This is a genomic window from Micromonospora sp. CA-111912 (assembly GCF_050948415.1).
Lineage (GTDB): Bacteria > Actinomycetota > Actinomycetes > Mycobacteriales > Micromonosporaceae > Micromonospora.
Window position 1 is genome coordinate 4242553 of the sequence record NZ_CP192007.1, and the last position, 54838, is coordinate 4297390.

Genomic DNA, 54838 nt, shown 5'->3' on the forward strand with positions numbered 1-54838 from the left:
CGGCCTCGCCCCCGGCCGCTACCGCCACCACTTACGGAAATAATCCGGTCAGCAGCAGCGACCACAAGGCACCCGCGACATCCCGTTCCCTCAGCCCTGATCCACCGATGAGTTTTCCGGGCAGGGTTGACGCGGCATCGGGGTCTGTGGATCTAGCGGCTTTGTCTCACATTCGGTGGTGACCGAAGGTAGTCGATGTCGTTGAGAACGTGTGTGCAAGATCGATGATCTTACGAAGATGGTGTTCTCGGGGCTGTTGCCGCTGGTGATCGACGACGTGACGGACGAGGGCGAACGGATCCTGGTGCGGGCTCGGACTCCCGAGGTGCCGGTGGCCTGCCCGGGCTGCGCGGCCGTGACGGGCCGGGTGCACAGATATCACCAGCGGACCCTCGCGGACGTGTCGGTCGATGCCCGGCCGGTGGTGGTCCGGGTGCGTATACGTCGGCTGGTATGCCCGACGCGGGGCTGCCGTCAGACGTTCCGGGAACAGCTTCCGGGAGTTCTGCACCGCTACCAGCGCCGCACGCCCCGGCTGATCTCCCAGGTCGGTGCGGTGGTGCGTCAGCTGGCCGGTCGGGGAGGCGCTCGGTTGTTGTCGGCCCTGGCGATGATCGTCCTGTCCCGGCACACCGCCTTGCGGGCGCTGCTGCGCCTACCGTTGCCCGAGCGGCGGGTGCCCCGCGTGCTCGGGGTCGACGACTTCGCGTTGCGCCGTCGTCAGCGTTACGCCACCGTCCTGATCGACGCGGTCACCCGTGAACGCATCGATGTGCTGCCCGACCGCAAGGCCGCAACGCTCCAGACGTGGCTGCGTGAGCATCCCGGTGTCGAGGTGGTGTGCCGGGACTCCTCCGGCGCCTACGCCGAAGCGGTCCGCCGCGCCCTGCCCGAGGCGTTGCAGGTCGCGGACCGCTGGCACCTGTGGCACAACCTCGCCGAAGCCGTACGCAAGGAAGTCACCGCGCACAGCTCATGCTGGGCCACCGCTGGGCCGCCGCCACAGGAAGGCAAACGGACGGTGACCACCCGGCAGCGGTGGCAGCAGATCCACGACCTACTCAACAAGGACGTCGGCCTGCTGGAATGCGCCCGCCGGCTGAACCTCGGCCTGAACACCGTCAAACGGTACGCCCGGATCAGTGAACCCGAACGCCTGGTCCGCGCACCGCAATACCGGCCCACCCTCGTCGACCCCTACCGCGACCACCTACGCCGCCGCCGCCAACAAGACCCCGCCATCGGCGCCACCCAACTCCTCACCGAGATCAAGCAACTGGGCTACACCGGCACCCTCAACCTGCTCTACCGCTACATCACCCAAGGCCGCGTCGAAGCCGACCGCCCAGCACTATCACCCAGGCGACTGACCCGCTACCTCCTGACCGCCCCCGACCAGCTCAAAGAACACCAACGGACACTCATCGACGCCCTCACCGGCGCCTGCCCGCAGATGACCGCGCTGGCCGCCTTCATCGGCTCGTTCGCCGCGCTACTCAAGCCCACAGACGGCAACGACGACCGGATCGACACGTGGATCGCCGAGGTCAAGACCACCGACCTGCCCCACCTACACACATTCACCCGCGGCCTCGGCCTCGACCGCGACGCCGTCAACGCCGCCCTGACGTCCCCCTTCCACAACGGCGGCACCGAAGGCGTCAACACCAAAACCAAAATGATCAAGCGACAGATGTACGGACGCGCGGGCTTCGCCCTCCTACGACACCGAATCCTGCTCGGCTAACCAACACCCTCCGTCACCACCGAATGTGAGACAGAGCCGAATGTTGTTTGAGACAGGCCCCGGCGAGCCGGTCGGATCGGGTGTCGTCCGAGGTCATCCGGCCTGCTGGGGGGTCGTCGCGGTCGGTTTCGGTCGGGTGAGTTGCTGTACTCCATAGCTGTACTTGCTTGGCTGCGCGGAGGACGTCATGGGCGGCGGTGGCCACCGGGCAGTTTGCCGTCCGGCAGATCGGGCAGCGGCCGTCGGGTCGGGGTTGATGGTCGCGGAGGACCCAGCGGGCGGTAAGGATGAGCCGGTTGCGGATCTGGGCCAGGGAGAGGAACGGCGCGGTCATCCTCAGCCCACCCCGAGGGTGGCGGCGAGGTGGATGAGCGCCGTTGGGGCGGTGGGGTCGCGGACGACTTGGGCGAGCAGGTCTCGGCCGGCTGGTCGGTGGCGGATCTCGGCCGGCGCAACGCGGTCGGCCTCCATCAGGATCCGGCCGGCGCTGATCGGGTCGTCGGCCTGGAGATAGGCGCGGGCGGCGTCGATCAGGTGCGCGGCGCGATGTTCGGCGGGTAGCCACCGCCAGCCGTCCCGGGTGGTCGCTTTCTCGTGCCAGGCCACGGCGTCCCCTCCGTCGCCCAACTCCACCGCTGCGGCGACCCGGGCCAACTCCACCGCCGTCGGCCCGAACCCGGTGCGGTGGTGGTCATGCCCGTCGCCGACTCGGGCGGCCAGGGCGGCGGCCTCGTCGAGCAGTTCGGCCACCACCGCGTCGTCCCCGTGGCGGGCGGCGGCCAACGCCGCCTGGAGGAGCAGTGTTCCGCACAGAGACAACTCCGGGGGTAGGCCGAACTCGATCACCGGTGGGGCGATCCGATAGGCGGCGGCCAGCATCGCAGACTTCGCCACCCGCACCTGCCCAGACGCGCGCAGCACCTGACCGAGCTGCACCGCTGCGGCGGCCACCAACACTCGGTCACCCGTGGCAGCGATCATCGCCCGGTCGACAGCAAGCCACGCCAGGTTCGGGGCACCCAGCTTGACCAACAGCGACGCGGTGATCCGGTACGCCTCCACCAGCGGCACCCGACCCGCCACCGGATCAGTGTCGTGGGCGCGCTCGACGTCGGCCAGCAACTCCGGCAGCAGGTCGACCACGTGTGTATAGCGGGCGTGCTGAAAGGTCGTCCAGGCGTGCGCGACCTGGCGGGCCATCTGGACAGCCGGCAGCACCGGCCGGCTGCCTCCGGGTCGGCCGAGGGGAATCTCGTACCGGGACAGCGCCGCCCGGATCCGCTCGACCTCCGCGGTCCGCTCGGTCACCTCGGCGGGCTGAACGTCCCGACCGAGCAGTACTGCCGTGTCGATGCGCAAGACGGTGGCAACCTCCTGGATGGTCGACACCTTGTCCAGGGAGCGGACACCGCGCTCGACCTTGTCCACCCAGCTCTTCGACTTACCCAGCCGGTCGGCGAACATCTGCTGCGACAGCTTCCGCCGCCCGCGCCAGTACGCCACCCGACGCCCGACCGGCAGAGCCTCTGGCGGGATGGAGGTCATCCGGCCCACCCAAGGAACCGGTGGTGAAGCGCCCCAGCGGGTGCCCATGACGGCGGGACGGGTTCGTGTGTCGTCACTGAACATCACCTTCCCTCAGCAAAGGCCCGGCCCTTACTCACACGGATCAGACCTGGCACATTCGGTAACCGTGACGCTACGATCACGGCGACGCGCGTTGAACTCACCCGCAGTACGAATAAGCTGGTCAGGAGTCACCCCACGTCGCAGTCCGCGACGAGAAACGTCGACTGCCGGTCACCGTAGGGATGGCGATGGCACCGTTCGAACGATCCGCCCCGACGCGCGGCGATGTGACCGGCTACCTGCTGAAGCTGATTCGGGAATCCATCCCCCTGTCCCAGGAACAGCTCGGCGTGGAACTCGGCGTCGATCGCGCGACCGTCCAGAGTTGGGAGTCAGGACGGCGACCGTTCCTCGCTGTCCCGTTCGGCCAGGCCGTCAGGGTCCGGCACCGGCTCGGCAGCCTCGGCGCGAATCCGGTACTACTCGACGCCGTCGCGGACGCCGTCGAGGCCGACACGGTCCTCGCCGCCCTGCTAGGCCCGAAGATCGAGCGGGCAGACATCGCCGAGCAACCCCTCGGCTGTACGGTGCTCACTCACCGGCTGGCCGACCTGATCCTCTGGGCGGTCCTCGGCCAGACACCCACCTTCATCAGAAGCCTGCCGACTCCCACCGTCGACGCGGCCCGGTCGCCACCGGTCCGACCCTGCGGGCTGAGGAACAGCGCGTCTTCTTCGCGAGCCTGCACGTCCTGGCCGAACGCGCCGCAGCCCAGCGCCGCCCCAACGTGCTGCTGCACCGGCAGGCATGCTTTCTCGCCGGCATGGACCCCACGGGCTCCTCCGCCGCCTGGCTCGCCCAGAGCAAGGCCCGCAAAACCCACCGGATGACCGCCTTTCACACCTGGTCACCGATGTGGCCCGACGCCCGCTCCATAGTCACCTCCCTGGCCAACCAGGGAGACCCCGAACCACTACGGGACTTCATCGCCCGCGCGCACCCCGACGACGCCTGCCAACGCGCGGCCCTCAACTACTCCGCCTACTGGGTCGGCGAAATCCCCTACCGCCAACCCGACGACTCCTTCATGCCCACCACCATCGACGATTGGCGCGGCCCCCGGCTTCTGCGGCACCTGATCGAACGCCTCGACGCCAACCACCCGTTCATCGACCTCAACATCCACAACCTGTGGGCACTGCTCACCGCCCGACGCGGACTCGTCCACGACCACCCCGCAACCGGGCAAGCCCTCGCCGATTGCGCCGTCGCCATCCTCGACAGCAACCGGATCTCCACGCAGTCCCGCCAGGAACTAACCTCTATCGTCTACAGCCTGCGGACAGAGGGCATCACCGGCACAGGGACGGGCAGATGAGCGACGACCAGCACGCCGCCGCGATAAGGTTCATCTTCGAAGCCGGCGTCCTCAAACGCGCCGCTCGCACCGGCTGGTGGTTCGCCGGAGTCAAGCACCCCGAAACCATCGCCGAACACTCCCACCGCACCGCCCTGATCGGCATGATCCTCGCCGCCATGGAAGGAGCCGACCCCGCCCGGGTCACCATGCTCTGCGTCCTGCACGACACCCAGGAAACCCGCACCACCGACCTGCCCCACATCGCCAAGCGCTACCTCACCGCCGCACCCAACACCACCATCACCGCAGACCAGGTCGCCGACTGCCCACCCGCCGTCACCGACACCATCACCGCCGCCGTCACCGAATACGAAGCCGGCGAAACCCTCGAAGCCATCGTCGCCCGCGACGCCGACAAACTCGAATGCCTCGTCCAAGCCGTCGAGTACCACCACCAGGGCATCGACAACGTCCAACGCTGGATCGACAGCAGCCGCGCTGCGCTCAAGACCAACTCCGCCCACCACCTCGCCGACGCAGCATTGACCGGCCAACCCCTCGCCTGGCTCACACCGACGCCGAAACCGGCCGAGCTGACCCCTCGTTTGTAAGTTCTGGGCGCTCCGTCCGGGCACGTCCGCGTGTGTCTCTGACGTCGGGCGCTGATCCGCCGCTCTCCGTTGCGGGTCCCCGACGTCCGGCCCTGTTGCTGTCACCGTTGCTGTCGACAGCAACAGGGCCGACGGTTCACACCCCGGTTACTCCTTGACCGCCAGGCAACGATCAAGCTGGGCCAACCTGCCCCTTCTCCCGTCGTACCCTGGGCTCTCGGTCCGCCATCGTCCACCGGTGTCCGCGCCGGTCCGCCTCGATTGTCACTCAGTTAGTCACCCACATCCTCGGCGCTCGCCCCATCCCGGTCTTCGACCAGGCGGCCGAGGAGAAAACGCGCTCCATCATCTCCGGACCGTGCCCGCTGCCGCAGGTCCTCACTTCGGCCTTCCTCGTACAGCAGCCGGTTTAGCCGCCTGCGAGCGTGCACATCGCGTTGGCCGAGTGCCGCCAGCTCGACGTGAAGCCCGGCGCGGTCGAGCAGATCCATGTGCCACAGGTGTGCGTTATGGCGCTCGTAGTCGGTGCTGTAGCACTCCGCAGCAGCACCTACCACCGCGATTACTCGGTCCCAATCGCCCAGCTCCTCAGCAACGCGCGCAGTCTCAGACCAGTGAGGCACGGACATCATCGTAGGCGGCCCGGATCCTCAGCTTGGGGATCGCGTTGATCTACACCCTCCGCGACCTTACAAGCTGGCAACGGAGCACAAAGAGTCCGGTTTGCCGTCGCCCCTCTACCGCTGATCACCAGTGTTGACCGCTACGTCGGGCACGCACCGGGCACGCCGACACCTTCGGCGTGAAGAAACAATCAGCCGCTAATAACCTGGTGCACAGTGGATCTGAGCTGCCGGACCGGTCCGTGAACGTCCATGGGCCTCCGGCGTAGGTCACCTCCCTCGTAACCCAGCCAGGCACCCAGCCCAGAGCGCCCGAACCGATCGGCAACCTAGCCGAACGGCGCTGGTGAACTAGGCCGAGCACTGGGCACCACATATGGATCGACCTTGGCCAGAGACACAAGACCATGATCAGTGCGCATCAATTCGACGGTCTTCCTAGCAATCATCTTATAAGCGTCGTGCAGGCTAAGCAGCACATCCAGCCCATCGGCATTCTCTGGCAGCGGAAGCATTCCATCCAATTCGATTACAAAGCATGACATAATCTCACAGCACTCGCGGGCGGAATCTCGGACTGATGCGGAGGCCGCGAGTTCCAACTCCGCTACAATATCTACGGCCTCCACGCCATCCTGGTAAAGCTTGTCAGTATCCAAGATGAATAAATGCCCGTGTCCAGGCTCGATTATGCTTCTAATCGAAGCTGCTTCCCGACCCCAAGTCCAAAGCACTTGCATGAATCGCTTGTAGGTCTCTTCGCGGGACTCATGATGGCGAGCATCATCCTCTCGCTGCCACTGCACCGCTCGGTCTACCCGCTCACGCTCCCAGCGTGCTTGCTCTCGTTCGCGCTCTAGATTCCACCGACGATCCTCACGACGAGTGGTAAGAACCTGGGTCGAAATAGCGGCCCCGAGGGTGCCGATTACACCAAGCACGGCGACGAGAAGAACCGGCCAGCTCTGATTCATGGTAGGAGTATCCAGCCTTAATGTGAACGCAACCGGCGTTTGCCATCCCGTCTGCCGTCGACCCGCCCACGGGGGAGCGGGCCTCCGCCCGGCCCGCCACGTCAAGACGGCCTTGACGGCTCGTACGGACGCTGGCGGGTCGGGCGGCGGTCTGCTCGGCTCGCCCGGGTCGACGGCGGGCGGGATGGCTCCCACCGCCACCACCCACGGGCCGCAAGCCGCCGACGGACCCCCGGCCATCCTGGAGCCGGAGCGCCCCCGCCGGAGGCGCAGTAACCGCAACCCCGCCACCGGCCCGCCAGCCGCCGACGGACCCGGCGTGCGCTCCCCTACGCCGCGCGGGTGCTGGCCGCGCGGCCCGGCCGGCTGCCGGCCCCGCCACCCCACCGGACAACGGCCTGTCGACATGCGGCGGCCCACCGGGCTACCCGCTGTCCGCGCCAGCCGCCGGGCGTGTTGCGTGACCGGAGTCGGAGCGCCAGCGGAGCGACGGGCACGCGCCCTGGCGGCGGCGCGTGCGGCCCCCGTCAAGGACCGTCTTGAAGACGTACAGAAAGTTTGAACCAGTTCGCCGGTAGCCGGCCCCGGGCCTAGACCGCTTCCCCGACCTCGTAGAGGCGTCTACCCGACGCCGTTGCGGCCCGCCTGCGCGAGCACGCCAAGACCGTCGGCCCCGTGCCGGTCACCCTGCCGTGGGGCACCCCCGGCGGCGAGCCCCGGACGGTCACGGTCTACCTCAGCACCGCCAACGGCGACCCGCTCAGCCGGCCATCGTTTAACGCCAACGTCTGGAAGCCGACGATCCGGGCGGCCGGCGTCGAGAACACCCGGCAGAACGGCATGCACGTCCTTCGCCACACGTGCGCCTCGGTCCTGCTCGACGCAGGCGAGAACATCAAGGCCCTGTCGCTGTACCTCGGCCACGCGGACCCCGGCTTCACCCTGCGGGTCTACACCCACCTGCTGCCGACCAGCGAGGACCGCACCCGCCGGCCGATCGACGCCGCCTTCGGACACGGCCCGACCGACCCCGACGGCCCAGACAGCCGCCGGGGCAGCGTTTGCGCACCTCAGGCAGGGTTAAGACGTCACTTGGCGTTGTATTGATCGAGGGTGAGTGCGTAGTAGATCAACACGGACAAGATGCCGTCTGAGCTGCCCGTTCGTTGGTGGCCGGTGGTCAACGTTCGTTGCTTCTGGTCCACCTCTGACGGCCTGGAAACGGCATGATCTTGAGGCTCCCTCGGACTCCCGACCCCTCGCTTGTAAGTTCTGGGCGCTCCGTCCGGGCGCGTCTGCGCACGTCTCTGACGTCGGGCGCTGATCCGTAGCCCTCCGTCGCTGGCCCCCGATGTTCAGTCCTGTTGCTGTCACCGTTGCTGTCGACAGCAACAGGACCACCGGTGTCCGGAGGCCTCGCCGGACTGTCAGCTTGGAAATCAGGTTGATACGCACCGTAGTAGCTGTGTTGCCTGGCGAGTCAGCCAGGAAGCGCTTAGCTTGTGCCCGCCGGCGTGCCGCTGCAGACCGGTGTTGACCTCTGCATCACGGCCCACCATCGTCCGCAAGCGTCCGGCGTTGGCAGCCCCGGTCGTCACCCAGCGCTCGTCAAGTCTCGGCCCAAGGGCACCGTCATATCGCCACGGTGGCGGCAGATTGAGTTATCGGTCACGGAACCAATCCTCGTCTGGCTCGTAATCCGAATAAGGGTCATTGTTGGGCTCAAGCTCGATCTCTGTAGGGTAGTCGAACTCAGCCAACTCATCCTCTTCCAACTCAAGTTCGCAAACCGGGCATTCGAAGATAATTGGGTAGGCTGTCCTCGACGCAAAGGCATACTGAGTTCCGTCATCGCCATATTCGACTTCCGGCTGACCTTCATCAACGTGACAGACTAGCCATCCTTGCTGTTTGCAGGCAGAGCAAACTTGAGGCTCGTTGTGGTCACCAATCATATATGGACTACGCCGAGACAAGGCAGCAACAACGACTACTCTACCCGCCGCATCAAGCCCGGAAACCAGGCCGGCAAATCGTCTTTCAGCGGCAGCAATTTTGGCGGCAACAATGCGCCGAACCTCACTCTTGGCTACGTCAAGGATCTCGTCAACCACTCCAACCGCGTGACTACCCCAGTAGTCATTACGTTTTAGAGACAGGGCGGCTAGCAATCCGTCCACGAGACGGCACATCACCGCAACGGCCGCGCGCAACTCGTCCGGCAAAACTATCCCCATATGGGCAGCCGCATTCCGGACCCGCAAGACTACCTGGTCAGACTGGACGTTGAAAGATAAAGATGGATGAAGATGCTTGGCGAGCTTCAAAGCCTCCAACGCGCCAACCGTCTTCATCTCAGCGATTCGAGCAGAAGCCAAGTTCGCATTTCCGGAAAGAATGAGAATCGTATCCCGGTCGCCTTTTTCGGCCAGCAGTCCATGTTCAACGCTGGCAATAAATGCTTTGGCAAGCAACTCCACGGCGCAGCCCGCACTGACGGCAGCCTGAGTAAGGCCGTCTTGGTCATCATTAGCAAACAACTCGATCGCTTGTCTCGCGTGATGCCTAGCAGACAGAGCAAGCATTTGTTTCAAACGATCATGTTCAACTACATGTTTTCCCACCGGCCACCAGGTACCTCCGGCCACGCCTGGCCCAGCCAGATACGTCGTTCCCCAGCTTTCGACAGTCATTCCGGTCCATTTCGCATGTCGGGTCTTACCCAGGAACAAGGCCAGTGCATCTTGGAACGCCGCGAAGCTCCCATTGTGCGGTGCCATCCCGTCTGCCGTCGACCCGCACTCCTGTGGAGCGGGCCGCCGCCCGGCCCGCCACGTCAAGACGGCCTTGACGGCTCGTACGGACGCTGGCGGGTCGGGCGGTGGTCTGCTCGGCTCGCCCGGGTCGACGGCAGGCGGGATGGCTCCCACCGCAACCACCCACGGACCGCAAGCCGCCGACGGGACCCCCGGCCATCCTGGAGCCGGAGCGCCCCCGCCGGAGGCGCAGTAACCACAACCCCGCCACCCACCCGACAGCCGCCGACGGACCGGCGTGCGCTCCCCTACGCCGCGCGGTGCTCGCCGCGCGGCCCGGCCGGCTGCCGGCCCACCACCCCACCGAGCAACGGCCTGTCGTCATCCGGCGGCCCACCGGGCTACCCGCCCTCCGCGCCAGCCGCCGGGCGTCCTGCGTGGCCGGAGTCGGAGCGCCAGCGGAGCGACGGGCGCGCGCCCTGGCGGCGGCGCGTGCGGCCCGTCAAGGGCCGCCTTGAAGACGTACAGAAAGTTTGAACCACATCGCCGGCAACCGGCCGCCCTCGCCCAGTCGGTGACTGGACACGGGATGGTGCGCGGAGCGGGTCGCTCCGTACTCTGGCGGGATGGCCGACCTCGTCGATACCGCTCGGGAAGTTGCGCGACACCTGTTGGAGACACCGTTGCCTCGCCGGTGGAGTCACGTCCAGGCAGTCGCTGCCAAGGCGGACCGGATCAGCACGGCGGTCCCGGCCGAAGATCGTGCGGTGCTCGTGGCGTCGGCGTGGCTGCATGACGTGGGTTACAGCCCCGATCTGGTCGACACCGGCTTTCACTCCCTCGACGGTGGGCGCTGGTTGCGCCGTGAGCGGTTCAACGAGCGGATTGCTGCCCTGGTGGCTCATCACTCCTGCGCGTGGCTGGAAGCGGAGGAACGTGGGCTCGGTGACGTCCTGACCGCCGAGTTCCCTCGGGAGGAAACCGCAGTGACCGACGGGCTCTGCTTCTCGGACATGACGACCGGACCGGACGGCCAGGACTTCGAGGTGTTGGAGCGGCTGGCGGAGATCCGGTCACGGTACGGGGCGGAGCACCTGGTGACCCGGTTCATCGGTCGGGCGGAACCGGAGATGGTCGCCGCTGTGCAACGGACTCAACAGCGACTTGCCGGCGGTGTTCGTCAGCCAATGTAGGGCTCGGGGCGTTCCTCGTAGCCGTGGGTGATGCGGAGCAGGGTCGACGGGTGGATGTCGAGCGCGGCCAGCTCGTCGCGGGCTACCCACCGGACTTCGTGTGACTCGTCGCTCGGGGTCGGGGTGCCGTTGACCGGTACGGCGCGGAAGCAGAGCGAGAACTGTTGCCGTACCTCGCCGTCTGAGTACTCGATGACGTGATCGGGGTCGGAGTAGACGCCGACCATCCCGGTCACCTCGACTCTGATGCCGGTCTCCTCGCGGGTCTCCCGGACTGCCGTCTCGGCGACCGTTTCGCCGATCTCCTGGCCACCACCGGGCAGGGACCACAGGCCGTTGTCGGTGCGCCGGATAAGCAGCACCCGGGCCTGCTCGTCCCGGACGAAGACGGAGACGGCGACGACGATGCTGTTGGCCTTCGGCGCGTTCGGGTCGTGGTAGTGCTCGGTTCTCGCCATGTCTCTAGGCTGCCACCTCGTCGCCGGGTCGGGGCATCGAGGCCAACAGGACTCGGTCGAAGCTGTCGGAGTAGGTGCGGAACAGGTCGCCGCCGTTGAGCTTGCGTAGGTGTATGACGGGCGCGTGTGGCGCTGGGATACCGAGGACGTGCATGTTGACCAGCATCTCCTCATCGAAGCGGTAGATCGAGTTGTACAGGGTCGTGTCGTGGTAGAGCACGTTCACCCCCGGCGCACTATCAAGCCGGTTGTAGTACTGCTGAACCTGCCGAATCTTCGCGGCCATCACGCCGGGCGCACCCTCCTCGACGCTCTTTCGCTCGATCGCTTCACTCGTCGGGTCTCCGAGCAGGATGTTCACCGTTACACCGTCAAGGCCCTTTTGACGTAGGACGTCGACAAGCATCGGGTCCTGCTCCACGAGGAAAAGGCCGGCGTAGGCCAACACGTCGATGCGCTGCTCGGCCCGTTCGATCAGCCGACGCCACAGGTCGTTTGGCACCGAGGAACGCCGGGAGTAAAGCTGGACCATCTCACTCTGCCCGATCTTCGATGCCCGTTCCGGGGTCACCGCTTCCGGCCAGAGATATGGGACGTCTTCGCGCACCATCGCCGCGATGGCGTGCCGATGACGTGGATACGGCGTCCGATTCTGGGTGATCCACCGTTCCACGGTCTTCGCGTCGACCCCGATCCGCTCCGCCACGGCGACAGGGGTCAGGCCGTTGCGCAGGATGGCATCGCGTAGCCGGTCGTTCGGCATCGGACACTCCTCAAGGGACGACTTCGGGACGACTACAAGGTAGCTGAGACGTCCCATAGTCGTCCAGCCCATCGGATGGGTTGTCCCCCGCTTTCCGGGAGTCTTTACCGCAGAGGCCAAGAGCAAGAAGTCCACCGGGGACAAGCTCACTACCTGGCCCGAGACACAGGAGGTTTGTTGTGAAGTTGTACGTGGACACCCAGAGCAAGCAGGTTCAGGTGACGAGGGACCCGGAGCCGAAGAACGACCAGAACGGCAACCAGCGGTCGGAGAAGAACACTGGCCGGCTCATGTGGTCCACCCAGGTCTTCGTGCTCGACGAGACCGGTGGCGAGATCATCACCATCACCACGGCGGGAGAGAAGCCGGGCGTGACGGTGGGACAGCTCGTCGCTGTCGAGCAGTTGGAGGCCATTCCGTGGGCGACCAACGGGCGTAACGGCGTCGCGTTCCGTGCCATCTCGCTGAAGCCGAAGGCTGGTGCATCGGCGGCAAAGTGAGGTTCTTCGCTCACCGTGCTGTGTGAGCCTCTGGTGTCTTCGCACGAAGCGGCCTGACGGTCCGCTGATCTGAGTTCCAAGGTCCGGGAGTGGTTCCGACTCCTACATTCCCGGCCCGTCACCACCTGTGGTGGTGGCATCCCCCGCATGAGTGGCGCGGGGTCGGTCCGACTCCTACATCTGCCGACCCCGTGCCCTCCAACTCATCCGACCCAACTCGTACTTGGGAGGACTCGTCGTGTCCAAGTCTAGCCCTCGCCGCTCGTTCGGGCGGAAGTCAACCGGAACCGTGACGGTCATCGAGGCCAAGGTTCACCGGTCGTCGGCCCGGAACGCTCGTATGGCGTTCATCCTCACTGCGGTCATCATCGGCGTACTCGCTGCCGTGGTGGCCGCTGCCTACGTACACCCGATCATCGCGCTGTTCATCGGCGCGGCCGTCAGCGTCCCGTGTGGCGCGTTGGCCTGGCTGCTGGTCCGCATCTGGCCGGTGCTGCGGCTGCTGTGGTGGTGGACCCCGGAAATCGTCCTGGCCGTGCTGCTGCTCACCGGCTGGGTACAGCTCGTCACCCACACTCCGACCCTGGTCACTCTGGCCGTCGTCGCCGTCGTCCTCGGTGTTCCGGCCGCTGTTCCTGCCCTTCGCCGCCAGGTCGTCGCCTGGGTGTGGTGCCTGATCGTGCGCCACCGGCTGCGGGTGTGCTTCGCGCAGTTCATCATCGCCAACCAGTCGGGTTCCCTCCCGCTGATCCTGTGGGCCGCACCGACCCCGGTCGGTGAACGGGTCTGGGTCTACCTGCGGCCCGGTCTGTCCCTGGCGGACCTGGAAGGCCGTCTCGACAAGATCGCCGTTACCTGCCACGCCTCATCCGTCCTGGTCGAACGGGCCTCGGACGGTAACGCCGCGTACCTGCGGTTCGACATCAAGCGGCGCGAGGTGCTTACCGCAACCGTCACGTCTCCCCTGGCCGACGTCATCGACCCCGACGCCCCGGCCACCGACCGGCCGACGCCGGTCGTCCCCACCGCCCTGGACCTGCCCGACGTCCAGGCAGCGCCCATCACCCTGCCCGTCCAGCCCAAGAAGCAGGCTGCCACGTCGGTCAACGGCAGCAAGCCGGCCCCCGCGCCGTCGTCGGACGCCGACGACATCTCTGACTGGCTCTGATCCCGTACCCCACCCCAACCCGGACGCGGGGAGCCCTACGGGCTCCTTCGTGTGGCTTCCCGCGCCCACCAACGCCCAAGGAGGGCACTCATGACCACGGCATCCGCCCCGACCGCCGGCATTCCGGTGGGGCCTGGCCTGTCGATGTTCGACCCGATCTTCATCGGCATCGACGAGTTCGGCCAGCACGTCTACATCACCCTGGCCTACCGCAACCTCCTCGCCGGAGGCGAACCCGGCGGAGGCAAATCCGGCCTCCTCAACACCATCGCCGCTCACGCCGCGCTCTCCGTCGACTCCCGCCTTGTGCTGCTGGATGGCAAGCTCGTCGAGCTGGGCCAGTGGGAGGGCTGCGCCGATGCCTTCATCGGCCCCGACATCACCGCCGCCCTCGACGTCCTGCGACGCCTGCAAACGGTGATGAACAACCGGTACGCCTGGCTACGCGCCCACGGGCGTCGCAAGGTCACCGCCCTCGACGGACTCTCCGTCATCACGGTCCTCGTCGACGAGATCGCCTTCTACTCCGCCACCATCGGCAGCAAGCAGGAACAGGAAGAGTTCGTCGCCCTGCTCCGCGACCTGGTCGCCCGGGGACGTGCCGCCGGCATCCCCGTCATCGCCGCGACTCAGCGGCCGTCCTTCGACATCATCCCCACCAGTCTCCGGGACCTGTTCGGCTACCGCGCCGCGTTCCGCTGCACCACCCCGAACAGCTCGAACATCGTCCTCGGTCACGGCTGGGCCGAACAGGGCTACACCGCCACCGACATCGCCCCCACCAACCAGGGCGCGGCCTACCTCATCGCCGAAGGCGGCACTCCCCGCCGCATCAAGGTGGCCTACCTCGATGACGCCCAGATCGCCGGCATCGCCGACTACGCCGCCTGGACCCGTCGCCCCACCCGCTTATCCGCACCCACCGGAACCCGACTCGACTGGGAGACCGCCGCATGAGCCTGCTACAGCGCATCCACGCACGTCGCACCCCGCGACCGACCAGCCGATACGTCAACCGCTTCGTCGTCGGCACGCCCGCCGAACTCGCCACGCTCCTGAAGCTGGCCGCCGATCACGGGATTCTCGTCTTCGCCTCCGCGCCCGTACCGCTGCCCGACGACCCCACCCGATTCCGCCGCCACCTGCGGCTACGCACCAACTGAACGGCCGACGGAACCGGCTCAAGCCCTGGAAAGCAGACCGGTTCCGCCGACCTCCCACCAAGCCCTTCTGAAAGGACGTGGCTGCCGTGAAGGCTACCCAAAACCCACCCGCCACCGGAATGGTCACCCCTGCTGACCTGCTCCGGATGGCTGCCCTCTACCTGCGCCGGCATGGCTGGCACCAGGGCACCTACTACGCCCCCACCATCGACATCCTCACCCCGCCGGCCTGCGCCGTCGGGGCCATCGGCATGGCCTGCGCCGGCCACCGGGTCGAGCACTTCTACGGCCTCGACCCCGACACCCAGGTCACCTTCCGCCAGACCGTCGGAATCCTGACCGTCTACCTCGACGCCACCGCGCCCGTGTTCTTCATCGACGAGGACGGCTATCTCCTCGACGAACACACCTCCCCCTACTCCTGGAACGACGACCCGACCCGCACCGCCGAACAGGTCATCACCGCTCTGGAGAACGCCGCCACCGAGTGGGACCGCCTCCACACCACCGGGGGTGAAAACCGGTGAGCACCGTCAAGGCGTCCTTGACGCCATCGGTCCCGGCCCAGAAGCGCCGGGAGGTCGTCGAGAACGACCAGTTTGCCGCCTTCACCCGGCGGATCATCCGCGCCCACGGCCGTCGCGTAGCCACCGGCGACGTCGAAGCACTCCGCGACCTCGTCGCCCTCTCCGCCGACCTCGACCGCGCCATCGGCGACGCCGTCATCGGCCTACGGGCCTTCGGCTACTCCTGGGCCGAAATCGGCTCCCGCCTCGGCATCTCCCGCCAGGCCGCCCAACAACGCTGGGCAGACCGCTCATGACCGTCTACTACGACCCGACCGGCAGCCGCTACGGCATGCCCACCTACCCCTACCGGATGGCACCCGACGGCCTAGCCACCCGCCGGCAACTCCGCGCCGCCGGCCTCCGACCCGCCGGACAGGAACCCGTCTGCCAGATCCTCTGGCGTCGCGGCAAGCGCGTCGCCTACCTCTACCGCCTCGACCACGCCAAGCCCAAGCGCACCGCCACCCCCGCCCAACGGGAAGCCATCACCAAGGCCCTACGCGCCCGGCGCACCTGCGCCGTCTGCGGGCTTCTCCAGCCCTACTACATCCCCCGCCGCTACGGCTGCTGCCTCGACTGCCACGGAGGCCACTGACCATGTCCGTTCCCTGCCCCTGCGGCGACTACAACTGCGCCGACAACAACCTGTTGACCACCACCGACCGCAGCGACTGCTGCCAGTACTGCGGCTTCCACGACTGCGACGTCTGCGGCTGGACCGCCCCCCACCCGACCGGGGGTGACCAGAAGTGAAGCCGACCGCAGGTCCCCGCATCGAGGGCGTCGTCCTGGTCCTCATCCTCCTCACCGTCGCCGGCTTCGCCGGGGCTGCTTCGTTCACCCACGTCAAAGACTGGACCCTCGCCAACTCTCCCACCGGTACTGGGCAGTGGTTCGGCTGGGCCAACGCTGTCATCTCCGAACTCGTCCCCATCGCCTGCCTCCTCACCATCCGGCGTCGTCGCCGGGCCGGTGCGCCCATCGGCTACCCGCTGTTCCTACTCATCGCCGCCGCCGGGCTCTCCCTCGCCGCACAACTGGCGGTCGCCAAGCCGGGCATCTCCGGGTGGCTCCTCTCCGCCGTTCCCGCCCTGGCGTTCATGGCCCTGGTGAAACTCGTCCTCGCCCCCGTCAAGGGCGACAACCTTGCCCCGCCGGCCGTCGAGCCGGCCGAGCCTCTTCACGTCCAGGTGGCCGAGCAGGTCACCACCGAACCGGCCTCGCCGGCCGCCATCACCCCGACCCCTGCCCCGGTTCCCGAGCCGACCCCGGCCGTCGAGCCGGAGCCCGTCACCGTGCCGGCACCGGAGCCGGTCGACGTCCCCACCCACCTGCTGCCCATGGCCCGCTTCGCCGCCGTGCAGCACGAGCAGAACACCGGGTCACCGATCACCTCGGTCGAGCTGGCCGACCGGCTCGATGTCACCCCGGCCGCCGCCGGGCAGCTCCTCACCACCCTGACCGGTGGTGGTGTCCGATGACCATCTACCTCGTTGACATCGAGCACATCACCCACATCTGCCCCGTCCACCCGGACGGGCACCCCTACGACATCCGGCGCACCGTCGTCGACGTCATCCCCGGCGGTCCCTGCCGGGCACCGGTCACCGTCCGCTGCGGCGAACAGACCGTCCAGATTCCCTGCCACCGGCACGAGCCGGCCAAGCGCCAGTGCGGCGCCTGCCGGGTCATCGTCACCGAACGCACCATCACCATCCGCACCCCGGACGGGGCTGCGGCCTGATGGCCTCGACGCTGGACCTCACCCCCCGCGCTTCGGCCCGGGGGGTGGGCTCGAACGCCGACACCATCGTCTACGACTACACCGCCGCCGGGGCCGCCTTCGCACGCGCCACCCGCCCCGACTACTTCGGCTGGATCGAACACGTCCGCGCCGCCGCCGGCTGTACCCGCCCGATTCGCCTCGCCGGGCAGCTCCTCACCGTCGACCCTGCCACCGGCCGGGTCGTCGAGCAGCGACACACCGACGGCATGCCCGACGCGGTCATCTACACCCCCTGCGGCAACCGCCGCGCCACCGTCTGCCCGTCCTGCGCCCACACCTACCAACGCGACGCGTACCAGCTCCTGCGCGCCGGCCTCGTCGGCGGCAAAGGCGTCCCCGACACCGTCGCCCAACACCCGGCCGTGTTCCCCACCTTCACCGCCCCTTCCTTCGGGCCGGTCCACGTCCGTACGGTTCGCAAGCACACCTGCCGGGACCGGAAGCGCTGCGACTGCCGGCCCGACCCCTGCCACGCCCGACGCGCCACCGACACGGCCGCCGGCCGCTGCCCCCACGGCCGCCCCGCCGCCTGCTGGGCCCGACACGAACCCGGAGACGCCGTCCTCGGTCAGCCGCTGTGCCCCGACTGCTACGACCATGACCACCAGGTCGTCTGGAACCTCTACTCCGGTGAACTGTGGCACCGCACCAAGCAGGCCGCGGAACGGCACCTGGCGAAGCTCGCCCGCCGCCGGGGCATCCCCCGCGTCCAGGTCGTCACCGCCGCCGGCAACACCCGCACGGTCCCACCGGTTCGGCTGTCCCACGGCAAGGCCGCCGAGTTCCAGGCACGCGGGGCGGTCCACTTCCACGCCCTCGTACGCCTCGACGGCGTCGACCCCGACGACCCCGCCGCCGTCGTCCCGCCACCGGCCGCGTTCACAGTCTCCGACCTCGTCGACGCGCTCCGACACGCCGCCGCACAGGTCGCGTTCACCACCCCCGCCCACCCCGACCGGCCGCACGGCTGGCCGATCACCTGGGGCGAACAGCTCGACATCCGACCCATCTCGCTGACCGGACAGGGTGAGGTCACCGACAGCATGGTCGCCGGCTACCTTGCCAAGTACGCCACCAAGAGCACCGAGGTAACCGGGCACCGGTCCACTCGCCTTACCGCCGACACCATCGGGGACCACGCCGACCCCGACGGCGACCACACCGCCCGCCTCATCGACGCCTGCTGGCGCATCGGCCGCCCGACCGGCAACCCGGTCCCCCTGTCCCAACGCCCCCGGGACCCCCGACCACGGCCCGGCTTCGTCGACCGCTGGGAATGCCCCGACTGCGGCACCCACACCCGATACACGGCCTGCCCCGTCTGCGTCGCACAGCGTCAAGCCGCCCTTGACACCAAACCGACGAAACCAGCCAACGCCAACCCGTACACCCGACTGCGCCGCTGGGCGCACATGCTCGGCTTCGGCGGCCACTTCCTCACCAAAGCCCGGCGGTACTCCGTCACCTTCCAGACCCTGCGCGACACCCGTCGCGCCTACCGACAGCACGAGGACCACGCGCACCCGGCCACCGGCGGCCAACTCGTCGACGACCACGACGACACCACCCTGATCGTCGGCACCCTCACCTTCGCCGGCGTCGGCTGGCACACCACCGGAGACGCCCTCTTGGCTAACTCCGCCGCCGCCATGGCCCGGGAACGACAAGCCGCCGGCCGCGAAGAACTCGCCCACGAACTCGGCACCACCCCGGCCGGTACCGCCCCGGCTGTTGCTTGACCCCTCGCCTACAGGAGACGACATGGCCACCGCACAACCGCTCAAGCTCTGGACCGTCGAAGACGTATCGGCATACCTCGGCGTCCCGGTCCAGACCCTCTACACCTGGCGCAAGCGCCGAATCGGTCCACCTGCCGGTCGTGTCGGTCGGCATCTGAGGTACGACCCGGACATGGTGCGTGCCTGGTTCGCCGACCAGGCCAAGGCGGCCTGACGTGGCCCACATCGTTGACCGCTGGTACAAGACGGTTGTCGGCCCGGACGGGAAATCCCGCCAGGAACCCAAGCCAGAGTGCGGGCAGGGAATGCGCTACCGCGTCCGGTACCTCGCTCCGGACGGCAAAGAGAAGTCACAGTCGTTCCCCGACAAGAAGAAGCGCGAGGCACAAGCGTTTCTCGCCAACGTCCAGGCCGACATCCTCAAGGGCACCTACGTCGACCCCGACGCCGGTCGTACGACCTTCAAGCGGTACGCCGACGAATGGCTCGCCGCCGCGACGACCGATCTCCTCACCCGCGACCGCATCGAGTACGAACTTCGGCTGCATGTGTATCCGACCCTCGGCGACAAGCCGATCGCGTCGATCCAGCCGGCGACGATCCGAGCGTGGGCGCGCGGCTTGCAGGAGAAGGGACTGTCTGCCGGCTACCGCCGGGTCCTGTTCAGCGACGTGTCGATGATTCTGAACGCCGCCGTAGACGACAAGAAGATCGTCAGTAATCCGTTCTCAGCCAAGAGCATCCAACGCCCCCGGCACATCGCCACCAGGGTCCAGCCGTGGTCAGTCGGCCGGCTCACCGCGTTCCGCGCGAAGCTGCCAGACCGCTACCGAGTAGCCGTCGACCTCGGCGCGGGCTGCGGACTGCGGCAGGGCGAAATCTTCGCCGTAAGCCCAGACGACCTGGACGCGACCCGACCAATCCTCCAAGTCGTCCGTCAGGTCAAGCTCGTGCGCGGCGCGCTCATCTTCGCCCCGCCCAAGGGCGGGAAGACCCGGGAGGTTCCCCTCCCCGCCTCAGTAGCTCGCCGCCTGGGCGACCACGCCAAGCAGTACGCGCCCGTAGAGGTCACCTTGCCTTGGGGAACCCTGACCGGCGACCCCACGACAGTCACCCTCTACTTGACGACCGCTGACGGCCTGCCACTCAGCCGCTCGAAGTTCAACCCCGGCATCTGGAAGCCCGCGATCCGAGCCACGGGCATCCCCGACGACCGCCGCAACGGGATGCACGTCCTCCGGCACACCTACGCCTCAGTTCTCCTGGACGCCGGGGAGAGCATCAAGGCCCTGTCGACCTACCTCGGCCACGCCGACCCGGGATTCACTCTGCGGACCTACACGCACCTCCTGCCGACCAGCGAGGACCGCACGCGCCGGGCCATTGATGCGGCGTTCGGTGAAGACCAGGTCGCCGAGGACGGCCCGGAAGCCGCTGACGGCCTGACGACGGCATGATCATGGTTCAGCGGCCCTCTGGACGACCTAAGCTCCAGCTCAGGGCACCTACGCCCGTCACTTGGCGTTGAAGTAGTTCGCCTCCGGGTGGTGCACCACGATCGCGTCGGTCGCCTGTTCCGGCATCAGCTGGAACTCCTCCGAGAGCTGCACCCCGATCCGCTCCGCGCCCAGCAGGTCCATGATCTTCGCGCGGTCCTCCAGGTCCGGGCAGGCCGGGTAGCCGAACGCGTACCGGCAGCCCCGGTAGTCATTGCCCAGCAGGCCCGCCAGGTCCGCCGGGTCGCCGTCGGCCACCGTACGACCGCCCGGCAGCGTCAGCTCGGCCCGGATCCGCCGGTGCCAGTACTCCGCCAGCGCCTCCGTGAGCTGCACCGACAGTCCGTGCACCTCCAGGTAGTCGCGATACTCGTTGCCGGCGAACATCTTCGCCGTGTACTCGCTGACCGGCTGCCCCACGGTCACCAGTTGCAACGCCACCACGTCGAGTTGGTCGCCCTTGGGCCGGAAGAAGTCCGCCAGGCACAACCGCCGCTCCTGGCGCTGCCTCGGGAACGAGAACCGGGCCCGTTCGGCGTGCCCGTTCTCGTCCAGCACCACCAGGTCGTTGCCCTCCGAGTACGCCGGGAAGTACCCGTACACCACCGCCGCCTCAAGGACCTTGTCGGCGGTCAGTCGGTCCAGCCAGTACCGCAGCCGGGGCCGGCCCTCGGTCTCCACCAGCTCCTCGTACGACGGGCCCTTGCCGCCCCGGGCGCCCCGCAGCCCCCACTGCCCCAGGAACGTCGCCCGCTCGTCCAGCAGCGCCGAGTACTCCGCCAGCGGCAGGCCCTTCACCACCCGGGTGCCCAGGAACGGCGGGGTCGGCACCTCCACGTCGCGCGCCACGTCGGAACGCACCGACGCGTCGTCCAGCTCCGGCAGCGCCTCGGTCACCATCGCCCGCTGCCGCTCCCGACGCGCCCGACGCGCCGCCAGGGTGGCCTCCCGCTCCGGGTCCACCACCGGCGCCCCGCCCCGCTTCGCCGTCATCACCCGGTCCATCAGGGACAACCCCTCGAACGCGTCCCGGGCGTAGTGCACCTGGCCCGGGAACACCGCCCCCAGGTCGTCCTCCACGTACGCCCGGGTCAGCGCCGCACCGCCGAGCAGCACCGGCCACCGCTCGGCGACCCCGCGCGCGGCCATCTCGGCCAGGTTCTCCTTCATGATCACCGTGCTCTTCACCAGCAGCCCGGACATCCCGATCGCGTCGGCCCGGTGCTGCTCCGCCGCGTCGAGGATCGCGGTGATCGGCTGCTTGATCCCGATGTTGACGACCTCGTAGCCGTTGTTGGACAGGATGATGTCGACCAGGTTCTTGCCGATGTCGTGCACGTCGCCCTTGACCGTGGCCAGCACGATCCGGCCCTTGCCGCCGTCGTCGGCCTTCTCCATGTGCGGCTCCAGGTACGCCACCGCGGTCTTCATCACCTCGGCCGACTGGAGCACGAACGGCAGCTGCATCTGGCCCGAGCCGAACAGCTCGCCGACCACCTTCATCCCGTCCAGCAGCAGGTCGTTGATGATCGACAACGGGGGCCGGCCCTCGGCCATCGCCGTGTCGAGGTCGGCCTCCAGGCCGTTGCGCTCGCCGTCGATGATCCGCCGCTTGAGCCGCTCCTCCAGCGGCAGCGCCGCCAGCTCCTCCGCCCGGGTGGCCCGTGCCGAGGAGGCGTCCACCCCCTCGAAGATCTCGATGAAGCGATGAACCGGGTCGTGCCCCTCCCGACGCCGGTCGTAGATCAGGTCCAGCGCGATCTCGCGCTGCTCGTCCGCGATCTTCGACATCGGCAGGATCTTGCTGGCATGCACGATCGCCGAGGTCAACCCGGCCTGCACGCACTCGTTCAGGAACACGGAGTTGAGCACCTGCCGGGCCGCCGGGTTCAGCCCGAACGACACGTTGGAGATGCCCAGGGTGAAGTTCACCCCCGGCCAGCGGCGGGCGATCTCCCGGATCGCCTCGATGGTCTCGATGCCGTCGCGCCGGGTCTCCTCCTGGCCGGTGGCGATCGGGAAGGTCAGCGCGTCGATCAGGATGTCGGCCCGGCGCAGCCCCCACCGCCCGGTCAGATCCTCGATCAGCCGCCCCGCGACCCGCACCTTCCACTCGGCGGTGCGGGCCTGCCCCTCCTCGTCGATGAGCAGCGCCACCACCGCCGCGCCGTGCTCGGCGATGATCGGCATCACCCGGGCGTATCGGGAGCCAGGCCCGTCGCCGTCCTCGAAGTTGACCGAGTTGACCACGCACCGGCCGCCGAGCATCTCCAGCCCGGCCTCGATCACCTGCGGCTCCGTCGAGTCGAGCATGATCGGCAGCGTGGACGCGGTCGCGAACCGGCCGGCCAGCTCCCGCATGTCCACCGTGCCGTCGCGGCCCACGTAGTCCACGCACAGGTCGAGCAGGTGCGAACCGTCCCGGGCCTGGCTGCGGGCGATCTCCACGCACGCCTGCCAGTCGGCGGCGAGCATCGCCTCCCGGAACGCCTTCGAGCCGTTGGCGTTGGTCCGCTCCCCCACCATCAGCACGCTGGCGTCCTGGGCGAACGGCACGTGGTGGTAGATCGAGGAGACGCCGGCATCGGCCTGCGGCCGACGCGGACCCGGCCGCGTGTCGCGCAGCCGCTCGGCGACCACCCGGATGTGTTCCGGGGTCGTCCCGCAGCAGCCGCCGATCAGCGAGACCCCGTACTCGGCGACGAACCGTTCCAGCGCGTCGGCCAACTCCACCGGGGTCAGCGGGTAGACCGCCCCGTCGGCGGTGAGCTGCGGCAACCCCGCGTTGGGCATCACCGACAGCGGCACCCGGGCGTGCTGGGACAGGTAGCGCAGGTGCTCACTCATCTCCGCCGGCCCGGTCGCGCAGTTCAGCCCGATCAGGTCGATGCCGAGCGGCTCCAGCGCGGTCAGCGCCGCGCCGATCTCACTGCCCAGCAGCATCGTGCCGGTGGTCTCCACCGTGACGTGGCAGATCAGCGGCACCGTCCGCCCCGCCGCGGCCATCGCCCGGCGCGACCCGACCACCACCGCCTTCACCTGGAGCAGGTCCTGGCAGGTCTCCACGATCAGCGCGTCCGCGCCGCCGGCGAGCAGCCCGGCCGCGTTCTCCTGGTACGCGTCGCGCAGCGTCGCGTACGCGGTGTGCCCGAGGGTGGGCAGCTTCGTGCCCGGGCCGATCGAGCCGAGCACGAACCGGGGTCGATCCGGGGTGCTCCACGCGTCGGCCGCCTCCCGGGCGATCCGCGCGCCGGCCTCGGCCAGCTCCCAGATCCGGTGCGAGATGTCGTACTCGCCCAGGTTGCTGAGGTTGGCGCCGAAGGTGTTCGTCTCGACGCAGTCCGCCCCGGCAGCCAGGTACGCCTCGTGCACCCCCCGGACCACGTCCGGGCGGGTCACGTTGAGGATCTCGTTGCAGCCCTCGTGGCCCTCGAAGTCGTCCAGGGTCAGGTCGGCCGCTTGGAGCATCGTCCCCATCGCGCCGTCGGCGACGAGGATCCGGTCTGACAGCACATCCAGCAACGAAGTCCGCACGGATTCAGGGTAATGCGAGGACTCGTGGATGGGTCGCCGCCCGCTCGCGCTCCCACATTATGTCGGCCGGATCACCCCGGGCAGCGGGACGGGAGGCACTTGCCTCGTTCCGGCTCGGCTCGGCTCGGGCGGGACGACCCGGCCGCGCGGCGGCCGGAACGGCGCGGCCGACGGGCCGCATCCCGCGCCGACACGTAGGCTGACAGACGTGAAGGACAACAGGGACGCCACCGTGCACGGCGGGCGGGCGACAGGGCCGTCGCCCGTGGCCGCCCCCGACGAGCAGGGTGAGGTGACGGCGTGACCGAGTTCGACGGACTGCCGGTACTGCGGTCCCCCGTGGCCATCGCCGCCTTCGAGGGCTGGAACGACGCCGCCGACGCGTCGACCGCTGCGGTCGAGCACCTGGAGCAGGTCTGGGAGTCGCGGCAGATCACCGAACTGGACCCGGAGGACTTCTACGACTTCCAGGTCAGCCGGCCGACGGTCACCATGGCCGACGGCGAGACCCGCCGCGTCGAGTGGCCCACCACCCGGTTCATGGTGGCCAGCCCCGAGGGCACCGAACGGGACGTGGTGCTGATCCGGGGCATCGAGCCGAGCATGCGCTGGCGCACGTTCTGCGAGCAGGTGCTGGAGATCTGCCACAGCCTTGAGGTCGAACGGGTGGTGCTGCTCGGCGCGCTGCTGGCCGACGTGCCGTACACCCGGCCGCTGCCGATCACCGGCAGCGCCTCGGACGCGGAGGCCGCCCAGCGCTACCAGCTCACCCCCACCCGCTACGACGGCCCGACCGGGATCGTCGGCGTGTTGCAGGACGCCTGCACCCGGGCCGAGGTGGACGCGGTCTCGTTTTGGGTGCACGTGCCGCACTACGCCAACAACCCGCCCTGCCCGAAGGCCACCCTGGCGCTGCTGCACCGGGTCGAGGAGGTGCTCGACCTGCCGGTGCCGATGGCCGACCTGGCCGAGGAGGCCGCCGAGTGGGAGCAGCGGGTGCGCGGTGCCGCCGAGCAGGACGCCGAGCTCGGCGAGTACGTCCGCGAGCTGGAGGAACGCGTCGGCGACGCGGGCATCACCCCGCTGACCGGTGACGAGATCGCCCAGGAGTTCGAGAAGTACCTGCGCCGGCGAGGCGGCTCGGCCGGTCCCACCGCCGGCTCCTGGTAGCCGCCCCCGCCGTGCATCGAGGGCCCCGGATCGCCACGATCCGGGGCCCTCGCGCGTGTCCGGGGTGGCGAGGTCACGTCCCGTACGGCATCCTAGGAACCTAGATGTCATTCGAGGAGGCGGGCATGCAGATCAACCCCGGCGCGGCCGAGTTCCCGCACCGGCAGATCGCCGCGCAGCTCAAGGCCCAGGTGCGCCGCGGCGACTGGGGGCCCGGCGAGCGGCTGCCGTCCATCCCGGCCATCGCCGAGATGTTCGGCGTCGCGAAGCAGACCGTGCAGCGCGCCGTCGACCAGCTGCGGGTCGAGGGCATCCTGATCACCAAGCCCGGCTCCGGTACGTACGTCCGGGGCACCCGGCGCCGGCTCAACCGCCTCGCCCGGGGCCGGTACGGCGGCTTCCGCGGCTACCACACCGACCTGGCCGCCCGGTACCGCCAGCAGCTCGTCTCGGTCGGCCGGGCGCCCGCCCCGGCCGAGGTGGCCGACGCGTTCGGCGTCGCCGACGGCACCGAACTCCTGTGCCGCCGGCACCTGGTCCGCACCGAGGACTCCCCCGTCGAGGTGGGCGCCTCCTGGTTCCTACCGGCGGACACCGCCGGCACCTCCCTGGAGCGGGGCGAGGCGTTCGGCCGCCCCCTCTACCAGGAGGCGGAGGAGGCCACCGGCCGGCGGTACGTCACCGCCGCCGACACCATCACCGCCCGCCAGCCCAGCCGCGAGGAGTCGGAGACACTCCAGATCCGCCCCGACACCCCGGTGCTGCACCTGCTGCACGTCGCCTACGACGACCGGCGCAAGCCCATCGAGGTCGCCCAGGCCACCTGGCCGGGACCGATGACCACGCTCACCGAGGAGTACCGGATCCCCGCCCCCACGCCGGATCCCGACCCGGACCCCGGTCTCGTCCTGGGCTGAGCCGCCAAGGGGCAGGTCAGTCAGCGGCGGAGCCCCAGGAGGTCGTCGAGGGTGTCGGCGAACAGGGGCGGGTCAGTCAGAGGCGGAGCCCCAGGAGGGCGTCGAGGGTGTCGGCGAACAGGCGCGGGGCGGCCCGGTCCGCGCCCTCACCGGCGAGGGTCCGCTCGGCCCAGGCGTCGGCGACCGCGATCGCGCCGGGGGTGTCGAGGTCGTCGGCGAGCCGGTCGCGTACCGCGGCCAGCAGCTCGACCCCGGACGGGCCGGCGGTGGCGGTGGCGGCCCGGCGCCACCGGGCCAGGCGCTCGTGGGCGGCGGTGAGCACGTCGTCGGTCCAGGTACGGTCGGCGCGGTAGTGCTCGGCCATCAGCCCGAGCCGGACCGCCACCGGGTCCACCCGGTCGGCGCGCAGCCGGGAGACGAAGACCAGGTTCCCCTTGGACTTCGACATCTTCTCGCCGTCCAGGCCGATCATGCCGGCGTGCACATAGTGGGTGGCGAACGGTGACCGTCCGGTCAGCCGCTCCGCGTGCGCGGCGGAACACTCGTGGTGCGGGAAGATCAGGTCGTTCCCGCCGCCCTGCACGTCGATGGTCTCGCCCAACAGGTTCAGCGCGATCACCGCGCACTCGATGTGCCAGCCCGGCCGGCCCGGGCCGAGGTCGCCGCCGGGCCAGGACGGCTCGCCCTCGCGAGCCCCCCGCCACAACAGCGGGTCCAGCGGGTCCCTCTTGCCCGCCCGGTCCGGATCGCCACCGCGCTCGGGGAAGATCTCCAGCATCTCGGCGCGGGACAGGTTCGACTCGTAGCCGAACGCCGGGACGGCGGTGATGTCGAAGTAGACGTCGCCGGTGCCGTCGTCGAGCCGGTATGCCGCGCCGTCCTTGAGTAGAAGCAGGACCTTGTCGGCGATGTCCGGGATCGACTCCACCGCGCCGACGTAGTGCGCCGGCGGGATGATCCGCAGCGCCTCCATGTCCTCCCGGAACAGCGCGGTCTCCCGCATCGCCAGGACCTTCCAGTCCTCGCCGTCGCGCTCGGCCCGCTCCAGCAGCGGATCGTCGATGTCGGTGACGTTCTGCACGTACCGCACCGTCAGGCCGGAGTCCCGCCACACGCGCTGCACCAGATCGAAGGTGATCATGGTGGCGGCGTGGCCGAGGTGGGTGGCGTCGTACGGGGTGATGCCGCAGACGTACATGGTGGCGGTGCCGTCGGGCCGACTGGGCTCGACCCCGCGCCGCGCCGAGTTGAACAACGTCAGCGGGCCACCGCTGCCGGGTAGCCGTGGCACCTCATGCCCCACCCAAGACTCCATGCCCGTCAGCCTAACGAGCCACCCGGCGCACCGGAGCCACCCCACGGGTGATCAACACGACAACCTCTCGCGTCGCAGCGGCTTGCCGGCCCACCGTCACATGGGTGGCCAGGGCATCGCCGGCCAGTCCTCCGGCGGCTGCGGGAAGCGCCCGGCGTCACGCAGCCGACCCACCCGCGCGGCGACCTCCGCGACCTCGCGGATCGTCAGGTGCTCGCCGAGCTCCTCGCCGAGGGCGCCGGCGAGCTGGCCGGCGAGGTCGGCGAGCATCTCCAGCGCGTCCGGCGGCAACTCCCGACCGGCCCAGCCCCACAGGACGGTGCGCAGCTTCTCCTCGACGTGGAAGCTCACCCCGTGGTCGACGCCGTAGATCCGGTCGTCCGGGCCGACCAGCACGTGACCGCCCTTGCGGTCGGCATTGTTGATCACCGCGTCGAGCACGGCCAGCCGGGCCAGGCGCGGGTCGTCGGCGTGCGCCAGGGCGTACGGGGTGCCGTCGTCGTCCCGGGCCGCCGCGATCGGAAGCCAGCGCGGCGGCACCGTTTCGGCGGGCACGAACCCGACCAGCGGCTCGGCGTCGGACGGCTCGTCGATCCACAGCTGACAGGAACCCGGGCCGAACGGGCCGTCCCGCAGCACCGTCGGCGGCACCAGGTCCCAGCCGCTGGCCCGGGAGACCAGGTACGCCGAGACCTCCCGCCCGGCGAGGGTGCCGTCGGGGAAGTCCCACAACGGTCGCTCGCCCCGCACCGGCTTGTAGACGCAGCGTGCGCTCAGCCCGTCAAGGGTGAGCGCGCCGAGCAGCGTGGCGTTCGACGCGTCGACCAGCCGACCTTCGACGGTCAGCTCACCGTCGCGCAGCAACCGCAGCGTCGCCGCGCCGTCCTGGCAGGGTTGGAGTTCGGACGACGTCACCGGTGGTAACCGTTGTGCCGCGGGCACAGGTGCCCGGCGGGGTCCAACGGCTGCCCGCAGAGCGGACAGGGCGGGCGGCCGGCGTTGACCACCCGGCGGGCCCGCTCGATGAACTCACGGGTCGCCTCGGGGGTCAACCGGACGCGCAGCCGGTCGAGGGTCTCGTCCGGCTCCTCGTCCTCGGAGTCCTCGTCGTCGTCCTCGGAGTCGTCGGGTTCGACCTCGGTCTCCCCCTCACCGGTGGCGATCGCCTCGATCACCACCGTGGCGGTGTCGACGTCGAAGGCCAGCCCGAGGGTGCCGACCCGGAACTCCTCGTCGACCGGCGTGTCCAACGGCTCGTTGTCGCCCACGGAGACCGTCGGCTCGGGCAGCTGCACACCGAAGCGACGCTGCGCCTCGGTCAGCAGCTCCTCCAGCTTCTCGGCGAGCAGCGACACCTGGACCTTCTCCAGCGCGACGCTGACCAGCCGACCACCGCCGCGCGCCTGCAGGAAGAACGTGCGCTCCCCGGGCGCCCCGACCGTCCCGGCGACGAACCGCTCCGGCGGCTCGAAGGCGTGCACCTGGTGGCTCATACCCACGACCCTATCCGGCCCGCCACGGCGTCGCGCACCCCACCGACCGTGAATCGCGCCCGCGCGTACCCGTGGGGCCCGACCCGGCCCGGAGGCCCCGGCGAGCGCCTCACCGCACGGCCCGACGCGCCCCACCGCGCGGCCCTGGCGAGCGCCTCACCGCACGGCCCCGGCGCCTCCGCCCACGGCGGCGTCGGAGTCCGTCGGCCTCGTCGCCCGCCGCCGCCGCTTGTGCGGCGGCGGCACCAGCGCGGCCAGGTCACCGCCGGTGTCGTTGAGCCGCACCAGGAACGGCCGCAGCGGCGTGTAGCGGATCGCCGTCACCGACGCCGGGTCGGCGACGATGCGCTGGAAGAGATCCAGGTGTACGCCCAGCGCGTCCGCCACGATGGCCTTGATCACATCGCCGTGGCTGCAGGCGAGCCAGACCGCCTCGGGGCCGTGTTCGGCGGTGATCCGCGCGTCCCAGGTACGCACCGCCGCGACCGCCCGCGCCGCCATCGCGGCCATCGACTCCCCTTCGGGGAAGACTGCGGCGCTCGGGTGCTGCTGGACCACCGGCCAGAGCGGCTCCTTGGCCAGCTTCTTCAACGGCTGCCCCTCCCAGCTGCCGTACCCGCACTCGATCAGCCCCTCGTCCACGGTCGGGCCGGCCTGCGGGAGGGCGAGTTCCAGGGTCTGCCGGCAGCGGATCAACGGACTGGTCACCACCGCGGCGAGGGGCAACCCGCGCAGCCGCTCGCCCACCGCCGTGGCCTGGGCCCGCCCGGTGTCGTCCAGCTCGACGGGCTGCCGGCCGGCGAGGCCGCCGGCGGCGTTGGCGGTGGTACGGCCGTGCCGCAGAAGGAGAAGAGTCGCCACGCCACCCACCCTATGGGGTCCGGCATGACGGCCACCGCCCACGGCTCTGCCCCAACCCCGCCCCACCGGTGCGGTGATCAAGAGGTCTGCGTCAGGTCTGCGCCCCGAATCGACACGAACCTCTTGAAACCGCGCAGGGCGGGGGCGGGTGGGGTGGGGTTTCGTTAGGTGGCGGAGATGGTGTTGGTCATGAGCAGGGCGAGGACCAGGGTGCCCAGGGCGACCCGGTACAGCACGAAGACGTACAGGGTGTGGTGGGCGACGTAGCGCAGCAGCCAGGCGATGGCGGCGTAGCCGATGGCGAAGGCGATGAGCGTGGCGACCACCAACTGCGCCCCGCTCGGCGCGGCGGTGCCGGGCGCGGACGGTTCGAACACGTCGCCGAGGCTGAACACCCCGGACATCACCACGGCGGGGATGGCCAGCAGGAACGAGTATCGCGCCGCCGTCTCCCGGGTGAGGTTGAGCAGCAGGCCGGCGGTGAGCGTGCCGCCCGAGCGGGACACCCCGGGAATCAGCGCCATGGCCTGGGCGAAGCCCATCACGATGCCGTCGCGCATCCGGAAGTTCGCCAGGGTGCGGGTCTGCCGGCCCCAGTACTCGGCGAAGGCGAGCACGAAGGCGAAGACGATCAGGGTGGTGGCGACCAGCCAGAGGTTCCGGCCGGCGGTCTTGATCTGGTCCTTGAACAGGAGGCCGAAGACCCCGATCGGGATGGAGCCGACGATCACGTACCAGCCCATCCGGTAGTCGAGGCTGCTGCGCACCGAGCTGTCAAACAGGCCGACCAGCCAGGTCCGGGTGATCCGCCAGATGTCCTTGGCGAAGTAGATCAGCACGGCAGCCTCGGTGCCGAGCTGGGTGACGGCGGTGAACGAGGCTCCGGCGTCGCGGTCGAAGAAGATCGCCGAGGTGATCCGCAGGTGCCCCGACGAGCTGACCGGCAGGAACTCGGTAAGGCCCTGGACGACGCCCAGGACGATGGCTTCGATCCAGGTCACTCGCCGACTCCGGCCAGGTCCAGCGCCTCGGCGACGGTGCGCAGGGTCTGCACGCCGCTGTCCCGGTCGGCCACGAAGAGGGTCACCGACAGGGTGGTGACGCCGGCGGCCGCGTACTCGCCCAGCCGCTCGGCGATGCGCTCCTTCGGCCCGAGCAGCGAGGTGCGGTCGATGAACTCCATCGGCACGGCTGCGGCGGCGTCGCGCTGTCGCTTGGCCAGGTAGAGGTCCTGCACCTCGCGGGCTGCCTCGCCGTAGCCCATCCGGGTGGCGAGCTGGTTGTAGAAGTTCTGCTGCCGGCTGCCCATGCCGCCGACGTAGAGGGCGGCGTAGAAGCGGACCAGCTCGGCGCAGGAGGCCACGTCGTCGCCGATGACCACCGGGACCGACGGCACGACGTCGAAGCCGGCCAGCTCCTTGCCGGCCTTCGCCCGGCCGGCACGCACGGCGGCGAGCTGCTCCTCGGCGAACTCCGGGGAGTAGAAGACGGCCAGCCAGCCGTCGGCGATCTCGCCGGCCAGCTCCAGGTTCTTCGGGCCGACGGCGGCGAGGTAGATCGGGATCTGCTCGCGGGGCGGGTGGAAGCCGAGCCGTAGCGCCTTGCCCGGGCCGTCGGGCAGCGGCAGCGTGTAGAACTCGCCGTCGTACTCGACCGGCTTGCGGGCGATGGCGAGCTTGACGATGTCGACGTATTCCCGGGTGCGGGCGAGGGGCTTGGCGAAGCGCACCCCGTGCCAGCCCTCGGAGACCTGCGGCCCGGAGACGCCCAGGCCGAGCCGGAACCGGCCGCCGGAGAGCGCGTCGATGGTCGCCGCCGTCATGGCGGTCATCGCCGGGGTGCGGGCGGGGATCTGCATCACCGCGCTGCCCACATCGATCCGTTCGGTCTGCCCGGCGATCCAGGCCAGCATGCTCGGCGTGTCGGAGCCGTAGGCCTCCGCGGCCCACACCACCGAGTAGCCGAGCCGGTCCGCCTCCTGGGCGAGCGCCAGGTGGTCGGCGGGTGTGCTCCACGCCGTCTGGTATCCGAGGCTGAGCCCGAGTCGCACTGGTCCTCCCCCATCCGCAGCACAGGTCGCATCAGGTTACGCAATACCGGCGGCGGAGCCGATCCCGGCTCACCCCGAACGCGTCACACCGGGGCGGACCGGCCGGGCGGATGGGAATCCCGCCGGCCGGAGGGGCTAGCAGGAACTTGACGGGAGCGAGGATGTCGGTGACGGCGGGTTGGAAATAAGGTTCACCCATGCAACAGCGACCGCTCGGCCGAAGCGGGCTGGCGGTTTCCCGGCTCGCGCTCGGCACCATGACCTGGGGCCGGGACACCGACGCCGACGACGGGGCCGCCCAGCTGAAGAGCTTCCTCGATGCGGGCGGCAATCTGGTGGACACCGCCGACGTGTACGGCGACGGGGACGCGGAGGCGGTGATCGGGTCCCTGCTGGGCAGCCTGGTCCCCCGCGACGATCTGCTGATCGCGACGAAGGCGGGGCTGCGGCCGGGCAACGACCGGCGCCGGGACACCTCCCGGGGCCACCTGCTGCGCACGCTGGACGCCTCGCTGCGCCGGCTCGGCACGGACCACGTGGACCTGTGGCAGGTGCACGGGTACGACCCGGACACGCCGTTGGAGGAGACCCTGGCCGCACTGGACCACGCGGTCACCAGCGGCCGGGTCCGCTACGTCGGGGTGTCGAACTTCTCCGGCTGGCAGACCGCGCGGGCGGCGGCGTGGCAGGCGGCGTGGCCGGGGCGGGCCCCGGTGGTGGCCGCCCAGGTGGAGTACTCGCTGCTGGAACGGGGGGTGGAGCGGGAGGTGCTGCCGGCCTGCGAGGCGCTGGGCCTGGGAATGCTGCCCTGGTCGCCGCTGGGCAGGGGGGTGCTCACCGGCAAGTACCGGCACGGCCGGCCAGCGGACTCGCGGGCAGCGTCGGCGCACTTCGAGCCGTTCGTGGCGACGTACCTGGAGCCGCGCTGCTCCAGCATCGTGGAGGCGGTGGCCACGGCGGCAGGCGGGCTGGGGGTGTCGCCGTTGGAGGTGGCGCTGGCCTGGATCCGGGACCGGCCCGGGGTGACGGCCCCGATCCTCGGCGCCCGGACGGTAGGGCAGCTCCTCGGGGCGCTCCAGGTGGAGCGGGTGACCCTGCCCGACGAGATCGTCGTCGCGCTCGACGACGTGTCGGCGGTGCCGATGGGCTACCCCGAGCGGGACGGCTGACGGGGCCCGTCGCGCAGGTGGGGGCGGAGGCGGCGGTCACCTCGGGAGGGGTGGCGGGCGGCCGGCGGGCTGGGCAGCATGGAACCCATGGACTACGAATACGCGCCGCTGCGGTTGCCCTCGAACGTCGACCGGTTGACCGCCGCGGCGCAGCTGGCGATCCAGGCGGAGTTCTCGGGCTGGGAGCTGGCCCGGGTGCGGCTGTACCGGGACGGCACGCGGCAGGTCGTGCTGCGCCGCCGCCGGGTCGACCAGCCCCAGCCGGGCCTGTCGTACTGAGCACCGGGTCACCTCCGGGCGACCTCGGTGCGGCGCCGCCCCGGGGCGCGAGCAGATGCTCGGGCCCTGAGGCAACCACGGTGCGGCAGCGCCGCCCCGGGGCGCGAGCGGAAGCTCGGGCCCTGAGGCAACCACAGTGCGGCGACGCCGCCCCGGGGCGCGAGCGGAAGCTCGGGCCCTGAGGCAACCACAGTGCGGCGACGCCGCCCCGGGGCGCGAGCGGAAGCTCGGGCCCTGAGGCAACCACAGTGCGGCGACGCCGCCCCGGGGCGCGAGCGGAAGCTCGGGCCCCGGGGCGGCCACGGCCTAGTGGCGGTGCCCCGCGTGGTCGTGGTCCTCGTCCTCGTGGTCGAGGAACGGGTGCTCGTCGAGGCGGCCCACGAGGCGGTCGTCGGCGGCGGGCTGGAACGGGCCAACCGCGTCGTCGTCGTCGAACGACTCCAGGTCGACCGAGGTGTCGACCTCGCTGACCATGACCACGCCGTCGAGCGGTTCCAGCTCCGGGACGTCCAGCGCGCTGAGTGAGCCGTCGCCGCTCTGCAGCAGCTCCAGCACCGCCTCGCCGACGCCCTCGACGGGTGCCGGCTCGTCGTCCTCGGGGGTGCCCTCGCGGCGGGCCGCCTCGGCGGCCCGGATCAGCGCGGCGACGCTGGGCACCCGGTAGTCGCGGCGCTGGCGCACCGAGATGACCCGGGGATGCGCGTCGGTGGCCTCGACGCCGTCGGCGGCGCCGAAGCGCTCGTCGGCCTCGTCGGGGTCGATGGACTCCACGTCCCAGGGTGTGACCTCGCCGAACGCGTCGAGCAGTTGCTCGTCGTACGCGAAGGAGGCGTTGTTCAGCGCGACGTACGCCTGCCAGACGTCGTCGTCGTCGACGCGGCCCTGGGCGGTCCGGACGGCGGCCAGGTGCACGCGGGCGGCGTCGATCACCCGCTCCAGGGCGGCATCCAGCTCACCGTGCTGGTCGGTCATGTACGTTCCCTTCGCAATGTGGGATGTTCCGCGCCGAACGGTAGGGCGACGGACACGGTCAGCAACTCCGGAGGAACCGGTCGAGAACCCGCACGCCGAACTGTAGTCCGTCCACCGGAACCCGCTCGTCGATGCCGTGGAACAACCCGGAGAAGTTGAGGTCGGCGGGCAGCCGCAGCGGCGCGAAACCGAAGCAGCGGATGCCGAGCTGAGAGAAGGCCTTGGCGTCGGTGCCGCCGGAGAGCATGTAGGGCACCGGCCGGGCGCCCGGGTCCTCCGCGCGCAGGGCCACGGACATGGCGTCGACCAGATCGCCGTCGAAGGTGGTCTCCAGGGCGGGCTGGCGCTGGATGTACTCGATCACGATGTCCGGGCCGACCAGCTCGCGCAGCTGCTGCTCCAGCAGCTCGGACTGGCCCGGCAGGCTACGGCAGTCGATGGTGGCGGTGGCCCGGCCGGGGATGACGTTGTCCTTGTAGCCGGCGGCGAGCCGGGTCGGGTTGGCGGTGTTGCGGATCGTCGCGCCGATGATGTTGGCGATCGGGCCGAGCTTGGCGATGGCGGTCTCCGGGTCCGCCGGGTCCAGCTCGACGCCGAGCAGGTCGGAGACCTCCTCGAGGAACGCCCGCACGGTGTCGGTGACCACCACCGGGAAGCGGTGCCGGCCGATGCGGGCCACCGCCTCGGCGAGGGCGGTGACCGCGTTGTCGTCGTGCACCATCGAACCGTGGCCGGGTCGGCCCTTGGCGTGCAGTCGCAGCCAGTCGATGCCCTTCTCGGCCGTCTCGATCAGGTAGAGCCGCTGGGACTCGTCGATCGAGTACGAGAAGCCGCCGACCTCGCCGATCGCCTCGCTGCAGCCGTCGAAGAGGCCGCGGTGGTGCTCGGTGAGGAAGTGCGCGCCGTAGTCGCTGCCGGCCTCCTCGTCCGCGGTGAACGCCAGCACGATGTCGCGGGCCGGCCGGACGCCGGTGCGCTGCCAGTGCCGCACCACGGTCAGCACCATGGCGTCGAAGTCCTTCATGTCGATCGCGCCGCGGCCCCACAGGTAGCCGTCGCGGATCTCCCCGGAGAACGGGTGCACCGACCACTCGTCGGGGTCGGCGGGCACCACGTCGAGGTGGCCGTGGACGAGCAGCGCGTCCCGGCCGGGGTCGGTGCCGGGGATGCGGGCGACGAGGTTGGCCCGGCCCGGGGCGGACTCGTGGATCACGACGTCGACGCCGACCTCGGCCAGCTTCTCCGCGACGTACTCGGCCGCGGCGCGTTCACCGACGCTGGTGGCGTTGTCCCCGGTGTTCGTGGTGTCGATGCGCAGCAGGTCACGGCAGAGGTCGACGACCTCGTCGGCGGGATCGGGTCGGGCGGAAGCGGCGTCGCTCGTCATCGGTTCTTCATACCAGCAGCGGCCGTCGGCCAGGTCGCCCGGCCGGCCCTCCGTTTCGCGCGGGCCCGCGCCGGGTACCGCCGGTCCCGTCCCGCACCGCCCATTCGGGCCGCCCCGCCGCACCCGTCGGCCGCCGCACCCGCCACCGAGGAGGGCACCATGACCGTCCCCCTGCCCCCGTTGCCGCCCGTACCCGAGGAGGGCTATCGGCCCGGCGGACGCAGCCTGGTCGACATCGTCGACCAGGAGCACCGGCAGATGCTGGCCCTGGCAGACCGGATCGGCGGCCCCGACCCGGACCCGGAGCCCGGCGACCTGGTCCAGGTGCTCACCGCCACGGTCTCCCGGCACCTGTCGGCGGAGGAGCAGTACCTGTTCCCCGCTGTGCGGGCCGCCCTACCGCAGGCCGGGGAGCCGGTCGACCGGGAAATCGAGGCCGCCGGCGCGCTGCTGACCGCCCTGAAGGGGTTGGCCGGTCCGGCCGATCCCGCGCTGGCCGACGTGCTCGAGCGGGTGCGCCGGCACGTCACCCGGGTCGCCGCACTGGTCAGCCCGCTGGGCGAGGTGGCCACCGACGTGGAGCTGATCCGGCTGGGCAACCGGTGGGAGATCGCCGAGGAGGCCGCGCCGACCCGGCCGCACCCGGGCACCCCGGCGACGCCGCCCTGGAACCGGATCGTCGAGCCGGCGGTGGGCGTGGTGGACAAGGTCCGCGACGCAATGACCGGCAGGCCGACGTACCTGACGGATCTGGAGCCGGAAGCGGGCCGGCCGGCGACCGCGGCGGAGGCGCGGCGACCGCCGGACTGACCGATTATCGGACGGGCCAGCCCGGACATCGGTCAACTCCGATCCTGCCAGGGCCTTCCGTCGATCCCCCGAGTGGCCATACCGTCACCCTATGAATCTGGAGCTGCGACACCTGCGGGTGGTCTGCGCCATCGCGGAGACGGGGAGCGTGACCAAGGCGGCGTCCACGCTCGGCCTGGCCCAGCCGGCGCTCACCGCCCAGCTCCAACGCATCGAGCGGACCCTCGGCGGCCCCCTGTTCGAACGGGATCGGCGGGGCGCCCGGCCCACCGCCCTCGGCGAGCTGGTGCTGTCGCGGGCCCGGGTCCTGCTGCCGGCCATGCAGGGCCTGCAGGACGAGGCGGCCCGGCTGGCCGGCGCCGACTCGACGCCCGCGCGGTACCGGTTCGGCGGGGTGAACAGCCCCATCCTCGGCCGCTTGGTGCACCGGCTCGCCGCCGCGCACCCCCAGGCCCAGATCACCACGTACGCCTCCTGGTCCGCCGACGAGCTGGCCCAGCTCGTCGGCGGCGGCCGGATGGACTACGCCCTGGTCGGGGTCTGCGGCGACTCGCTGCCACCGACCGGGCACGGGCTGACCTGGCGGGAGGTGGCGATGGAGCCGGTGCAGGTGCTGCTGCCCGAGGGACACCCGATGGTCGAGCGGGACGAGGTGCGCCTGGTGGACCTGCGCGGCGAGCAGTGGGTCGCCGCCCCCGGCGACGGCTGCTTCGGCGACTGCTTCGCCGCCGCCTGCGCCCGCGACGGCTTCACCCCCAGCAAGATGTACGAGGCCGACGTGCGCGGCTGCGTCGACATGGTGGAGGCCGGCGCGGCGGTGGCGCTGTGCCAGGCCACCTTCCGCCCCGTACCCGGGCTGGTGACCCGCCGGCTGGTCGGGACGCCGCTGCGCTGGCGGCTGATGCTGGGCTGGCACCCGGACTCGGCCGGAGCGGGCTTCGCCGGTGAGGTGCTGGACACGGCGGTGTCGGCGTACACCGACTCGCTCGCCGCGCACCCGGACTACCTGGCCTGGCTGCTGCGGCACCCGGAGTTCGGGGTGCGCCGGCCCGCCCCGGCCGGTCCGGCGCCCGGCGGGGCGGGTTCCGGGGTGCGAATCGCCTGATGGTGGGTAACTGGGGCGGCATGACCGATCTCTACCCCACCGCCGACGACCGGGAGACGCTGCGGGAGGCCGCCGCCGCGCACACCGCCGCCTCCCGGGACGTGGAGGCGTTCCTGCGCCGCCTGCCCGTGGTCCCCGACCCCGCCGACATCACCGAGTACGCCACCCTGCTCAGCCGGGAGGAACGGGCGCGCGGCGAGCGCCAGGCCGCCGCGGACGCCGCCGGGCTGCAGATCGGCAGCATGGAGTCGGAGTGACCGCCACCCACAGTGGTCCCCGCGTGCGGCCGGCACGCGGGGACCGTTGAACGGCGCGGGCGAAGGGTCAGCGGCCCCGTGCGGGCCTCGGGAGCCGGTGGGCAGCCGACGCGGCCCGGCTGGTGACGTCAGCGTTCCACGAGGATGTCGTGGCCGAGGTCGAGCAGGGAGTGCCGCCACTCGTCGTCGCTGGTGCCGCCCTTTGGGCGGGCCGCGGTCAGCGCCCGGATCCGGTCGATGGCGTCCCGCATCACCTCGATGTCCTCCGGGGTCAGGTCGACCTTGCGTTTGCGCAGCACCGCGAGGATCTGCCGGCCCGGCTCGGGCAGGTCGAGGGAGGGGTTCGGCCCGAACGACTCCTCGCCGGAGCCTCGGGTCAGCAGCCAGCTGCGCAGTTGCTCGGAGGTGACGTTCACCTCGGCGTGGAAGTCCTCCCAGAGCACCTCGACCTCGGGATCGAGTCGCGCCTCGCGTACCATCACGCCTCCTCTGCGGGCGGCGGCCCGGACGGTTCCGGTTCGCCGGTGTGGGGTTGCAGGCCCTCCGGCGGCACCCGCACCCGGGTGGGGTTGGCCGTCGGCGGGGCCAGGATCGGTTCGGCCCGTTCGTCGCGTGGGTTCTCCTCGCCGCTCTCCTCGGGTTCGGTCATCTCCGCCCTCCGCCCGCTCACCGCGGGTGGGACGTGGTGGCCGCGGAGTAGTCCCGGTCGCCGGCGGCCACCTCGAAGGCGAGCGCGTCGTCGCGGGCGTCCACGGTCACCCGCTGCCCCGGCGAGATCTCGTTCTCCAACAGCATCCGGGACATCCGGTTGTCCACCTCGCGCTGAATCACCCGTCGCAGCGGGCGGGCGCCGAACTCCGGCTGGTAGCCGCGCTCGGCGATCCAGTCGATCCCGGCGACGGTGAAGTCCACTCCGATGTCCTGGGCGTGCAGCCGGCGGCGGGTCTCCTCCAGCATCAGCTCGGTGATCTGGCGCAGTTGCTGCTGCTCCAGCCGCTGGAAGATGATCACCTCGTCGATCCGGTTGAGGAACTCGGGGCGGAAGTTCTCCTTGAGCCGGCGCATCAGCCGCTCGCGCAGCTCGTCGTTCTCGCCGGCCTCGCCGGCCGCGCCCGTGCCGAAGCCGACCGCGCGCTGGCTGCCGGTGATCAGCTCGGAGCCCAGGTTGCTGGTCATGATCAGAACGGTGTTCTTGAAGTTCACCGTCCGGCCCTGGCTGTCGGTGAGCCGGCCGTCGTCGAGCACCTGGAGCAGGATGTTGAACACGTCGGGGTGGGCCTTCTCGATCTCGTCGAGCAGCACCACCGCGTACGGGCGGCGGCGCACCGCCTCGGTGAGCTGGCCGGCCTCCTCGTACCCGACGTAGCCGGGGGGCGCGCCGACCAGCCGGGCGACGGTGTGCCGTTCCTGGAACTCGCTCATGTCCAGCCGGACCATCCGGTCGGCCTCGCCGAACAGCGACTCGGCCAGGGCCCGGGCCAGCTCGGTCTTGCCGACGCCGGTGGGGCCGAGGAACAGGAAGCTGCCCATCGGCCGGTTCGGGTCGGCCAACCCGGTCCGCGACCGGCGCACCGCCTCGGCGACCGCGCCGACCGCGTCGTCCTGGCCCACGATCTTCTCGTGCAGGTGTCCCTCCAGCCGCAGCAGGCGGTCCCGCTCCTCCTCGGTGAGCTGGGCGACGGGGATGCCGGTGGCCCGGGAGACCACCTCGGCGATCTCCTCCGGACCGACGGCCGGCACCTGGGAGCCGCCACCCTCGTCGCCCTCGTCGCCCTTGGCGCGGCGGATCTGCGCCTCCATCTCGGTGATCTGGTCGCGTAGGGCGGAGGCCCGCTCGTACTGCTCGTCGGCGACCGCCTGCTCCTTGTCCCGGCGCACCTCGTCGAGCTGCTGCTCGAGCTCCCGCACGTCCGAGGCGGGGGTGCGGGTGCGCAGCCGAACCCGGGCGCCGGCCTGGTCGATCAGGTCGATCGCCTTGTCCGGCAGGTAACGGTCGGTGACGTACCGGTCGGACATCTCGGCGGCGGCGACCAGCGCCTCGTCGGTGAACCGAACCTGGTGGTGGGCCTCGTAGCGGTCACGCAGGCCGCGCAGGATGGCCACGGTGTCGTCCACGGTGGGCTCGGGCACCAGCACGGGCTGGAACCGGCGGGCCAGCGCCGCGTCCTTCTCGATGGTGCGCCGGTGCTCGTCGAGGGTGGTCGCGCCGATCACCCGCAGCTCGCCGCGGGCCAGCGCCGGCTTGAGCATGTTGGACGCGTCCATGCCGCCCTCGCTGCCCGCCCCGCCGGCGCCGACCAGGGTGTGGATCTCGTCCAGGAAGATGATCAGCTCGTCGCGGTGGGCGCGAATCTCGTCGATGACCTTCTTCAGCCGCTCCTCGAAGTCGCCCCGGTAGCGGGTGCCGGCGACCAGGCCGGCGAGGTCGAGCTGCACCACCCGCTTGCCGAGCAGGGTCTGCGGCACGTCGCCGTCGCAGATCCGCTCGGCCAGCCCCTCCACGATCGCGGTCTTGCCGACGCCGGCCTCGCCGATCAGCACCGGGTTGTTCTTCGTACGCCGGGAGAGGATCTCCACCGCCTGCTCGATCTCGGCGGACCGCCCGATCACCGGGTCGATCTGGTCGTTGCGGGCCAGTTCGGTGAGGTCCTGGCCGTACTGGTCGAGGGTCGGCGTGCCCCGGTCGGGCTTCGGGCCCGTCATCGGGCCGCGCTCGGCGCTGGCCGCCTGGAGCGACTCGGGCTGGATCCGGCCGGCGGCGAGCATCCGGCCGGCCGGGGACTCCGGGTTCAGCGGGAGGGCCATCAGGATGTGCTCGGGGCCGATGTAGTTGGCACCCATCGCGCGGGAGAGCTGGTGGGCGTCGAGCAGGGCCCGCTTGGCGGCCGGGGTGAGCGACAGGTTCGGCGGCACCTCGCCCCGGGGCGCGCCGTCGCCGCGCCCGCCCAGGGCGTTGACCAGGGTGTCGGGGTCCGCGCCGGCCCGTCGGACCAGGTCGCGCAGCGGTTCCCGCTGCAACGCCGCCCAGAGCAGGTGATCGGTGTCCAGGTCGTTGCTGTGCCGCTGGGCGGCCCGGCGGGCCGCGTCGGCGAGCATCTCCCGCGCGTCGGCGGTCATCAGCCGGGTGATGTCGACCCGGTGCGCCGGCCGGCGTCCCGCCTCGCCCCGACCGAAGTACCGGGCCAGGAACTCGTCCCACGGGTCGGAGCCGAAGTCGCCGGTTCCCGTCATGTCTTTCCTCCCGCGGTCGGACGCGCTCGCCGGTGCAGTCCTCCGCCGGCACGGACGGCGGTGGCTACCCGGCGACCGGCGCGACAAACGCCCCCGGGTGGCAGGCTGGACCCATGGATGCGAGGCCGCTGCTGATCGTGGACGCCGCCAACGTCGTGGGGTCCCGCCCCGACGGCTGGTGGCGGGACCGGGCCGGGGCTGCCGCCCGGCTGCGCGACGCCCTGACCCCGGTGGCCGACGGCGGGCTGCCGCCGCTGCTGCCCGGGCCCGCGGAGGTGGTGCTGGTGGTGGAGGGCGCGGCGCGGGGGGTGCCGACGGTGCCCGGCGTGCGGGTGGTGGCCGCGCCGGGTTCGGGCGACGACGCCATCGTCGAGCTGGTCGGCGCCGCCGCGGACCGCCGCCGGCTGGTCGTCACCGCCGACCGGGAGCTGCGCGGCCGGGTGGGTGCCCTCGGCGCGGAGGTGCAGGGCCCGCGCTGGCTGCGCGACGGGGCCCAGCGGGGCCGCACCCGCGGCGACGACCCCGCCACCGGTCCGCTTGATGGGACTCGACGACCCGCGGACGAGACTGCCGTCGACCCGCCGAGCGGACTTCCCGCACGTCAGGGCGGTAAGCGGGCGGACGGGCAGCAACACTGACAGGGCGGTTGTTCTCTCCCCGACGGGGATGGGTTGTAATGGAGATCTCCCCGCCCCCAGGAGGTCCACGTGGCGAGCGTCGCCGAGCTGAAGGCAGCGATCGATGTCGCCCTACAACAGATCGGTGACGGGCAGAGCGCCGTGCAGGCCGCCGGCGAGAAGCTCGCCGAGGCGCAGCAGACCCTGGCCGGGGCCCTGGAGGGCAGCGGGCACGAGACCGTCGAGGCGGCACAGGCCTCGCTGACGCAGGCCAGCCAGGAGCTGGAGGAGTGCCTCGCGGCGACCCTCGTCGCGGTGGAGCAGGCACAGCTATACGTCTCGACCCTGTAGGGGCGGGCGTGTCCATCATCGAGGACGTCGGGGCGCAGGTGCGGGCAGCCGCCGAGGAGCTGCCGATCGCCCAGCTCGCTGTGGCGCTGGAGAAATTCGGCCAGGCCACCGAGCGGCTGCGCTGGGTGCGGCAGGAGTCGGCCAACCCGATGGGGGTGCCCGAGCTGTCCGCCGCCACCGAGCACGCCGAGTCCGCCGGGCACGCGCTGCGGGTGGCGCAGGAGCAGCTGTCGGCGTACCTGGCGGCGATCGGGCTGGCCCCCGACGGCGCCCCCGCGGCCCGCCCGGCCGGCGACCGGCAGGCGCACGACGCGCCGCGCGGCGGGCCGCCGGCCGCCGGGGAGCAGCCGCCGCCCGCCCAGGACGACAACCCGGTGCTGCGCCGCTGGTGGGCGGTGCGGGTGGCGGAGCTGACCGGAGGCCGGGAGGGCGCGCCGGACGCGCCGGACGAGAAGGTCGGCGACTCCCGCGAGCTGCTGCGCCGGGTGGTCGACGGGGTCCGTTCCGGCGACCGGGACCGGCTGCACCGGGAGCTGCGCGGCGCGCACGCCGACGTCGGCCTCGGCCTGGCCGCGGTCGCCCCGCCGATGCTGCGCGAGCTGGCCGGCGAACTGCTCGGCCATCCGCCCCGGGCCGACGACCTGACCCGGCTGCGCCGGGAGCTGGAGGGTCGGGTCCGCGACCTGCTCCCCGGGCTGCCCCCGCCAGCGCTGGAGACGCTGCTGACCAGGATCTGCCGGATGCCCCCGCCGCAGCGCGGCAGCGGCGAGGAGCAGCCGCACGCGGCCGACCCGGCGGTCACCGCCGGCGTGGCGACCGCCGTGCTGCTGGCCCGCCTCGGCAAGGATCTGCCCCACGACCCAGGGCAGCCCGACCCGGCCGGCGAGCCCGCCCGGGAGAAGCACCGCGAGGCCGAGCGGGACGCCTGGGACCAGGCGACGCGGGAGCGCGCCGCCCGGGAGCGCGCGGCCCGGGACCGGGCCGCCCAGGGCCGTCCGCCCGCGCCGCCCCCGCCGCCCGCCGGGAACGCCACCCGTCGGGACTCCGATGGCTGACCGGCGGACCCAACTGGTGACCCGGGTGCGCGGCATGCTCTCCGAGGCGCTGGGCGCCACCCGGGGCCGGCTCGCCGCCGCCGACGCCGAACTCGCCGCCGCCCGGGACCGGCTGACCCGGGTCGAGCGCGCCGCCGCGGCCGTGCCCGCGAGGGTGGGGGCCCAGCGGGACCGGCGGCTGGCCGAGATCGACGCCCAGCACGCCGCCCGGATCACCGAGCTGGCCCGCCGGGCCGTGGACGCCGCCCGCCGGGAGGCCCCGGGCGCGGCCTCCGCCGACTGGACGCGGTGGACCGTCACGCCGGCCGGGCGCGGCGAGCCGCCCGGCGCGGTCCGGGTCGGCACCGTCCGCATCCCCGGCGCGGAGCCGGTGCCGGCGCTGGTGCCGCTGCTCGACGCCGGGCACGTGCACCTGACCGGGGCCGACGCCGACGGCGGGGCCTCCGTCGTGCCGGCGCTGCTGCTGCGCAGCCTGGGCCGGGCCGACCCGGGCGCGGTACGGCTGTTCGGGTACGACCCTGAGCACCTCGGCGGAGGCTTGGCCGGGTTCGCCCCGCTGGGCACGGCCGGGCAGCTCACCTTCGTCGGGCCGGGCGGGCTGGGCCGGCTGCTGGACGACCTGGTGGAGCAGATCCGCCGGATCAACGAGACGGTGCTGGCCGGCGAGTACCGCTCGCTGCGCGAGCTGGCCGGCGCGACCAACCGTCGCCCGGAGCCGTGGCGGGTGGCGGTGCTGCTCGGCGGCGACGAGCTGTCCCGGCACGAACGCGGCCAGCTCGACCGGGTGGTCCGCACCGGCGCGGCGTGCGGGGTGCACCTGGTGGTGCGGGGCGTGCCGGTGCCCGACGACCCCACGGTGACCCGGGTCGTGGTGGGCCCGGACGGCGCCCGGGTGGGCGGGCCGCCCGGCCTGCCGGTGACCCTGGACCCGCCGCCACCGGCCGCGCTGGTCACCGAGACCTGCCGGCAGGTCGCCGCCCGGGTCAACGCCGGCCCCCCGCCGGCCCCGTTCACCGACCTGCTGCCGCCGCCGGAGCAGATGTGGCGGGAGGACTCCTCCGCCGGGCTGACCGCGCCGATCGGCGAGGGCCCGCACGGCCGCCCGGTGCTGCTCAACCTCGGCGACTACCCGCCGCACGCGCTGATCGGCGGCCCGTCGGGCACCGGCAAGACCAACCTGATCTTCGCCTGGATCGGCGCGCTGGCGTCCCGGTACTCCCCCGCCGAACTGGAGTTCTACCTGCTCGACTTCAAGGAGGGGGTGTCCTTCGCCCGGTTCGCCCAGGGCCGGCGGGACCCGAGCTGGCTGCCGCACATGCGGCTGGTCGGGATCAACGTCAACACCGACCGGGAGTTCGGGCTGGCCCTGCTGCGCTTCCTCGCCGAGGAGCTGCGCCGGCGGGCCGACGCGGCGAAGAAGCACGAGGTCACCAAGCTCGCCGAGCTGCGGGCGGTGGACCCGACCGGGCACTGGCCCCGGATCGTCGCCGTGGTCGACGAGTTCCAGGCGCTGCTGGCCGGCCGGGACGTGGTGGCCCGGGAGGCCGCCGACCTGCTGGAGGACCTGGCCCGCCGGGGCCGCTCCCAGGGCATCCACCTGGTGCTGGCCTCGCAGGACGTGCGGGGCATCGAGGCGCTGTGGGGGCGGCCGGCGCTGGTCGCCCAGTTCACCCTGCGCATCGCGCTGCCCAAGGCGCTGCGCATCCTCGCCGAGCGCAACGACGCCGCCCAGTCGCTGCCCCGGCACCACGCCGTGATCAACGCCGAGTCGGGGCTGGCGGAGGGCAACGAGGTGGCCCGCATCCCGTCGGCCAGCGACTGGGACGCCTGGAGCGAGTTGCAGCACCGGCTGTGGCGGATGCGCCCGCAGGACGCGAAGCCGGCCCGGCTGTTCGACGGCGACGCGATCCCCCGGCTGCGCGACGCCCCGGACTTCCGGGCGCTGAACCCGCCCGAGGGCGACGACGGACCGCCGCGCAGCCCGGTCGCGCTACTCGGGGAGATCATCGACGTGCAGGCCCGCTCGGCGGTGCTGCGACTGCCCCGGGCACCCGGGCGGAACCTGGCGGTGCTGGGCACCCGGGTCGACGAGGCGTGCGCGGTGCTGGACGCCGCCGCCCGGTCCCTGGCCCGCCAGCACCGTCCCGGCACGGCCCGGTTCTCCATCGCCTGCCTCGACCCGGACGCCGACCCGGCCGCCCGGGAGCTGTACGCCGACCTCGCCGACGACGCCGCCTGGTACGACGACGAGACCCTGCCGGAGCTGATGGCCGAGACCGCCGCCGCCCTGGACCGGCCGGGCACCCCGGCCACCCCGCACTACCTGCTGCTGTACGCGGTCGACGCGGCGGCCGGCCGGCTGGCCGCGCGGGCCGGCGGCCGGACCGGGCTGGAGCAGCTGCGCCGGATCCTGCACGACGGGCCGGAGCGGCGGACCCACGTGCTGGCCTGGTGGCGCGGCGTGGCCCGGATGCGGGTGGATCTCGGCGGGCCGGCCGCCCGCACCGACCAGATCGGCGCCTGGGTGGCCCTCGACGTGCAGGGCGCCGAGCTGGGCTCGTCGCTGTACCCGGGCAGCGGGGGGCCGGACTGGTACCCCCGGCCGTGGCGGGGGCTCTTCTTCGACCGGGCGGCGCACCGCACCGGCCAGGTCATCATCCCCTACGGACCGTCGGCATGAACGAACCCGTGATCAGCGAGACGTACGCGGCGCAGGTGCGCCGGCTGGCCGAGCTGACCGACCGGGTGCGCACCCAGCGCGCCGAGGCGCGCACCTGGCACGAGCAGCAGTGCGCCGCCGCCGAGCGGGCCGTCGCGGAGGCCACCGAGCAGCTCCGGTACGCCGAGCAGGAGGCGGTCGACGCGCGCGAGCTGGTGGAGCGGGTGGACGCCGAGGCGGCCCACCTGTGGCAGCAGCTACGGGGCCGGCTGGGCGTCGGTGCCCGCCGCGTCGGGGACCCGCCCGGCCCGGCCCGGGACGCCTCGGGCGACCCGCTGCTGCTGCTGCACGGGGTGCGCGGGCTGCTGGACCGGACCCGGCAGCCCGGCGAACTGCCCACGTCGGCGAACCCGCTGCTGGCGCTGTGCGGCGTGCTGGGGGCGGCGCTGATGTTCGTCCTCGGCGCGGGCGCCCGCGCGCTCGGCGCCCGCAACGGCGGCGACCTGGCGGTGGGGCTGCCGGTGCTGGCGCTGGTGGTGACCCTGCTCGGCCCGCTGGTCGGGCTGGCCCTGGCCAAGCGGCTCGCCGACCGCCGGCACGCGATCCTGTCGCCCCGCCCGATCACCGTCGTCCTGGTGGCGGGCCTGGTCACCACCGGCGTGCTGCTGGTCCTCACCCGCTGAACAACCACCGGCGGGCGGACGGCCGGCTGCCCGCGGCGGGCACCGGACCCGCACCCAGCGCGGCCGATGCCTGAGTACCGCCCGCGGCCGGCGCGGGCAGGCTCCCGCACGCCGCCGCAGCCGCCCCGGCCGCGCGGCCACGGCGGCGATGCCGCCCTAGCAGCGCTGCACTGGGGGCAGGCGACCCGCGAAGTAGGCCGCGGGCGACACGCCCATCATTGTGCTGAACTCGGCGGACATGTGCGACTGGTCGTAGTAGCCCGCCGTGGTGGCAAGCTGCGCCCAGCAGGGAGCGGGCCGCCCGCCACGGGCGAGCACACCGCGCACGCGGGCGATGCGTTCGAACCGCTTGGGCGAGAGCCCGACGCAGTCGGCGAACAGGGCACGCAGGTGGCGCTCGCTGACCGCGAGGCGCCGCGCGAGCACCGGCATGTGCTCCCGCCGCCGCTCGGGGCGGCCGGTCAGGGCCTCGGCGGCGGTGCGTACGAGTTCGCTGCGGGCCAGCTCGGTGCCGGCCGCCGTAGCGATGCGGGCCAGCAGCACCGGCTCCAGGTACGCGAGCAGACGCCCCGGATCCGTCCCCAGCTCACTCAGCCCGTCCACACCCGTCCACAGCTCGCTCACCGGCACGGCCTGATTGACCAGCTCGCGTACCGGAACCCCGAGCAGGAGCCGCGCGACGCCGGGGCGCAACCGCAGTCGTAGACAGAGCGGGAACTCCTTGCCCGCGTGGTACGACGCACGGGTACGCGGGCCGACCGCCAGCAGGTCGGCATGCCGGCTGGACACCGTACGGAGGACCAACGACGTGGCGGCGTCGGGTAGGTGCACGTGCGGCCGACGTTCGCCGGAGCCGCCGGCGGTCAGCACGGTGACGTCGTCGACCCACCGGCGAAGCCCGCCGGGCACGGGCATTGGTGACTGGGTGCTCACCGGATCACGCTATCCGCCGGCCGGGCCCCGCGACGAGCGCCCCGGCCGTGCCGAAAGTTCCTATAGCGCTTGGTGGCAGCGGGGCAGGGTGGACACCATGATTCTTGTTACGGGTGCCACCGGCACGGTCGGTGGTGAGGTCGTCCGCCTCCTGGCGGACCGGGGCGAGCCGGTACGGGCGATGACGCGGAACCCGGAGAAGGCCACCCTGCCGGCCGGCGTCGAGGTGGTACGGGGCGACTTCGACGACCCGGAGAGCCTGGCCAACGCGGCGACCGGGATCGAGGCCCTGTTCCTGCTCGACGCCCCGGGACCGAGCGTCGCCCAGCACGACCGGGCGATGCTCGCCGCCGCTGGGGCGGCGGGCGTACGGCGGGTGGTGAAGCTGTCGGCCATCGGCACCGGCGAGCGGGCGGTCAAGGTCGGCGACTGGCACCTCCCGGGCGAGCAGGAGCTCCGCTCGGGCGACGCGGAGTGGACGGTGCTCCGCCCGTCCAGCTTCGCGTCGAACGCACTGCGCATGGCCCCCGCGATCCGCGCCGGGCAGCCGATTCCCAATCCCAACGGCACCGGCACGCAGGGCGTCGTCGACCCACGGGACGTGGCCGAGGTCGCCGTACGGGCACTGGTGTCGGACAAGCACGTGGGGCAGGTGCTCACCCTGACCGGGTCCGAACTGTTGAGCCTTCCGGACATGGCCGTCCGGCTGGGCGAGGTGCTCGGGCGTACCGTCGCGACGGTCGACGTGCCGCTGGATGCGTACCGCGACGAGATGCTCGCCAGGGGCTTTGATCCCGTCTTCGTCGAGTTGCGGGTCAACGGCGCCAAGATGGTCATGGAGGGCGGCAACGCCCGGCTCACCGACGACGTGGCGCAGGCGCTGGGTCGCCCGCCGCGCACGTTCGCCACCTGGGCGTACGACCACCGCGACGCCTTCGGCGGCTGACATACGGGTTGATCCGGCGCAACTCCTCTGACTGGCGACGGCGCGGGCTTTCCCTCCCCTACCCGGCGGCGGGGATGGCGACCGCCTCCCGCAGGAGGCGGCGGGCGAGGACCATCCGGTCGGCGTCGTCGTCGAGGCCGGGCAGGTCACCGACCCGGGTCACCGCGCCGGTGAGCAGCGCCCGCAGCGCCGGTGCGCAGGTGTCGGGCAGGGTGAGCGTACGGTCGAACAGCCGCAGCGCCACCGTGTCGTCCCCGGCCGGTTCGAGCTGCCAGCGCAGCCCCGGGCGGACCGCGAGCCGGGTGTCGGTGTCGAGGGCGGCCAGCGCGGCGGCCTGGACCAGGGGCCGGATCGGCGCGGGCCGGGCGGCCGGCCAGGCCCGGGCGCGCAGCCGCGCGGCGACGGTGGCCGGGTCGGCGCGCAGCAGCCAGTCCCGCAGCGCCTCGACGGTCTCGGTCAGCTCCGGCTCGATCGCGGCCGGGTCGGTCACATCGGTGCCGAACGGCAGGCCGGCGCGCAGCCGGGCGTCGGAGGCGGCGAGGGCGAGCAACTCCTCGACGATGGCGTACCGGGTCAGCGCCCGGATGCCGACGGTCAGGTGCAGGGAGCTGGACTCCTGGGCCTGGGCGCTGTGCAGCCAGCCGCGCGGCAGGTAGAGCGCGTCGCCCGGTTCGAGCACCACGTCGAGCGCGGCGGGGCCCTGGGCGGTGGCGGAGACCTCGTCGGCCCGGCCGCCCCAGGGCTGGCGCTCCAGCGGATCGGGCAGCACCGGGGGGTGAATCCGCCAGTGCTTGCGCCCGTCGACCTGGAGGACGAAGACGTCGTGGGTGTCGTAGTGGGTGGCGAAGCCCTGGCTGCCGGCCGGGGTCAGGTAGGCGTTGACCTGCAACGGCTGGGCGAGGGCGGTGCCGAGGTCGCGGGCGAAGTCGACCAGGGCGGGCCAGATGCGGTGCAGCCCCTGGAGCACCAGGGTGGCGCCGGAGGCGTACAGCTCCAGCACCCGCTCGTCGAGGACCTGGTCGCCGATCTCGGCGCCCGCGCCGCCGCCGCCGGTGTAACGCGCCGCCGGCACGAGCTGGCCGTCCTTGGCGATCCGCAGGAACGGGGTACGCAGGCCGCGGCGGCTGAGCAGCTCGTCGGCGTCGGCGGGGCTGAGCAGGTCGGTGAAGCCGTCGGAGTTGGGCAGCTCGGCGGCGCGGGAGAGCAGCGGCGCCCGGCCCCAGTGGGCGGCGGCGAACTTGCCGGGCTCGACGGCGGCGCAGCGGGCGAGCGCCTGGGCGGCGGCGGACCCGCCCGACTCGACGGCGGCGCAGCGGCCGAGCGACCGGGTGGCGGCGGACGGAACCGCCGGGCGGTGGCGGCCGCCCGGCGGGTCGATGATCGTCACGATGTTCCGTCAGGCCGTGCCGTCGGCGCCACCGTCGTGCTGACCCGGGGTCGCGCCGCCGTCGGCCGGACCCTCAGCGCTACCGTCCGCGCCACCGTCGTGCTGACCCGGGGTCGCGCCACCGTCGGCCGGACCCTCAGCGCTACCGTCCGCGCCACCGTCGTGCTGACCCGGGGTCGCGCCACCGTCGGCCGGACCCTCAGCGCTACCGTCCGCGCCACCGTCGTGCTGACCCGGGGTCGCACCGCCGTCGGCCGGACCCTCCGGGCCGCCGCCGCTGGTCGTCTGGATGTCGTCGTCGTTGAGTGCCATTCGGTGCTCCCTCGGAAGTGCCGCCCCGCCGTGCGGCGGGGTCCGTCGTACAGCGGGTGGTACCCCACGCACGATCTTCTCTAACCACACCGTAGACGGCGGACCCCGTCGGCAGGGCCGGTTCGTCCGGCACGGCCCGACGGGACCCGGGGGCGTCAGCACGACGGGGCCGGTCGACCCGTCGGGTCGACCGGCCGGCGCGGGGAGAGTCAGGGGATCATGCGGCCCAGGTCCCGGGGCATGGCGGACCTGACGTCCTCCCACTCCCCCTGGGTCACATGCCGGCGCAGGGTGTCCAGCACCACCTGGACCACCCGCTCCGGGCCGCCCTCCACGTCGTACGGGAAGCCCTGGCGGACCTCGTAGAGGAAGTCGTCCCGGTTCAGCTTGATCGGCACGTCCTCCGGCTGCCAGCCCTCGAAGTAGATGCCGCGCACCAGCACCGGGAGCTGCGCGGAGAACTCCACGCTCTCCGCCACCGGCAGCCGGTCGCGCAGCAGGTGCAGCACCGTGCGCAGCGCCGCGTACGACTGGTTGCGCTGTGCCTTCGGCCAGCCGTACGCCGCCTCGATGTCCTTGAGGATCAGGTTCGTCTTGTCCAGGGAACTCTCGAACGCGGAGATCAACTGCTCAGCCATCTGTCCACCCCCGTAGGTCGTCGTGCCACCGTCGGTCGTCGTCACGTCGCGGCGGCCCGGCCGGGCCCCGCCACTGCGAGGTGAGGCCCACCCGGCCCGGCCGTGCCCCTCCGGAGCGAGGGCCACCGGGTGACCCGACCACGTGCAGCACGCCGCCACGCCGCCGACCCGCCATGTCCCGAACCGTCATGCTCCGCACCTCCGTACCTGTGTGCGCCGTCGCGCCCGTCTCCCGCCGACCGGCCACGGCGACGGACACGCCCATGCTGCGCCCGGCGAGGATGACCCCGCCTCACCCGCTCCGGGTGACTTCGCCGCAGACGTTCTCGGCATCGAGCCCCCGCCTGCGAGCTGCGCGCCGATTCGGGTGTGGACAACGGCCGGCGCGGCCCCGGACCTTAGGGGAACCCGGCCGGGAAGATCAGGGACCCGCCGGGGTCGGCCGCCGCCCAAGGGTGTGGCCCGCTCCCTACTCTGTACGACGTGACACTCATCGCGACCGAGTCGCTGACCAAGACGTACGGGGGTGGGGTCACGGCGTTGGCCGACCTCACTGTCGCGGTCGAGCCGGGGATCATCGGGCTGGTCGGCGCGAACGGCGCCGGCAAGTCGACCCTGATCAAGATCCTGCTCGGCCTCCTCGCCCCGACCAGCGGCCGGGTCCGGGTGCTCGGCTTCGACCCGACCACCGACTCCGCCCAGGTCCGCGCCCGGGTCGGCTACATGCCCGAGCACGACGCCCTGCCACCGGACCTCTCCGCCGCGGAGCTGGTCACCCACCTCGGCCGGATCAGCGGCCTGCCGCGTACGGTCGCCCGGGAGCGGGCCTCCGAGGCGCTGCGGCACGTCGGGCTCTACGAGGAGCGCTACCGCCCGGTCGGCGGCTACTCCACGGGCATGAAGCAGCGGGTCAAGCTCGCCCAGGCCCTCGTGCACGACCCCGACCTGCTGCTGCTCGACGAGCCGACCAACGGCCTCGACCCGGCCGGCCGGGACGCCATGCTGGCGCTGGTGCACCGCATCGGCACCGAGTTCGGCATCTCCGTGCTGGTCTGTTCGCACCTGCTGGGCGAGGTGGAACGGATCTGCGACACCCTCGTCGCCATCGACGGCGGGCGGCTGCTGCGCGCCGACCACATCTCCGCCATGACCTCCGCCACCGACGTGCTCGCCGTCGAGGTCAGCGAGGGCACGGAGGAGTTGGCCGCGCGGCTGACCGTGCTCGACCTGCCGGTCCGCCGGGACGGCCGACTGCTGCTCGTCGAGCTCGTCGACGACGCCACCTACGACCTGATCCTCGGCGCGGTCGCCGAGCTGGACCTGCCGCTGCACCGGCTGGACCAGCGCCGGCACCGGGTGGCCGAACTCTTTGCCACGAGGGAGCCCAGCCATGCCTGAGCCGACCGGCGTCATCCACGACATCGGCTACCAGCGTTACACCGGCCCCCGACTGGGCCGCCGGGCCGTCTTCGGCGCGCTCTACCTGCACGGCCTGCGGACGGCGTTCGGGCTGGGGCGCAGCGCGAAGGCCAAGATCTTCCCCTGGCTGGTGGTCGGCATCGTCACCGTGGTGGCCGCCGCCGCCGCCGCGGTGCGCAGCCAGATCGGCGAGGTGGTGATGACGTACGCCCAGTTCGCCGACAACATGAGCTGGCTGGTCATCTTCTTCGTCGCGGTGGTCGCGCCCGAGCTGGTCTCCCGGGACCTGCACAGCGGGGTGCTGCCGCTCTACTTCTCCCGGCCGCTGCCACGCTCGGACTACCCGTTGGCCAAGCTGCTGGCGCTGGTGACCGCGCTCTGGCTGCTGCTCGGCGGGCCGCAGCTCGTGATGTTCCTGGCCGCCGCCTTCACCGGCGGCGCGGGCATGCGCGGGGTCTGGGACGAGCTGCTCGACCTGCTGCCGGGCCTGCTCTACGCCGGGCTCTGGGCGGTGGTCTTCGCCTCGGTCGGGCTGCTGGTCTCCTCCCTCACCGGCAAGCGGGCGTTCGCGGCCGGCGGGGTCGTGGCCGTCTTCCTGATGACCACGCCGATCGTCGGCGTCCTGTCGATCATGCCCTCCCAGGCGGTCAACGAGCTGGCCTTCCTCGCCTCTCCGTCGACGCTGGTGGGCGGCGTGGGCGAGTGGACGCTCGGTGACCTGCTGGGGCCCCAAGCCCCGGTTCCGATCGGTGACTTCGGTCCCGTGTACGCGGTCGCCGCCGTGCTGCTCGTGGCCGGCTGCGTCACCCTGCTGCTGATGCGATACCGGAAGGTGGCCGCCCGATGACCACGATCAGCGCCGACCAGGCGGCGGGGACACCGACCGCCGTCACCAGCACCCTCGACCTCGCGGGCGTCTCCCGCTGGTACGGCAACGTGGTGGCGGTCAACGACGTCAGCATGAGCCTCGGTCCCGGGGTCACCGGGTTGCTCGGCCCGAACGGCGCGGGCAAGACGACCCTGCTGCACATGATGGCGGGCTTCCTGGCCCCGTCGCGCGGGGTGGTGACCCTGGACGGGCGGCCCACCTGGCGCAACCCCGACGTCTACCGCCGACTCGGCCTGGTCAGCGAGCGGGAGGCGGTGCACACCTTCCTCACCGCGTACGAGTTCGTGTTGGCCAGCGCGAAGCTGCACGGGCTGCCGGACCCGGCGGCGGCGGCCCGCCGGGCGATCGCCCTGGTGGAGATGGAGGGCGCGCAGGACCGCCGGATCGGCACGTACTCGAAGGGCATGCGGCAGCGTGCCCGGGTGGCCGCCGCGCTGGTGCACGAGCCGCAGGTGCTGCTGCTCGACGAGCCGTTCAACGGGATGGACCCGCGCCAGCGGCTGCACATGATGGAGCTGCTGCACCGCCTCGGCGACGCCGGCCGCACCATCCTGTTCAGCTCGCACATCCTGGAGGAGGTCGAGCAGGTCTCCGGCACCGTCCAGGTGATGGTCGCCGGCCGGCTGGCCGCCTCCGGTGACTTCCGCACCATCCGCCGGCTGATGACCAACCGGCCGCACGTCTTCACCGTGCAATCCACCGACGACCGGGCGCTCGCCGTGGCGCTGATGGCCGAGGCGTCGGTGACGGGTGTCGAGCTGGACCGCGCCGGGTTGACCGTGCGCGCCGGCGACTACGGGGCGTTCACCCGCGTCCTGCCGAAGATCGCTCTGAGGGAGGGCATCCGGGTGCGACAACTGGTGCCCCAGGACGAGTCCCTGGAGAGCGTCTTCTCCTACCTGGTGGAGGCCTGAACCCATGTCTACCGTTTCCTGGATCACCCTGCGCGGGCTGTTGGGGCGTCGCCGGTTCCTCCTGCTGCTGCCGCTGCCCGTGCTGCTGGTGCTGCTGGCCGTGCTCGCCGGTCCGCTGGGGGCGGACCCCGACGACTGGGGCCCGCCGGTGCTGGTCGGTCTCGGCCTGGCCGTGGTGCTGCCCGTGGTCGCCCTGATCGTCGGCACGGGCGTGCTGGGCGCCGAGATCGACGACGGCACCGTCGTGCACATCCTGACCAAGCCGCTGCCGCGCTGGCAGATCGTGCTACCGAAGCTGGCGGTGGCCGCCTGCGTCACCGCGGTCACCGTCGCCGTGCCGCTCTTCGTGGCGGGCGTGCTGGCCGACTCCGTACGTCTCGGCCTGTCGCTCGCCGCCGCGTCGGCGGTCGGTGCGCTGGCGTACTCGGCGCTGTTCCTGGCGCTCAGTCTGCTCACCCGCCGGCCGGTGCTGCTCGGCCTGGTCTACGTGCTGATCTGGGAGGGGCTGCTCAGCAGCGTCGTCAGCGGCACCAAGGTGCTCTCCATCCAGCAGTACGTGATCGCCCTCGCCGACCGGCTCGCCCCCACGGGGCTGTTGCAGGGTGACGTCTCGGTTCCGGTGGCGGTGGTGATGAGCGCGCTGATCAGCGTGGGCTTCACCGTGCTGGCGATCGACCGGCTGCGCTCGTTCAGCGTGGCCGGCGAGACGAGCTGACGCGCCCCTGACCGACCGACCACAGTAGGGAGGAAAAGCCGTCGTGCTCTTCGAAGTCGACCGCGCGCTGTTGATGACGCAGTTTCCCGCCGAGAAGATCGTGCGGGCGTCGCGCGAGGCACTCGCGGACATCGTCGAACGCACGGAGGATCTCCGGTTCCTGTGCGAAGTCGGCCTGCCCCAGGGACTCTTCCAGATCGCGCCACCAATCGCCGCGGACGAGGGGGCGCAACCCTCACGCATGCTCGACCTCGGCGAGGACATCGAGACTGCCGAACTGGAGTTCGGTGATCTC

The 54838-nt window shown here is 71.6% G+C and carries 57 protein-coding genes and 2 pseudogenes (2 of these 59 running past the window's edge); 37 read left to right on the plus strand and 22 right to left on the minus strand.

Annotation, left to right across the window (positions count from 1 at the left end):
* Together ACQPZO_RS17625 and ACQPZO_RS17630 are read left to right on the plus strand one after the other, a co-directional pair.
* Positions 1-43, plus strand: the 3' portion of a protein-coding gene (locus ACQPZO_RS17625; RefSeq protein ID WP_433342338.1) for an AraC family transcriptional regulator. It extends 872 nt beyond the left edge of the window; 43 of the gene's 915 nt are visible here — the last part of the coding sequence; its start codon lies beyond the left edge, outside the window; the stop codon is at positions 41-43.
* 195 nt (positions 44-238) lie between these two features.
* A complete protein-coding gene (locus tag ACQPZO_RS17630; protein WP_433342327.1) occupies positions 239-1747 on the plus strand; it encodes an ISL3 family transposase in 1509 nt (502 codons plus the stop codon).
* Between the two features lie 336 nt (positions 1748-2083).
* Here ACQPZO_RS17630 and ACQPZO_RS17635 read toward each other — a convergent pair whose 3' ends face one another.
* The gene (locus tag ACQPZO_RS17635; protein WP_433342340.1) at positions 2084-3292 is read right to left on the minus strand and encodes a helix-turn-helix domain-containing protein; all 1209 of its coding nucleotides are present in this window, start codon (positions 3290-3292) and stop codon (positions 2084-2086) included.
* Positions 3293-3564: 272 nt separating this feature from the next.
* Here ACQPZO_RS17635 and ACQPZO_RS17640 point away from each other — a divergent pair.
* Both ACQPZO_RS17640 and ACQPZO_RS17645 read left to right on the plus strand, forming a co-directional pair.
* Positions 3565-4694 (plus strand): annotated as a pseudogene (locus ACQPZO_RS17640) (helix-turn-helix domain-containing protein).
* A complete protein-coding gene (locus tag ACQPZO_RS17645; protein WP_433342342.1) occupies positions 4691-5287 on the plus strand; it encodes an HD domain-containing protein in 597 nt (198 codons plus the stop codon). Before ACQPZO_RS17640 ends, ACQPZO_RS17645 begins: the two are co-directional and overlap by 4 nt.
* Before the next feature lie 272 nt (positions 5288-5559).
* On the opposite strand, the gene ACQPZO_RS17650 is transcribed toward ACQPZO_RS17645, so the two are convergent.
* A complete protein-coding gene (locus tag ACQPZO_RS17650) occupies positions 5560-5778 on the minus strand; it encodes a hypothetical protein (RefSeq protein WP_433342344.1) in 219 nt (72 codons plus the stop codon).
* Positions 5779-6239: 461 nt separating this feature from the next.
* On the minus strand, positions 6240-6884 hold the full coding sequence (locus ACQPZO_RS17655; RefSeq protein ID WP_433342345.1) for a hypothetical protein: 645 nt from the start codon (positions 6882-6884) through the stop codon (positions 6240-6242).
* A 675-nt stretch (positions 6885-7559) separates the two neighbouring features.
* Here ACQPZO_RS17655 and ACQPZO_RS17660 point away from each other — a divergent pair.
* On the plus strand, positions 7560-7991 hold the full coding sequence (locus ACQPZO_RS17660) for a tyrosine-type recombinase/integrase (protein ID WP_433342348.1): 432 nt from the start codon (positions 7560-7562) through the stop codon (positions 7989-7991).
* Between the two features lie 554 nt (positions 7992-8545).
* Here ACQPZO_RS17660 and ACQPZO_RS17665 read toward each other — a convergent pair.
* Positions 8546-9664, minus strand: a complete 1119-nt coding sequence (locus ACQPZO_RS17665; protein WP_433342350.1) for a hypothetical protein — start codon at positions 9662-9664, stop codon at positions 8546-8548.
* Between the two features lie 602 nt (positions 9665-10266).
* Here ACQPZO_RS17665 and ACQPZO_RS17670 point away from each other — a divergent pair.
* Complete coding sequence (locus tag ACQPZO_RS17670; protein WP_433342352.1) at positions 10267-10833, plus strand: HD domain-containing protein; 567 nt, start codon at positions 10267-10269, stop codon at positions 10831-10833.
* On the opposite strand, the gene ACQPZO_RS17675 is transcribed toward ACQPZO_RS17670, so the two are convergent.
* Positions 10821-11291, minus strand: a complete 471-nt coding sequence (locus ACQPZO_RS17675; RefSeq protein WP_433342355.1) for an NUDIX domain-containing protein — start codon at positions 11289-11291, stop codon at positions 10821-10823. The two genes, ACQPZO_RS17670 and ACQPZO_RS17675, sit on opposite strands and share 13 nt — an antisense overlap.
* A 4-nt stretch (positions 11292-11295) precedes the next feature.
* Positions 11296-12054: an XRE family transcriptional regulator gene (locus ACQPZO_RS17680; protein ID WP_433342356.1), complete on the minus strand. Its 759-nt coding sequence runs from the start codon at positions 12052-12054 to the stop codon at positions 11296-11298.
* A 179-nt stretch (positions 12055-12233) separates the two neighbouring features.
* Between ACQPZO_RS17680 and ACQPZO_RS17685 the strand changes: the two genes are divergently transcribed.
* The 13 genes from ACQPZO_RS17685 (at position 12234) to ACQPZO_RS17745 (ending at position 20436) form a co-directional block, all read left to right on the plus strand.
* Positions 12234-12554 (plus strand): hypothetical protein, encoded by a 321-nt coding sequence (locus tag ACQPZO_RS17685; RefSeq protein ID WP_088643449.1) that lies wholly within the window; start codon positions 12234-12236, stop codon positions 12552-12554.
* Between the two features lie 289 nt (positions 12555-12843).
* The gene (locus tag ACQPZO_RS17690; RefSeq protein ID WP_433342359.1) at positions 12844-13722 is read left to right on the plus strand and encodes a hypothetical protein; all 879 of its coding nucleotides are present in this window, start codon (positions 12844-12846) and stop codon (positions 13720-13722) included.
* Positions 13723-13812: 90 nt separating this feature from the next.
* Positions 13813-14679, plus strand: a complete 867-nt coding sequence (locus ACQPZO_RS17695; RefSeq protein WP_433342361.1) for an FtsK/SpoIIIE domain-containing protein — start codon at positions 13813-13815, stop codon at positions 14677-14679.
* Entirely contained in the window at positions 14676-14885 is a 210-nt protein-coding gene (locus ACQPZO_RS17700) for a hypothetical protein (protein WP_433342363.1), read from the plus strand. The genes ACQPZO_RS17695 and ACQPZO_RS17700 overlap by 4 nt, the downstream gene beginning before the upstream one ends.
* A gap of 86 nt (positions 14886-14971) precedes the next feature.
* A complete protein-coding gene (locus tag ACQPZO_RS17705) occupies positions 14972-15412 on the plus strand; it encodes a DUF6197 family protein (RefSeq protein ID WP_433342364.1) in 441 nt (146 codons plus the stop codon).
* The gene (locus ACQPZO_RS17710; RefSeq protein ID WP_194823647.1) at positions 15409-15708 is read left to right on the plus strand and encodes a hypothetical protein; all 300 of its coding nucleotides are present in this window, start codon (positions 15409-15411) and stop codon (positions 15706-15708) included. The genes ACQPZO_RS17705 and ACQPZO_RS17710 overlap by 4 nt, the downstream gene beginning before the upstream one ends.
* Positions 15705-16049, plus strand: coding sequence for an RRQRL motif-containing zinc-binding protein (locus tag ACQPZO_RS17715; protein ID WP_433342366.1), 345 nt, complete (start codon positions 15705-15707; stop codon positions 16047-16049). The genes ACQPZO_RS17710 and ACQPZO_RS17715 overlap by 4 nt, the downstream gene beginning before the upstream one ends.
* 2 nt (positions 16050-16051) lie before the next feature.
* Entirely contained in the window at positions 16052-16207 is a 156-nt protein-coding gene (locus ACQPZO_RS17720) for a hypothetical protein (protein WP_433342368.1), read from the plus strand.
* Complete coding sequence (locus ACQPZO_RS17725; protein WP_433342370.1) at positions 16204-16935, plus strand: hypothetical protein; 732 nt, start codon at positions 16204-16206, stop codon at positions 16933-16935. The genes ACQPZO_RS17720 and ACQPZO_RS17725 overlap by 4 nt, the downstream gene beginning before the upstream one ends.
* Positions 16932-17198, plus strand: a complete 267-nt coding sequence (locus ACQPZO_RS17730; protein ID WP_433342371.1) for a hypothetical protein — start codon at positions 16932-16934, stop codon at positions 17196-17198. Before ACQPZO_RS17725 ends, ACQPZO_RS17730 begins: the two co-directional genes overlap by 4 nt.
* A complete protein-coding gene (locus ACQPZO_RS17735; protein ID WP_433342373.1) occupies positions 17198-18979 on the plus strand; it encodes a replication initiator in 1782 nt (593 codons plus the stop codon). The genes ACQPZO_RS17730 and ACQPZO_RS17735 overlap by 1 nt, the downstream gene beginning before the upstream one ends.
* Before the next feature lie 22 nt (positions 18980-19001).
* The gene (locus tag ACQPZO_RS17740) at positions 19002-19193 is read left to right on the plus strand and encodes a helix-turn-helix domain-containing protein (RefSeq protein WP_433342376.1); all 192 of its coding nucleotides are present in this window, start codon (positions 19002-19004) and stop codon (positions 19191-19193) included.
* Between the two features lies 1 nt (position 19194).
* On the plus strand, positions 19195-20436 hold the full coding sequence (locus tag ACQPZO_RS17745; RefSeq protein ID WP_433342378.1) for a tyrosine-type recombinase/integrase: 1242 nt from the start codon (positions 19195-19197) through the stop codon (positions 20434-20436).
* 57 nt (positions 20437-20493) lie between these two features.
* On the opposite strand, the gene metH is transcribed toward ACQPZO_RS17745, so the two are convergent.
* The gene (metH, locus tag ACQPZO_RS17750; protein ID WP_433342380.1) at positions 20494-24009 is read right to left on the minus strand and encodes a methionine synthase; all 3516 of its coding nucleotides are present in this window, start codon (positions 24007-24009) and stop codon (positions 20494-20496) included.
* Between the two features lie 300 nt (positions 24010-24309).
* Here metH and ACQPZO_RS17755 point away from each other — a divergent pair, with 300 nt between their 5' ends.
* Positions 24310-25179: a PAC2 family protein gene (locus ACQPZO_RS17755; RefSeq protein WP_387018153.1), complete on the plus strand. Its 870-nt coding sequence runs from the start codon at positions 24310-24312 to the stop codon at positions 25177-25179.
* A 125-nt stretch (positions 25180-25304) separates the two neighbouring features.
* The gene (locus ACQPZO_RS17760) at positions 25305-26096 is read left to right on the plus strand and encodes a GntR family transcriptional regulator (protein ID WP_433351054.1); all 792 of its coding nucleotides are present in this window, start codon (positions 25305-25307) and stop codon (positions 26094-26096) included.
* A 76-nt stretch (positions 26097-26172) separates the two neighbouring features.
* Here the strand turns inward: ACQPZO_RS17760 and mshC are convergent, their stop codons facing one another.
* The 6 genes from mshC to ACQPZO_RS17790 all read right to left on the minus strand — a co-directional run bounded on the left by mshC (position 26173) and on the right by ACQPZO_RS17790 (position 31815).
* Positions 26173-27411 carry a cysteine--1-D-myo-inosityl 2-amino-2-deoxy-alpha-D-glucopyranoside ligase gene (gene mshC / locus ACQPZO_RS17765; RefSeq protein ID WP_433342383.1) on the minus strand — a complete coding sequence of 413 codons (1239 nt, stop codon included), beginning with the start codon at positions 27409-27411 and terminating at the stop codon, positions 26173-26175.
* Positions 27412-27507: 96 nt separating this feature from the next.
* Positions 27508-28326, minus strand: coding sequence for an SCO1664 family protein (locus tag ACQPZO_RS17770; protein ID WP_433342384.1), 819 nt, complete (start codon positions 28324-28326; stop codon positions 27508-27510).
* Positions 28323-28904 carry a DUF3090 domain-containing protein gene (locus ACQPZO_RS17775; RefSeq protein ID WP_433342386.1) on the minus strand — a complete coding sequence of 194 codons (582 nt, stop codon included), beginning with the start codon at positions 28902-28904 and terminating at the stop codon, positions 28323-28325. The genes ACQPZO_RS17770 and ACQPZO_RS17775 overlap by 4 nt, the downstream gene beginning before the upstream one ends.
* Before the next feature lie 156 nt (positions 28905-29060).
* The gene (locus ACQPZO_RS17780; RefSeq protein ID WP_433342388.1) at positions 29061-29774 is read right to left on the minus strand and encodes a histidine phosphatase family protein; all 714 of its coding nucleotides are present in this window, start codon (positions 29772-29774) and stop codon (positions 29061-29063) included.
* Positions 29775-29929: 155 nt separating this feature from the next.
* A complete protein-coding gene (locus ACQPZO_RS17785) occupies positions 29930-30766 on the minus strand; it encodes an undecaprenyl-diphosphate phosphatase (protein WP_405107617.1) in 837 nt (278 codons plus the stop codon).
* A complete protein-coding gene (locus ACQPZO_RS17790) occupies positions 30763-31815 on the minus strand; it encodes an LLM class F420-dependent oxidoreductase (protein WP_433342390.1) in 1053 nt (350 codons plus the stop codon). Before ACQPZO_RS17790 ends, ACQPZO_RS17785 begins: the two co-directional genes overlap by 4 nt.
* A 197-nt stretch (positions 31816-32012) precedes the next feature.
* Here ACQPZO_RS17790 and ACQPZO_RS17795 point away from each other — a divergent pair, with 197 nt between their 5' ends.
* Both ACQPZO_RS17795 and ACQPZO_RS17800 read left to right on the plus strand, forming a co-directional pair.
* Positions 32013-32984 carry an aldo/keto reductase gene (locus ACQPZO_RS17795; RefSeq protein ID WP_433342391.1) on the plus strand — a complete coding sequence of 324 codons (972 nt, stop codon included), beginning with the start codon at positions 32013-32015 and terminating at the stop codon, positions 32982-32984.
* Positions 32985-33071: 87 nt separating this feature from the next.
* Positions 33072-33263 (plus strand): DUF5703 family protein, encoded by a 192-nt coding sequence (locus ACQPZO_RS17800; protein WP_396672976.1) that lies wholly within the window; start codon positions 33072-33074, stop codon positions 33261-33263.
* A gap of 306 nt (positions 33264-33569) precedes the next feature.
* Here ACQPZO_RS17800 and ACQPZO_RS17805 read toward each other — a convergent pair whose 3' ends face one another.
* Positions 33570-34235 (minus strand): hypothetical protein, encoded by a 666-nt coding sequence (locus tag ACQPZO_RS17805; protein ID WP_433342393.1) that lies wholly within the window; start codon positions 34233-34235, stop codon positions 33570-33572.
* A gap of 58 nt (positions 34236-34293) precedes the next feature.
* Complete coding sequence (locus ACQPZO_RS17810; protein ID WP_433342395.1) at positions 34294-35622, minus strand: M20/M25/M40 family metallo-hydrolase; 1329 nt, start codon at positions 35620-35622, stop codon at positions 34294-34296.
* Positions 35623-35781: 159 nt separating this feature from the next.
* Between ACQPZO_RS17810 and ACQPZO_RS17815 the strand changes: the two genes are divergently transcribed.
* The 3 genes from ACQPZO_RS17815 to ACQPZO_RS17825 all read left to right on the plus strand — a co-directional run bounded on the left by ACQPZO_RS17815 (position 35782) and on the right by ACQPZO_RS17825 (position 37794).
* Positions 35782-36432, plus strand: coding sequence for a hemerythrin domain-containing protein (locus tag ACQPZO_RS17815; RefSeq protein WP_433342397.1), 651 nt, complete (start codon positions 35782-35784; stop codon positions 36430-36432).
* A gap of 91 nt (positions 36433-36523) precedes the next feature.
* Positions 36524-37537 carry a LysR family transcriptional regulator gene (locus tag ACQPZO_RS17820; protein ID WP_433342398.1) on the plus strand — a complete coding sequence of 338 codons (1014 nt, stop codon included), beginning with the start codon at positions 36524-36526 and terminating at the stop codon, positions 37535-37537.
* A 20-nt stretch (positions 37538-37557) separates the two neighbouring features.
* Complete coding sequence (locus tag ACQPZO_RS17825; protein ID WP_433342400.1) at positions 37558-37794, plus strand: hypothetical protein; 237 nt, start codon at positions 37558-37560, stop codon at positions 37792-37794.
* 128 nt (positions 37795-37922) lie between these two features.
* Here ACQPZO_RS17825 and ACQPZO_RS17830 read toward each other — a convergent pair whose 3' ends face one another.
* The 3 genes from ACQPZO_RS17830 to ACQPZO_RS17840 are packed head-to-tail and all read right to left on the minus strand — an operon-like array spanning position 37923 to position 41025.
* Positions 37923-38273, minus strand: a complete 351-nt coding sequence (locus ACQPZO_RS17830) for a DUF3140 domain-containing protein (protein WP_396672981.1) — start codon at positions 38271-38273, stop codon at positions 37923-37925.
* A complete protein-coding gene (locus tag ACQPZO_RS17835; RefSeq protein ID WP_350883076.1) occupies positions 38273-38443 on the minus strand; it encodes a hypothetical protein in 171 nt (56 codons plus the stop codon). Before ACQPZO_RS17835 ends, ACQPZO_RS17830 begins: the two co-directional genes overlap by 1 nt.
* A gap of 17 nt (positions 38444-38460) precedes the next feature.
* Positions 38461-41025: an ATP-dependent Clp protease ATP-binding subunit gene (locus ACQPZO_RS17840; protein WP_433342402.1), complete on the minus strand. Its 2565-nt coding sequence runs from the start codon at positions 41023-41025 to the stop codon at positions 38461-38463.
* A gap of 113 nt (positions 41026-41138) precedes the next feature.
* Here ACQPZO_RS17840 and ACQPZO_RS17845 point away from each other — a divergent pair.
* From ACQPZO_RS17845 to ACQPZO_RS17865, 5 genes and pseudogenes are all read left to right on the plus strand, one after another.
* Positions 41139-41507: pseudogene (locus ACQPZO_RS17845) on the plus strand (hypothetical protein); the annotation flags it as partial.
* A gap of 225 nt (positions 41508-41732) precedes the next feature.
* Positions 41733-41993 (plus strand): hypothetical protein, encoded by a 261-nt coding sequence (locus ACQPZO_RS17850; RefSeq protein ID WP_074473389.1) that lies wholly within the window; start codon positions 41733-41735, stop codon positions 41991-41993.
* A gap of 8 nt (positions 41994-42001) precedes the next feature.
* A complete protein-coding gene (locus tag ACQPZO_RS17855; RefSeq protein WP_433342405.1) occupies positions 42002-43048 on the plus strand; it encodes a hypothetical protein in 1047 nt (348 codons plus the stop codon).
* Positions 43041-45728, plus strand: coding sequence for an FtsK/SpoIIIE domain-containing protein (locus ACQPZO_RS17860; protein ID WP_433342408.1), 2688 nt, complete (start codon positions 43041-43043; stop codon positions 45726-45728). The genes ACQPZO_RS17855 and ACQPZO_RS17860 overlap by 8 nt, the downstream gene beginning before the upstream one ends.
* Positions 45725-46390, plus strand: coding sequence for a hypothetical protein (locus ACQPZO_RS17865; protein WP_433342409.1), 666 nt, complete (start codon positions 45725-45727; stop codon positions 46388-46390). The genes ACQPZO_RS17860 and ACQPZO_RS17865 overlap by 4 nt, the downstream gene beginning before the upstream one ends.
* A 156-nt stretch (positions 46391-46546) precedes the next feature.
* Here ACQPZO_RS17865 and ACQPZO_RS17870 read toward each other — a convergent pair whose 3' ends face one another.
* Positions 46547-47323 carry a helix-turn-helix domain-containing protein gene (locus ACQPZO_RS17870; RefSeq protein ID WP_433342410.1) on the minus strand — a complete coding sequence of 259 codons (777 nt, stop codon included), beginning with the start codon at positions 47321-47323 and terminating at the stop codon, positions 46547-46549.
* A gap of 97 nt (positions 47324-47420) precedes the next feature.
* Between ACQPZO_RS17870 and ACQPZO_RS17875 the strand changes: the two genes are divergently transcribed.
* Positions 47421-48269, plus strand: coding sequence for an NAD(P)H-binding protein (locus ACQPZO_RS17875; RefSeq protein WP_433342412.1), 849 nt, complete (start codon positions 47421-47423; stop codon positions 48267-48269).
* A gap of 58 nt (positions 48270-48327) precedes the next feature.
* Here ACQPZO_RS17875 and ACQPZO_RS17880 read toward each other — a convergent pair whose 3' ends face one another.
* The 3 genes from ACQPZO_RS17880 to ACQPZO_RS17890 all read right to left on the minus strand — a co-directional run bounded on the left by ACQPZO_RS17880 (position 48328) and on the right by ACQPZO_RS17890 (position 50606).
* The gene (locus tag ACQPZO_RS17880; protein WP_433342414.1) at positions 48328-49656 is read right to left on the minus strand and encodes a cupin domain-containing protein; all 1329 of its coding nucleotides are present in this window, start codon (positions 49654-49656) and stop codon (positions 48328-48330) included.
* Positions 49657-49665: 9 nt separating this feature from the next.
* Positions 49666-49968, minus strand: coding sequence for a hypothetical protein (locus ACQPZO_RS17885; protein ID WP_405107577.1), 303 nt, complete (start codon positions 49966-49968; stop codon positions 49666-49668).
* 209 nt (positions 49969-50177) lie between these two features.
* Positions 50178-50606, minus strand: a complete 429-nt coding sequence (locus ACQPZO_RS17890; protein WP_350883060.1) for a DUF2267 domain-containing protein — start codon at positions 50604-50606, stop codon at positions 50178-50180.
* Positions 50607-51089: 483 nt separating this feature from the next.
* Between ACQPZO_RS17890 and ACQPZO_RS17895 the strand changes: the two genes are divergently transcribed.
* The 5 genes in view from ACQPZO_RS17895 to ACQPZO_RS17915 are tightly spaced (at most 43 nt apart) and all read left to right on the plus strand, a layout consistent with a single transcriptional unit that may run on beyond the window.
* A complete protein-coding gene (locus ACQPZO_RS17895) occupies positions 51090-52004 on the plus strand; it encodes an ABC transporter ATP-binding protein (RefSeq protein ID WP_433342417.1) in 915 nt (304 codons plus the stop codon).
* A complete protein-coding gene (locus ACQPZO_RS17900; RefSeq protein ID WP_433342419.1) occupies positions 51997-52872 on the plus strand; it encodes an ABC transporter permease in 876 nt (291 codons plus the stop codon). The genes ACQPZO_RS17895 and ACQPZO_RS17900 overlap by 8 nt, the downstream gene beginning before the upstream one ends.
* Positions 52869-53828, plus strand: a complete 960-nt coding sequence (locus tag ACQPZO_RS17905) for an ABC transporter ATP-binding protein (protein ID WP_433342421.1) — start codon at positions 52869-52871, stop codon at positions 53826-53828. The genes ACQPZO_RS17900 and ACQPZO_RS17905 overlap by 4 nt, the downstream gene beginning before the upstream one ends.
* Before the next feature lie 4 nt (positions 53829-53832).
* Positions 53833-54543, plus strand: coding sequence for an ABC transporter permease subunit (locus ACQPZO_RS17910; RefSeq protein ID WP_433342423.1), 711 nt, complete (start codon positions 53833-53835; stop codon positions 54541-54543).
* Between the two features lie 43 nt (positions 54544-54586).
* On the plus strand, positions 54587-54838 hold the beginning of the coding sequence (locus ACQPZO_RS17915) for an SUKH-4 family immunity protein (RefSeq protein WP_433342425.1). The gene runs 354 nt beyond the window's last position; only the first 252 of its 606 coding nucleotides appear in the window; the start codon lies at positions 54587-54589; the stop codon falls past the right edge of the window.

Bases quoted from the DNA above. Each gene is read 5' to 3' on its own strand.
- ACQPZO_RS17630 (WP_433342327.1), top strand. From the start codon at position 239: ATGGTGTTCTCGGGGCTGTTGCCGCTGGTGATCGACGACGTGACGGAC.
- ACQPZO_RS17635 (WP_433342340.1), bottom strand. From the start codon at position 3,292: ATGACCTCCATCCCGCCAGAGGCTCTGCCGGTCGGGCGTCGGGTGGCG.
- ACQPZO_RS17645 (WP_433342342.1), top strand. From the start codon at position 4,691: ATGAGCGACGACCAGCACGCCGCCGCGATAAGGTTCATCTTCGAAGCC.
- ACQPZO_RS17650 (WP_433342344.1), bottom strand. From the start codon at position 5,778: ATGGATCTGCTCGACCGCGCCGGGCTTCACGTCGAGCTGGCGGCACTC.
- ACQPZO_RS17655 (WP_433342345.1), bottom strand. From the start codon at position 6,884: ATGAATCAGAGCTGGCCGGTTCTTCTCGTCGCCGTGCTTGGTGTAATC.
- ACQPZO_RS17665 (WP_433342350.1), bottom strand. From the start codon at position 9,664: ATGGCACCGCACAATGGGAGCTTCGCGGCGTTCCAAGATGCACTGGCC.
- ACQPZO_RS17670 (WP_433342352.1), top strand. From the start codon at position 10,267: ATGGCCGACCTCGTCGATACCGCTCGGGAAGTTGCGCGACACCTGTTG.
- ACQPZO_RS17675 (WP_433342355.1), bottom strand. From the start codon at position 11,291: ATGGCGAGAACCGAGCACTACCACGACCCGAACGCGCCGAAGGCCAAC.
- ACQPZO_RS17680 (WP_433342356.1), bottom strand. From the start codon at position 12,054: ATGCCGAACGACCGGCTACGCGATGCCATCCTGCGCAACGGCCTGACC.
- ACQPZO_RS17695 (WP_433342361.1), top strand. From the start codon at position 13,813: ATGACCACGGCATCCGCCCCGACCGCCGGCATTCCGGTGGGGCCTGGC.
- ACQPZO_RS17700 (WP_433342363.1), top strand. From the start codon at position 14,676: ATGAGCCTGCTACAGCGCATCCACGCACGTCGCACCCCGCGACCGACC.
- ACQPZO_RS17715 (WP_433342366.1), top strand. From the start codon at position 15,705: ATGACCGTCTACTACGACCCGACCGGCAGCCGCTACGGCATGCCCACC.
- ACQPZO_RS17720 (WP_433342368.1), top strand. From the start codon at position 16,052: ATGTCCGTTCCCTGCCCCTGCGGCGACTACAACTGCGCCGACAACAAC.
- ACQPZO_RS17730 (WP_433342371.1), top strand. From the start codon at position 16,932: ATGACCATCTACCTCGTTGACATCGAGCACATCACCCACATCTGCCCC.
- ACQPZO_RS17735 (WP_433342373.1), top strand. From the start codon at position 17,198: ATGGCCTCGACGCTGGACCTCACCCCCCGCGCTTCGGCCCGGGGGGTG.
- ACQPZO_RS17740 (WP_433342376.1), top strand. From the start codon at position 19,002: ATGGCCACCGCACAACCGCTCAAGCTCTGGACCGTCGAAGACGTATCG.
- ACQPZO_RS17760 (WP_433351054.1), top strand. From the start codon at position 25,305: ATGCAGATCAACCCCGGCGCGGCCGAGTTCCCGCACCGGCAGATCGCC.
- mshC (WP_433342383.1), bottom strand. From the start codon at position 27,411: ATGGAGTCTTGGGTGGGGCATGAGGTGCCACGGCTACCCGGCAGCGGT.
- ACQPZO_RS17775 (WP_433342386.1), bottom strand. From the start codon at position 28,904: ATGAGCCACCAGGTGCACGCCTTCGAGCCGCCGGAGCGGTTCGTCGCC.
- ACQPZO_RS17795 (WP_433342391.1), top strand. From the start codon at position 32,013: ATGCAACAGCGACCGCTCGGCCGAAGCGGGCTGGCGGTTTCCCGGCTC.
- ACQPZO_RS17800 (WP_396672976.1), top strand. From the start codon at position 33,072: ATGGACTACGAATACGCGCCGCTGCGGTTGCCCTCGAACGTCGACCGG.
- ACQPZO_RS17805 (WP_433342393.1), bottom strand. From the start codon at position 34,235: ATGACCGACCAGCACGGTGAGCTGGATGCCGCCCTGGAGCGGGTGATC.
- ACQPZO_RS17810 (WP_433342395.1), bottom strand. From the start codon at position 35,622: ATGACGAGCGACGCCGCTTCCGCCCGACCCGATCCCGCCGACGAGGTC.
- ACQPZO_RS17815 (WP_433342397.1), top strand. From the start codon at position 35,782: ATGACCGTCCCCCTGCCCCCGTTGCCGCCCGTACCCGAGGAGGGCTAT.
- ACQPZO_RS17820 (WP_433342398.1), top strand. From the start codon at position 36,524: ATGAATCTGGAGCTGCGACACCTGCGGGTGGTCTGCGCCATCGCGGAG.
- ACQPZO_RS17825 (WP_433342400.1), top strand. From the start codon at position 37,558: ATGACCGATCTCTACCCCACCGCCGACGACCGGGAGACGCTGCGGGAG.
- ACQPZO_RS17830 (WP_396672981.1), bottom strand. From the start codon at position 38,273: ATGGTACGCGAGGCGCGACTCGATCCCGAGGTCGAGGTGCTCTGGGAG.
- ACQPZO_RS17835 (WP_350883076.1), bottom strand. From the start codon at position 38,443: ATGACCGAACCCGAGGAGAGCGGCGAGGAGAACCCACGCGACGAACGG.
- ACQPZO_RS17840 (WP_433342402.1), bottom strand. From the start codon at position 41,025: ATGACGGGAACCGGCGACTTCGGCTCCGACCCGTGGGACGAGTTCCTG.
- ACQPZO_RS17860 (WP_433342408.1), top strand. From the start codon at position 43,041: ATGGCTGACCGGCGGACCCAACTGGTGACCCGGGTGCGCGGCATGCTC.
- ACQPZO_RS17865 (WP_433342409.1), top strand. From the start codon at position 45,725: ATGAACGAACCCGTGATCAGCGAGACGTACGCGGCGCAGGTGCGCCGG.
- ACQPZO_RS17875 (WP_433342412.1), top strand. From the start codon at position 47,421: ATGATTCTTGTTACGGGTGCCACCGGCACGGTCGGTGGTGAGGTCGTC.
- ACQPZO_RS17885 (WP_405107577.1), bottom strand. From the start codon at position 49,968: ATGGCACTCAACGACGACGACATCCAGACGACCAGCGGCGGCGGCCCG.
- ACQPZO_RS17890 (WP_350883060.1), bottom strand. From the start codon at position 50,606: ATGGCTGAGCAGTTGATCTCCGCGTTCGAGAGTTCCCTGGACAAGACG.
- ACQPZO_RS17900 (WP_433342419.1), top strand. From the start codon at position 51,997: ATGCCTGAGCCGACCGGCGTCATCCACGACATCGGCTACCAGCGTTAC.
- ACQPZO_RS17905 (WP_433342421.1), top strand. From the start codon at position 52,869: ATGACCACGATCAGCGCCGACCAGGCGGCGGGGACACCGACCGCCGTC.
- ACQPZO_RS17910 (WP_433342423.1), top strand. From the start codon at position 53,833: ATGTCTACCGTTTCCTGGATCACCCTGCGCGGGCTGTTGGGGCGTCGC.